Origin of the sequence: Bullifex porci, from assembly GCF_009695635.1 — a bacterium.
In the GTDB taxonomy this organism is placed as follows: domain Bacteria; phylum Spirochaetota; class Spirochaetia; order Sphaerochaetales; family Sphaerochaetaceae; genus Bullifex; species Bullifex porci.
Genome location: NZ_VUNN01000018.1, coordinates 1 through 46,967, shown reverse-complemented (window position 1 = coordinate 46,967; position 46,967 = coordinate 1). Strand labels below are relative to the sequence as shown.

Sequence of the window (46,967 nt, the reverse complement as noted above, 5' to 3'; positions counted from 1 at the left end):
TATCTAACATTACATGCCTTATCATTGATGAAGTTGGATATTGCGATCCTTTACCTGAAAGTGAATCTAATCTTTTCTTTCAAATTCTTGATAGAAGATATGATAAACGTAAAGGTTCTACAATTTTTACTAGCAATATGAAACCTTCAGAGTGGCGAACTTTATTCTTTAACAATTCTATTGCTAAATGTGCATTAGATAGAATTATGGATAGATGTATCGCTATTGATATTCGTGGAGCTAGTTACCGCGGGCAGCAAAAAACTGTTTACAAAATCTCGACCAGTGCTGTCCCTGAAGTAACTGGGATAAATCTTTATCAATAATAATTAAGAAAAGCACTTTAGTATGGATTGTGTTTCCCTTTTTAATTGACTATTTTTGTCCTTTTTAAGCTGACTCTTTTTGTACCTTTTTAACTGACTCTGACACATACTCGCTGAGGCAAAGCGTATCATGAATCGAATGGAACAGGCGAAGGACGCCTAGACTATAAGGCGAGGCCGGACGGGTCTCGCGGGCCAGAGACGGTGTAAGACATCCTTCGGGACGCAACCGTCGTTACCATGGCCAGATTCCCATGGGCTTGCCCGTGGGAGTACGTCAAAATGATTTGTGGAATTACAATTGGAGAATATATAAGAAATAGAAGATTAACACTTGCTGCTCACGATTTAATGATAAGTGATGAAACTGTATTAGATATTGCACTTAAGTATAGATATGAGTCTCCTGATAGCTTTTCCAAAGCCTTTTATCGTTTTCATAATGTACATCCTTCAGAAGTGAGAAGAGATAAGAAACATATCAAAGGATATGCTCCTCTACAATTAACAATATCATTACAAGGAGGATTCTTAATGGATTACAGAATCGAAAGAAAGGAAGAGTTTAAAGTAATTGCAAATCTAAGAGAATTTGTCTATGAGGGATGTCAGGAAGCGATTCCACAATTTTGGCAGGAGCACTATTCAAAGGGGCTTGGAAAATATATTTGTGGTGAGCTTGGTATCAACATTGATTTATCTATGTCTAATGTTAAATTTGAGTATCTAATTGCAGACTTTTATAATCAAGATAAGGAAGTTACAGAGAACTTATTTATAAAAACTATACCTGCTTTTGATTGGGCAATATTTAAGTGTATCGGATATCTTCCTGAAACAATGCAAAAGCTAAATGAAAAGATATATACTCAGTGGCTTTGTAATCAAAAGGATTATGAATTTGCAGCAGGCTATTGTATTGAATGGTATGATGATCCAAGAAAATATAGCTTAGGAACAAAGGATCCAAAATATTACTCAGAAATTTGGATACCAGTAAAGAAAAGAAAATAGAAGTAATAGGCTCTTTCTTTTATTATAGAAAAAGCTTTGTTAAATAGCTATGATGGTTTTATGATTACATATTCAAATCTAACAGGTCTGTCTATTTCATACCTTAAAAATATATTTAATGAAGCCTTTTCTGATTACACAATTCCTATGCAGCTTGATGAAAAGCAAATTAGAGCACATCTTGAATCAAATGACTTTGATCCAAAGCTCTCTATTGGTTGCTTTGATAGTGATAAAATGGTTGGCTTTGTATTTGTAGGTCATAGAGACAATAGACTTTATGATGCTGGTACTGCTGTAATAAAGGAATATAGAAGAAACGGTATAGCAAGAGAAATGCTTGAAAAAATCATAGCTAAGATGGATAAATTTGATGAATTTATACTTGAGTGTATTTCAACAAATTCTAGAGCACTAAAGCTATATGAGAGTCTTGGATTTAAGAGAAAAAGACATTTTGTTTGCTTTAAATTAAGTAATGGTGGACAGCTATCTAAAGAGGTCACTTTAGGTAGTAGGAGTGATATAACAAAGAGCTATAATCCATCGTGGCAAAATGAGAAGGTAGAAGCTAATGCTATCATTTTTAAGCATAATGAAAATATTTTATGTGTAAGACCTGAGGGTAGTGTATATTTTTCAGACCCAGATTTAGTTTTAATTAATCATGCATTAAAGCAAATTGGAAAGCTCTCATTTACTAATATTGTTAGTAATTCTGAGCTTGCAGGTTTATTATATAAAATAGATGCAGCTGTATTAGCTGAGCAGGAGGAGATGAGCTATGAAAACAATTGATTTACACTGTGACACAATATTAAGATTAAGTGAAAACCCTAGTGAAAATCTATTTAATGCTAAGGGTCATATTAATTATGAAAAGCTTGTTAAGGGCGATGTATATTGCCAATGCTTTGCACTCTTTACAAAGATGCATGAGCTAGCAGATGATGCTTATACTCCCTTTGAAAGGCTATCAAGGCTACATGATTTATTTATTAAAGAGATAGAAGAGAGCTCTGGAAAGCTTAAAAGAGCTTACTCAGCTAACGATATTCTTAACAATAAGGACTCTATATCTGTAATGCTTACTATAGAGGGGTTAGATGCACTAGAGGGGAAACGTAAAAACCTTGATACTCTTATCTCATGGAAGCCTAAAATCGCAGGCTTTACTTGGAACTGGGAGAATGAGCTTGCATATCCACAAAGTGAAGATAAAGCTATTATGCAAAGTGGATTAAAGGACTTTGGCTTTGAGGTCTTAGAGCGATTTAATCAAGAGGATATTATTATTGATGTCTCTCATCTTAGTGATGGTGGCTTTTGGGATGTAATAAAAAGTGGTAATAAGGTCTTAGCAACCCATTCTGATTGCAGAGCAGTAACTAACACTGGAAGAAATTTAACAGATGATATGATAAGAGCCTTAGCAGATAAGGGTGGTGTAGTTGGGTTAAATTTCTGCTCTCCATTTTTAACAGATGATAAAAGCCATGAATCAAGAGTAAGTGATATGGTCATACATACAAAGCATCTTTTAAATGTGGGTGGAGAGGATATCTTAGCTATGGGAAGTGACTTTGATGGAATAGGTGGAAAGCTTGAAATCGATGGACCAGATAAATTTCCTCTTCTAGAGGCTGCTTTAAGAAAAGCGGGCTTAAAAGAGGAAGTAATTGAAAAGATGTTTTATAAAAATATTTTACGATTACTATAGAAATAGTTCTATTTCTCTTTCCATGAGGAACGCATTAGCTCTATGTGTCCCTCAAGATGGTTGTAATCATTTAGTCTTTCTAGAGAGAATAGCTCTGTTTCACTATCGTATAAGAATTCTGTTAACGAAGTATTCTCTAAGGATGAGCCAAAGTCTAGCTTATGTTTAAATGGTATACCCAACAGACCACAAATAAGAGCTCTAATTAGTCCTCCATGTGTAACAACTAAAATAGAATTATATTCGCTTGAGATTATCTCCTTTATTACAGGGTATGCTCTATTAAAGCACTCTTCTCCACTCTCTCCACCAGGGAATGGAAGATCACTTGTGCGAAGAGAGCGTTCATGCATAAAAAAAGAGTATTTTTCAAATCTCTCTTTATGATCTAAACCAACGATATCACCCCAATCGATTTCGTTTATACCAGCTCTTCTAACAACATCTAGGCCTAATTCTTGATTAATAATATCACCAGTTTGAATAGCTCTTATTAATGTACTTGTGTACATAATATCAAAGCTCTCACCCTTAAGTCTTTTTGCTAATAGCTCTGCCTGAAGTACTCCTTCAGGCGCGAGTGGTACATCTACATTACATTTATTACTGTTCTGTCTTCCATGACGGACTAATATAATTCGTTTTTTCATAAGCTTGCAGATATTATCTTACATCTTCCTATTCTATTTCCATCCTTATCGAATAAATTATAAATTCCTGGGAATGCAATAGGGTGGTTATCTCCAACGGTAAAGTCTCCATCACCAAAGATAACAGAGTTAAGCTGAATTGAACCAATTTTTACCTTAACGATAGTCTCCATACCTGATGGAAGAGATGAGTATATTTCACCCTTAACAGAGCCTTCGTTAGAGATTTGTACATATTCAGGTCTAAGACCTAGGATAACATCTTGGTCATTTACCTTACTATTGTCACACATAGCAATCTTAAGTGTTAAGCCATCACTATTTTTTAATGTCATATCCTTTAAGGTAAAGTTTAAAAGATTTATGTTAGGAGAGCCAACAAAGTCTGCAGTGAAGGTATTTGCAGGATTTCTATATACCTCTAATGGATTTGCATATTGCTGTAAAACACCATTCTTCATTAGACAAATCTTTGTTGATAGTGTCATAGCCTCAAGCTGGTCATGTGTTACATATACAAAGGTTGAGTCTGTGTCATGGTGTAAGCGCTTTAGCTCAGTTCTCATCTCCATTCTTAATTTAGCATCAAGGTTAGAGAGTGGCTCATCCATAAATAGAACCTTAGGACCTGTAGCAAGAGTTCTTGCAATAGCAACTCTCTGCTGCTGTCCTCCTGAAAGCTCTGCTGGGTAGCGATCCTTAAATTCCTCAATTCTTAGCATCTTTAATAGCTCATCTACTCTAGCTTGGATTTTATCCTTAGGCCACTTAAGGTTCTCAAGACCAAAGGAAATATTTTTTGTTACAGTCATATGAGGCCATAGTGCATAGTTTTGGAATAAAAAGCCTACATCTCGCTTACTAGCAGCGATATCGATCCCCTTCTCTGAGGAAAATACAATTCTATCGTTAATTGTTATTTCACCCTCTGTAGGAGTTTCTAGACCAGCAATCATTCTGAGTGTTGTAGTCTTTCCACACCCTGATGGACCGAGTAGTGTGATAAATGATCTATCATCGATTACAAGGTTTAAATTATCTACAGCAACAAATTTACCAAATCTTTTTGTAACATTCTTTAAAACAATTTTAGGCATTTTCTTTTCTCCTATTAGCTATTGCCACCGATACCCTTATCGATAGACGCCCCCGTTAGCTTGTTGACGATTAAGTTAAAGCTTACAACGATTACGATAATAATTAAGTTAATCGCGTTAGCATATTGGTTCCATCCCTTTTCGTTGTACTGGAATAGAAGTGTAGTAAGAATCCTTGTAGATGGGGAAACTAAAAGGATAAATAGAGAGAGCTCTCTCATACAGGAAATAAATGGAAGTAGATATCCTGATAGGAAGCTAGATTTCTGAATAGGAATAATAATTCTAGTCATTCTCTTGAACCAGGAAATACCTTGAATTTCTGCAGCTTCTTCTATTTCGCCTGAGAGCTGTAGCATCGCATTAATACCACTTCTTGAAGCAAATGGGAGGTACTTTACAGAGCCACAAAGTGCTAGAAGTGCAAATGAACCATAAAGAGCTGGGATAAAGCCTCTTCTTACTGCAAACATCGATAGATAAATTGCACCAAAGGCCATAGCAGGCATCAAGTAAGGGAAGAATGTAATGTTATTTACAATAGTAGCAAGGTGGGAGCCTCTCTTCTTTGCAATAGCATATCCTGCGAGAATACCAACTGTACCAGCTACTAGTGATACTACTACAGAAAGCTTGAGAGAATTCATTAAGCCTGTATAAATAGATTTATTTCTTAAAATACCTGGCTCACTATTTGCAATATCTGCTCTTCCTTCTCCAATCCAGAACTCAGCTGTGAAGTTACTAAATGAGTAATCACCTGGTGCCATAATAAATGACTCAACAGCAAATGAAATTAGAGGAACGATTGCTATAACAATTAAAATAAAGATTAAAAGAACTGTGAGAGGTGTTCTTGCCTTCTTTAAATTTACTAGAGCAATATTACTGCTCTTACCTGTAACTGTTGTATATGCCTTTCTACGTCCAGTAATCCATTGGTTTACCATCAAAATACCAACACCGATAACAATCATGATTAAAGCCATAATGTAGCCATAGCCAGGGTTCATTCCATTAAGTGTTCTATACATTTGTGTGGTTAATACATTATATCTTACAGGTGTACCTAGGAATGCCGGAACAGCAAATGCAGACATAGTTGAAGAGAATACAAGAAGGAATGTTGATAACAAGGCAGGTCTAACTATTGGTATAGTTACCTTTCTCATAATTGTGAATCTTGAAGCATGGAGTAGAGATGCTGCTTCCTCCAGGTTTGCATCCATGTTTCTTAATATTCCACCAATAAGAATGTATGCAAATGGTGCATAGTGTAGTCCCTGTACTATTACGATTGGGAATAATCCATATGCAAACCAGTCTGCAGTCTCTATTCCTGTTAATACTTGAAATAGTCCTGGTGCTCCTCCAATTCTTGAGTTTCTAAAGAAGTTTAACCAAGCCATAGCAAGTGTCCACGCAGGCATGATATATGGAAAAACAAAAACAGTAGACAAGAAGCTCTTTGCCTTAATGTTTGTTCGTGTAATTATCCAAGCAAATGAACCACCTAAAATAATTGCAACCATACAGCTTAAAAATGCAATCTTTAGTGTGTTCCAGAAAGGTTCATAGAAGACCTTCATACTTGTTTGACCTGAAGCAAACATCTTCTTCCAGTGGTATAGTGTGAATTCACCAGCCTTTGAACCCTTTATTGCTCTAACTTCACTAGAGTGAACTGTGAATGTATCAGCAATAATTGTAATAAGAGGGACAATAGTGAGGTAGCCAAGAACAATTAGTAATATCAATAATATTATGTTCTGAGGCTTTCTCAGATATTTTAATAATGCGTTAAATTTTTGTTTCATGATTTTATATGGTATGGCTACAGAGCTTACCCCTGTAGCCATAATCTAAATTAATAAATGTAGAGGTTAAGGAACTCCTCAACATCAGCACGGTTTTCAAAGCAGTATTCTGCATCTTCCTTAACAAGAAGAGGTTCCCAAGTTGAGAATGGGTAGTCGATATCTTCCTGAACACCAATATTAGGGTTAGCACTATATGTACCACAATCCTTACCCCATGGAGCAAATCCTTCCTCTGAGAATAAGAACTCAATAAAGAGCTTAGCTGCATTTGGATGAGCTGCACTTGAACACATAAGTGGGTATAAGCTGTAATAGAATCCACAGAATGGCTCCATATTCATAGCTGGCTTTAATGCTAAGTTCTTAGTTGTAGCATATCTTGCCTTTGAGAATACAAAGAGACCTACAGGTGTATTAGCTTTGTTTTGACCCTTGATACCTACGTTTTCTGCAATAGTTGTATCACTTGTGCCGCTGATTAAGTCATTTTCATAGATAGCCTTAATCCATTCATAACCTGCGTTTGGAGTTGTGAGTACAATATCCTTACCATAGTAGTCTTTGTAAGCCTTTGCAATTTCAGCTGAAACCTCAGGACTTGTAACCATTGTTAAGAAGTTAGAGTTAACACCCTCCTGGAACGGGTTCTTGAAGTTAAGAGTACTCTTATACTTTGGATCTGCAAACTGCCAAATATTGTAGTATGGGCTTTCTGTTGTATTTTCATCGTTATAGATAAATACCTTGTTAATCTGGAAAGCCTGGAGAGGATTCTGCATACTCTCAGGGATAACATCCTTTAGTGTAGGTGGAACATAGTTATAGAGATATCCTGGTTCCATTAATTCACCAAAAAGACGACCAGCATCCTGAGCAAGAACAAAGTCTGCACCTGTGATACCTGCTTCACCTTCCTTAGCAACCTTTTCTATTAATTCGTAGTCCTTAAGGTTAGAGGTTTCACATTCAATACCATATTTTTCAGTAAAAGCAGCTGCGGCTTTTGCTATTCTTGATGAGGTAGCATAAACTACTACTTTACCTTCTGCTTTTGCTGCGGCAACAAGCTCATCATGAGTCATTTCTTTCTCTTCTACTTGAGCTGGAGCTGTAGTAGCTGCTTCTTCCTTTGCGCCAGAAGCAAAGATTGGTGCGAATACCATGAGGGCAATTAATGCCAGCATGAAAAATTTTTTCATTTTTTTTACTCCTTTCGTTTATTTTTCTAGATATTTTATTTTGATAAAACATCCATAATTAAAGCCTTAACCTTTTTACCTTCCTCTTGGGCTTTTGCTAAAACCTCAAAGCGAGCAATAAAAAGCTCAGTTTCACTTGCTCTTAAGGTTACTTGAACCCAATTGTCTGTGTCCTTTGTTAGAATTACAGAACCAAGAGGAGTTCCATCATAGAGAGTATCCTTCTTGCTATATCCAAGAGAAAGGAATATCTCAGTTATCTCTCTTAGTTTTGCTTTTCTTACTTCATTATCTTCAAAGCTATATGTCCATTCTCTTTCTCTAAAGTAGGAATTTGTTAATGAAATTAAAAAGCTTAGCTTTTCACTATCATTTTCAAGAGCCTTAAGTAGAGCTAAGAGAACTATTGCTATATTCTCTGTCGCATAAATATTGTCGTTATACTTAATGTTAATGTAGTAGTGCCCAGATTCCTCAACTGCAGCAATGATACTCTTATCATCATTCATTATTCTCTTAATTTGAGAGTGTCCATTAGGGACAGTTAAAGTCTTATAACCATTAGAGTTTAAATATTTAATAATTAGAGGAGAGGCCTTTGGGTCTAAGCAAACTGTACCCTTTTTCTTTGAGATATAAGGTAGAATTAAAGTAAAGATAGCAGAAGGAGGTATTTGCTTTAAATCCTTAGAAATAACATCCATTCTATCGCCATCTCCATCAAACATTATTAAATAATCCTCATCAAAGGAAGTTATCTTTCTCTTTATTGGATTAGGATCTCCTTGAGGAAAGCTTCCATTAGGAACAAAGTTCTTAAAAGAAAATGAAGAAAAGGTTGTAAGATATGGGAGTAGCTCTACAGAGGCAGAGCCTGAAAGGAAATCAAATAGTATAGAGCCCTTAAAATATGAGCCTTCATTATCTATATAGTTTTTAGCAAACTCTATGTAGCTATCCTTTAAATCTTTTATGATTACCTTTCCTTTTCTTGCTGGGTTTTCAATTTTACAACCTGATTCAAAGTAGTTTCTTATTTTATCTAATGAACCTGTTTTCTCATAATTTGATGATATTGGAATTAAATTTGGTCCTATTAGCTTTTCGCCATTATAGTTTTTGGGGTTGTGAGAGGCTGAAATCATAATTCCTGCTGCATCTATATAATTTAGACAGGCGAAATAGAAAAATGGTGTAGAGATAGGGTTTTGATATAATATTACATCAAAGCCTAATGATAGAAGTATATTACATTTAGTGTCTAAGATATCACTTCCACTTAATCGAGCATCTCGGGCAAGTATGACCGTATTTACTCCTAAATCCTTATAAAAATATAAGGCCTCAGCATTTGTCAATCTATCTATAGTCTCACTAGAAAACAGTGAACTATCAGCTCTTATATCTGATAGATGAAATAGACTATCAGCAATAGATAACACGGTAATATCCTCCCCACATAATGATTATAGAGGTGGTTTTTTTATAGTAATGTTGTAAAAAATTAAGATTATTAGAACAAAATTATTGCGCCCCTTAGAAGGAGCGCATGTAATCAATAACCAGCCCAATATAGGTCGTATATTGAAAGGTTTTTCTCAAATTCCTCTAGCGTTATATCATCGCTTTCAGGAGTAAAGGTCACTACCTTTTGTGCTGTTGGCCTAATTGAGAACATATTATCTGAGAATTGACCCTTGATGCTATTAGCATCTAAGCTAACCCAGAATGCTGGTCGAGAGCAGCTAACTTCAATTTGGAAGCCTTTTCCAACTTTACGAATTTGAGTTTTCAATTGAGGATCCTCTAAAGCACATTTTTTTGGCTCAGTTAAGAATATTACAGACTCTCTATAAATATTCTGAGTTGATGCCTTTAGATATGCAAATGTATTAGTTACATCGATATCATCAAGCTCGCTACTAGTTACCTCTAATACACTTTGAGGCTCTACTGTAACTCTAAATACATGCTGTCTTACCTTTTCTCCACGATATGTTGAGAACTTTACACTTACCTTAACATCCTCAGCTTTATCTGTGTCGTTAGTAATAAATACCTTAAGCTTTCCATCCTCTATATAGCCAATAGGTGTAATAGGTGCAAAGAAATTCTTTGCATGGTACATCAACAGCTTCCACTTTCCGCTATACTCAATAGCAGACCAAGAGGCTACTGGCCAGTTATCATTCAGCTGCCAAATTAATGTTCCCATACAATATGGGCGGAGCGTCCTCCAATATTCACAAGCTATCTGCATAGCCCAAGCCTGCTGTGCCTGTGAAAGATAAAGCATCTTTTCAAGTGAATTAGGGAACCTAAAGTACCTTGAGAAGTTTTCAAGAATAATTGAATTTCCTCTTGGATTCTTCTGGTGGTGCTCCATTATTGGGGATGTAAGATTTAATTGTTCCTCTGGACAATAGCTTTTTACTGTTGATAGTGAAGGGAAGCTTTGATATCCAAACTCTGAACAGAAGCGAGGCTTAACGCTTCTATATTTATCAAAGGATGCTCCTTCATGCCATACTGTCCAAAAGTGCATATCACCAGAGCCATCATTATGCCAGTTATCAGAGAAATCTCCCGGACCTGCACATGGACTTGATGGCCAGAATACTCTTGATGGATCAAGCTCTCTAACTAGACGACCACAAACACCCTCATTTAATCTATCGTAATCCATAACATATCTGTCACGATTCTTAATAGATTCCTCATACCAGGTTAGAGCTCCAAGGTCCTCATTATTTCCACACCAAAGTGCGATACTAGGGTGACTCTTTAATCTTAGAATTTGATATTTTAATTCCTTTTCAACGCTCTTTAGGAACCATTCCTCTGATGGATAGGTTGAGCATGCGAACATTAAATCGTGCCAAATTAAGATACCAAGTCTATCACAGGTATCATAGAAGGCTTCATTTTCATAGAAGCCACCACCCCAAATTCTAACCATGTTCATGTTAGCATCTGTTACAGATTGTAGTAACTTAATGTATCTAGAGGTTGTTATTCTTGAGTAGAGGGCATCCATTGGAATCCAGTTAACACCCTTCATAAAGATATCCTTACCATTTACACAAACAGTAAGCTCCTTACCACCCATAGTAATATTATTTTTTATTTCTAAGGTTCTAAATGCAACCATTCTCTTATCAGAGAAGTCTGCAAAGGAGATATACATTGGATATAGATGCTGTCCACCCTGTCCAGCTGGATACCAAAGCTCAACATCCTCCTCAGGGATACAGAATGTAAATGAGTAATACTCCTTGCCAGGCTTTACGTGAACGATGGTATGCTCATCTCGTCCTGCTAAGTGAATATTGAAATCTACATCACTCTCTTCAAAAACATTTGCAGTAATTTCTGCTTTACAAATCCAATTGTGGTCAATAAGCTTAGGAATACAGTTCCAAGACTTAACAAATACTTCATTAACTCCAATAAGCCTTACAGGATCATAGATACCCATAGACATTACGCATGGACCCCAGTCCCAGCCTGCATTGCATTGAGGCTTTCTGACTAAATTTCTATTTGGAGAGCCATTAGGATATAGAGAGCATGGAATTGGATATTTTAGCTCTGCATTTCTGCTTATAGCTACCTTTTCTGCTGAAGTAAAGATGAATTCAATGTGGTTTTCTCCATCATTTATTACATCTGTTACATCGATATTCCAGCGAGCAAAAAAGTTATCTGTATTTGCTATTTCCTTTTCATTAAGAATAATACAAGCAAAGGTATCAACTCGTGTAAGAGAAAGTATTACTTTTTTCTCTGATTTTTTATATGTAAAATCTCTCTCAATTTTCCAATCGTTCTGTCCAACCCAAAGAGTTGATAGCTCATCAGAAGCATAATATGGGTCCTTGATAAAGCCTCTATCAAGTAATGTGGAGTGGACATCACCTGGAATATCTATATCTATACGGTTAATATTGCTAAAATAAGAACAATTGTTGACAATAGCACTTGGATCAACAGAGGAAAGTGACCAAGTACCGTCTAAAAGCTGTGTTTGCATTTTATCTCCTATGTTTTGAAATTATACCATAGATATTTCTAATATAAAGCTAATTAATTGCGAATAAGGGTAGAGCTTAAGCTTTTATGGAACATTTATTATTCTCATGATATATTATCGACTATGAGAGATGGATTTATTAAAGTTGCTGCAGCTACCCCAAAGCTTAAGGTTGCTGATGTTTCATTTAACAAGGAAAAAACAATTTCCCTAATTAAAAGGGCTATAGACGAACAAGTAAAGCTACTTGTATTACCTGAGCTTACTTTAACCTGTTATACAAGTGCTGACCTTTTCTTTCATCCTTTATTTTTGCAAAGCTGCTTATCTGCTATTGAGGATATAAAGGAAGTAAGTAAGTCAAGTGATTTAATAGTTGTAGTTGGATTGCCTTTAAAGGTTTTAGATAAGCTATATAACGTTGCAGCTATTATTCAAAGGGGAAGAGTCCTTGCACTTGTTCCAAAGACACATTTACCATCATATTCTGAATTCTATGAAACTAGATGGTTTACTCCTGCAAAAGAAAATAATATGGTGATTGATTTTTGCGGAGAGAGGGTAGTTTTTGGTAAGAAGGTAGTAATAGAATGCAAAAATATTCCTGACTTCAGATTATCATGTGAAATTTGTGAGGATCTATGGGCTCCAAATTCACCATCTACTGAGCATGCTTTAAATGGCGCAACTGTAATAGCAAATCTATCTGCAAGTGATGAGCTAATAGGAAAAGAGGAATATAGAAGAGATTTAGTAAGAATCCACAGTGGAAAGCTTACCGCTGGATATATCTATTGTGATACCTCCTCTGGAGAGAGCTCAACAGATATGGTATTTACAGCTCATAATATTATTTGTGAGGATGGTTCTATTTTAGCTGAATCAATTAAGAAGGAGGATGAGCTATTAATTACTGAGCTTGATGTTAATAAGCTCTCTACTGAGAGAAGTAAGAAGAATACCTTCTCTTCCTTTAATGATTCATATACCTACATTGATATTACATTTGATGAAGTAGAGACAAAGCTAACTAGATACTTTGCTAGCCATCCATTTGTGCCTTCAAGTGATGGAGAGCTAAATAAGAGAGCTGAAAAGATTATTGAGCTTCAAGCATATGGCCTTAAAAAGAGGTTAGAGCATACAAATGCTAAAAGTGCTGTAATAGGTCTTTCTGGTGGCTTAGACTCAACTCTTGCACTCTTAGTAACCGTAAAGGCAATGGATTTATTAGCTCGTGATAGAAAGGATATTATAGCAATTACTATGCCTTGCTTTGGAACTACTAAGAGAACAAAATCTAATGCTGAGCTATTAGCTACTGCACTAGGTGTTTCTTTTAGAGATATAAATATTACAAAGAGTGTTGAGTCACACTTTAATGATATTGGACAAAGCCTAGAGGAGTTTGATGTTACATATGAAAATGGTCAAGCTAGAGAAAGAACTCAGGTTTTAATGGATGTTGCAAATAAGACAGGTGGACTTGTTATTGGAACTGGAGATTTATCTGAATTAGCTTTAGGATGGGCAACTTATAATGGAGACCATATGAGTATGTATGCAGTCAATGCATCTGTACCTAAGACTTTAGTTAGATATCTTGTAAAGTACTTTGCTGATAAGGATCCAAGTGTTTCCTCTGTTCTATATGATATTTTAGCAACACCTGTTTCTCCAGAGCTTCTGCCTTCAAATGAGGATGGTACTATTAGCCAAGTAACTGAGGATTTAGTAGGTCCATATGAGCTACATGATTTCTTCCTATATTACTTTGTAAGACACTCATTCTCCCCCAAAAAAATAAAAAGATTGTCACTTATTGCTTTTAATGGTGTTTATGATGATAAAACGATAGATAAATGGCTTGCTACCTTTGTTCGTCGTTTCTTCAACCAGCAGTTCAAGCGTTCATGCCTTCCAGATGGACCAAAGGTTGGTACAATAACACTTTCACCACGTTCCGATTGGAGAATGCCTTCGGATGCTGTATCTGCTATTTGGAGTAATATTTTGAGGAGTTAAATATGAAAAAAATTATTGCAGTTTTAGCTTTAAGTTTAATCATAGCAACTAGCGCTTTTGCATCTATTTTACAAATTGGTCCTGCCGCTACTATTAATTTCGATGCTTCTAGCTCAGATATTGATAGCTTAAAGGATTTCAATAGATACCAGTTTGGTGCTGAAGCAAGAGTAAACCTGCTTTTCCTACAGCTTGGTGCTAATGGCTCTTTCTCTCTTCCTAATAATTCAGGATCTTGGGCAATTAATACAATGTTATCTGCAAATCTAGTTGCAGGTCCAAATGCTGCTAACATCTCTGTAGGTGCAGCAATTCCTTATGTATTATATACTAATGATAATTCATTTAACACATCTAAGTTCTTTGAGTCACCACTATTTTTTAAGGCAGGTATTAACCTTAATTTCTCTTTTGTTGGATTAGGACTATCCTATTACATTCCAACAGGCTTAGCAGCAAATAAGGTATTAACAAATATTGGTGATATCAAGGTTGACCTTTCAAAGGGCCAGTTTTCATTGGCTGTTATGTTCAATCTTTTCTAAGAATAAAGTTTAATGTAAAATAAGAGAGTCTTTGGGCTCTCTTTTTTTTGGAGGTTTTATGGCTAAGCGTGGTCTATTTGGTTCTATTATTTCTGTAATATTGCTTTCTATAGTAGTATTCTTTTTACTATATTTATTTGCACCAGAAGCAGCTCAACAATTTTTTGGAACAAGTATTAGAGATTCAAAGGTCTCTGAGAGTAGTAATGTGATAATGGATATTGCCGCTTCCTCTGGAGAATATACTCAAGAGCAGCTAGAAAAGCTGGAGGAGTATCTTAAGAGTGGTAAGGCAAAAAACACCTTAGTAAAGATTGGAACTATAACAAGTGAGGGTGCTAAAGAGTTTGTAAATACAGTTAAGGATAGCTTATGAAGATAACCTTCTTAGGCAGTGGCACAAGCCATGGAGTTCCTGTTATTGGCTGCCATTGCCCTGTTTGTGAAAGTAGCGATGAGAGAGATAAAAGATATCGCTCATCTATAATGCTTGAAAAGGATAATAAGCGCTTAGTAATTGATACCGGATATGAGTTTAGACTTCAAATGCTAAGAGCAAGAGTCGATAGCATTGATGGAGTATTATATACACACTCTCATGCTGACCATCTATCAGGAATAGATGATTTAAGAGTATTTACACAGCACAAAAACCTTCCAATATATGGAAATGAAAAAACAATAGACTTTATTAAAGAACACTATTCTTATGCCTTTTATAATAGTATTTTCCCTGGAGTTCCCCATTTTGAAGCAAATGTTTTAGCTCCATATGAAAAAGTAAATATTAGTGGTTTTGAAATTCTTCCAGTCACAATTCTTCATGGAAGAATGATGAAAAATGAGATATTAGGATATAGAATTGATGATAAATTTGCATATGTTACAGATGTATCATATATGCCTGATAAAACTATTGAGAGCTTAAAAGGTGTTGAAACACTAGTAATTGGAGCTTTAAGAAAGAAGCCTCATGGGGCACACTATAGCTTTAGCGAAGCATATAGTGTTGCAAAGGAGCTTGGGGCAAGGGATATATATTTTACTCATATTAATCATGAGACATCATATAAGGAGATTAATTCCTTATATAGTGATGCTAAAAGTGCATATGATACACTTGTGCTTGAAATATAAGGAGGAGTGATGGATTCTTTATTTTCTCAGGTAGAGCTAGATCAGGAGCTACTAAAGTTAAATGCGAAAAAGAGAGAAGCTGTAAAGAAGCAAGAGGTAAAGAAGGAAGATGATAGAGTATTTGATAAGAAGCTCTTTATCGTCGATGGTTATTCACTAATTTACCGCTCATACTTTGCTTTTATTACTAAGCCACTTACCGATAAGAATGGAAATAACGTTTCCTCATTCTTTGGGTTTTTCAATACTATCTTCATGCTTTTGAAGGAATATAAATTTGATTACTTTGTTATCGCATTTGATGCAAATGGTCCAACCTTCCGTCATGAGATGTACCCAGAATACAAAGCTAACCGTGATAAAACACCAGATGATTTACACTCTCAAATTCCAATAATTATGGAAACTCTGAGAAAGATGAATATACCAACTATCAGTAAGGTTGGCTTTGAAGCAGATGATCTAATTGCAACTCTTGCTGTAAATGCTACAAGGCTTGGTGTTGATACTGTAATGGTTACAGCTGATAAGGATCTTCTTCAATTAGTAAATAACCATGTTAAAGCACTTCGTCCTCCTAAAAAGAACCAGCCAAAGTATGAGCTCTTTGGAGAAGAGGAGGTAAAGGAGGCATATGCTGTTAAGCCATCCCAGATTATTGATTACCTCGCTTTACTAGGTGATAGTGCTGATAATGTACCTGGCGTTAAGGGAATTGGTGAAAAGACAGCAACTAAGCTATTAGAGGAGTATAATTCTGTAGATGGTATATATAGACACTTAGATTCTCTTTCTAAGGGGTTAAGAGCTAAGCTTGAAGAGGGTGTTGATTCTGTTAAGCTTTCTAAGACACTTGTTGAGCTTAAAAGTGATGTCTTTACTTTAGATACATTTGACAGTCCAGAGTTTATGACCTCAACAATCGACTTCAATGCTGGTATTGAGGACTTTTATGCAAGAAACTGTAACTCTCTTGCAAGAACTGCACTCTCTTTATCTGGTGGTGGTAAAAATATTTTAGAAGAGGCTGCTAAGAAAAGTGAGGAAAAAGCAAGTGTAACAGCACCTCAAGAATATTTAGGAGTAGGGTCATATACACTATTAACAGATATCAAGGTCGTTAGAGCTTACTTTGAAAGCGCAAAGAGAAGTGGTGGTATTCTTGCATTTGATACAGAGACAACTAGTACAGAGATAAAGGATGCAACTCTTGTTGGCTTTAGCTTTTCATATGAGCTGAAGAAAGCATTCTACTGTCCTCTCATTAGCCAAGGGAAAGAGTATTTAAAGCTTGATGATGTATTAGCTCTATTTAGAGACTATTTTTCAACTGGATATTTAAAGCTTATTGGCCAGAATATCAAATATGATATTGAGCTATTAAATAAATATAAGGTTAGTGTAAGTAATATCCTATTTGACACTATGATTGCATCATGGCTTATAGATTCAAATTCAGGGCAATATTCCTTAGATGAATTAGCATCTAGGTATTTAGCATATGACACTATTCACTTTGATGATGTTGTAAAGAAGGGTGAGGATTTTTCCTCTGTTTCTGTTGAAGATGCTCTTTCATACTCAGGGGAAGACTCTGATTTAACATTCCGCTTATATAAATTTTTTGATGGTCTATTAGAAGAAAAGGGATTAAAGAAAGTCTTTGAGCAATATGAGCTTCCTTTGATTGAAGTATTAATTAGTATGGAAAGAGAGGGTGTTGCACTTGACAGAAGCTTTATGGCAGAGCTTGATGAAAAGCTAAGTAAGCGTCTAGAGGAGTTAAAGAATACAATTTATGGATTTGCAGGTCATGAGTTTAATATTAATTCTTCTATCCAGCTTTCAAAGGTACTCTTTGAGGAGAAGGCCTTAGAGGCTGTAAAGAAGACTCAAAGAGGCTTTTCTACAGATACAGCAACTCTAGAGGCTTTAAAGGGAAAGGACCCTATTATAGACTCATTACTTGAGTATAGAGGTGTCGCAAAGCTTCTATCTACCTATGTTGATGCACTTCCTTTACTTTGTGATGAGAATGGAAGAATTCATACATCCTACTTACAAACAGGAACTGCAACAGGAAGACTTTCAAGTAGAAATCCTAACCTACAAAATATCCCTATTAGAACAGATGATGGAAGATTAATTCGAAGTGCTTTTGTTGCTAAAGAGGGTACTAGGTTCTTATCTGCTGACTATTCTCAGATTGAGCTTGTAATGCTTGCTCACATCAGTGGTGATGTGGAGCTATCAAGAGCATTTAATGAGGGAATTGATGTTCATAGGTTTACAGCTTCATTAATTTTCTCAAAGAGTGTTGATGAGATATCATCTAGTGAGAGAAGAATAGCTAAAACTATTAACTTTGGAATAATGTATGGAATGTCTCCATTTAGGCTTTCAAATGAGCTTGGTATCTCAAGAGCCGATGCAAAGTCCTTTATCGAACGTTATTTTGAGCGCTATAGTGGAATTAAAGCCTTTGTTGATAAAACAATTAAGGATTGTGAACGTGATGGCTATGTAAAAACAATGGGTGGCCATATAAGAGCTGTTCCTCAAATTAATAGTAGAAATAAAAATGAAAAGAGTGCTGCAGAGCGTGTAGCTGTAAATACAGTTATACAGGGTAGTGCTGCGGAGCTAATGAAAAAGGCTATGATCGATATCTACTCTGATATTAAAAACAAGGGTATTCGATCAAAAATTCTACTTCAAGTTCATGATGAAATAATCCTTGAGGTTTATGAGGATGAGCTTGAGGAGGTTGAAAAGATAGTTCGTAGTAGAATGGAAGGCGCTGCTAAGCTTAATGTACCTTTAAAGGCAGGTATAGAGGTTGGTAAGCGTTGGGGAGATATGCACTAATGGTTATAGGCGTTGTTGGTAAAAGCTGTAGTGGAAAGGATGAAGCTGTAAAGTTTCTTGTTAATGCAGGCTTTTTTGAAATTAATGTAGATAAGCTCGGCCATGAGGCTCTAGTGAAGAATAAAGAAAGGTTAGTAGAGGCCTTTGGAGATGTTATTTTAACAAATAATAGTGTTGATAGAAAAATCCTAGGTCCTATAGTTTTTTCTGATCCTGAGAAGCTAAAGACACTTAATTCTATTACACATCCTTGGATGTGTGAGGAAACAGAGCGATTAACTAAAGCTAACCCTAATAGTGTTATTAATGCCGCACTTTTAGAGTCTATGGGGCTAGTAAGACTTTGTGATGAAATACTATATGTTTTTGCTCCATTAGAGCAACGCTTAATGAGAGCTTTAAAAAGAGACGATATAACAGAGGAAAAATTCTTAGCTAGAAATCGTAATCAAAGGGATATTGGTTTAAGCTTACTTGAAAGTGGAAAGAGAGTTATCACAATAATTAATGACCAAGATAAAGAATATCTTTATCGACAACTATCACTATATTGTGATAGACTTAAAACTAGAGGTTATATAAATGGGTAGGTCATCTCGCATAGTATTTTTAACGATCACTGCAATATTGGCTATTTTCGTTTTTGTAGCAATGTGGGTAGTTAAACCATCTGGAAATAGCAATGTTTTAACAGCTGCTAGGGAAAGACAAAATACCCCATTAGTTAGCGTTGAAAAGCCCCTTGAGACAGATATTAAAACACTCTCTCAAGAAGAGGAATTTGAACAAAAGGTAAGAATGCTCCTCGCTGAGGATCCAGAGTTCCTAGAAAAATTAACACAAAGTATTAAAGCTTCTCTTCTTGCTGATAGCTTATTTACTCAGGAGCTTGAGAGTCAGGTTGATAGTGTTGTTGCTTCTCGTGTTGATGAAAGAGTTGATTACTATGTTTCTATTTATGAGCCACAAATAGAAGAAATGCTTAGCTCCTATAAGGATGAGGTTTACAAGAATGTTAATTCAAAGCTAGAGAGTGCTCTTGAAATACAGGGCTTAGTTGATAGATTAATTACTCCTGTAACTGAAGCTGTATATGCGGATTTCGTAGCTAAGGAAGGCTTTGATATTGAAACAGTTACTCAGCTTGTCTTAGATAGTATTGCTTCTGATAGAGAGGCATTAAAGCAAGAAGTAATTAATATTGCTTATGAAGAGACTACAGCTGCACTTGATGAGGTTGATGAAATAGTTAAGGAGCTCAAAGCTGATGTAATGAATACAATCTCTCAGCAGGAAAAGCCTATTGATGAGGTTGCTATTAGAGAAATTGTTGATCAAATTTATAAAGAGAACCAGGATAAGATGATTATTGATACTGTTAATAAGGTATTAAGTCAAATTGATTCTATCATCAATAATAAGGTTCAATCATATGTTGATAACATAACTCCTCCAGAGGCTCCAAGGTTTGTTAACCAAATTGTGGTAGCTCCAAGCTTAGATAATATGTCAGTTCCTGAAGCTGAATATTTAGATACAAGAAATAGTGCTCGTGAGGAAGCAATTAAAAAGGTTCTTGATAGCCTTAAATGATTAATAGAGCAGGTCTTAAATGGCCTGCTTTTTTTGCATAATTTACATTTAGAAGATTATAAGAAAGAAGGATTAGAGGAGGCTCTTATTGCTCCTCAATTTCCTTTCTTCCTACCATGACTCTATTCCGTTCAAAATAAATAAAAGTCAGAGTTTTTTACAGTTTAATAGCCTAAAATGCTTTTTAATTGAAAAAACTCAGTATTTTTAGTGACTTTTTTTAAGTTTAATTTTTATCAAGCTATATTTTCAGAATTATATTTCTAAGGAAAATGGAAATGATGGTCCTACTGTGGCTTATTAATTTTTTTATTTAACCATTTAATAACTTGAGTTCGAAAACATAAAAAGGTTTAGCTCTTACTTAATTTTTAGTTTCATGTATATCTAATTTAAATCATACAGCTAATACAACTGGAATATAAAAATCCCTTATAGCTACTAATAATGCTATAAGGGATAGGTAATAGTCATTAAGTTAAAATATTAGTTTGTACCACCTGTTACTGAGTAATCAGCACTATTCTTTTCGGTGTTAACTTTATTTTGAGATGTACTTGAAAGTGTTCCTGAAACTGATACCGTATTGGTTGTATCATTTTGGTAAACATATATTGAATAATATTTTTCTATATCTGGGTTATTAATTGTAACGTTATTAAGCACTACAGAAGTATTATACTTATAAGCACTAGAACTTCTATTACCTATTACAAGAGAAGCAAGAGGTACTTCATTACCACTGCCCCAATTTCCACCGGTATATTCTTTTGTTTTACTATTATTTCCTGTTACTACTAAAGTAGAGTTAGTTATCTTATGTCCTTCACCACCTCTTAAAATTAAAGCCTGCCTATCTCCTGTTATTACAGAATTTTCAATTTCAACAGATCCCTTAACATTAAATAGAACTCCTGTATTATCACCATCACTTGATTTAGTTGTAATTTCTGAATTACTAATTTTAATTTTAATGTTATCTGATGTTGGTTTACTTGCATTAGTAGAAATGCCATAAAGAGCTGCAGTTATTTTAGAGTTTAAGACTTCGATTGTAACATTTTTATTACAGTCCGCAACCATTAAACCAGTTTGATTTGTTGAAAGCTCAACGCCATCTAATACGAGTTTTGTATTATCATAAGCTGCTATTGTAGGTGAAAATATATTTATATTTTGAGAAGTTCGTTGTATTTTACCATTTCTAAAAACAACTTCTGTGTTACTATCACCAGATGTCTTAATTTTAATATCATTTATAGTAAGTGTCCTTCCCTGAAGATTTATTTGGGTACTACTACTAATTGTAAGTGGGTCTGAGAGTGTAACATCTTTAAAAAGAATTACATCCTTACCTGCCTCTAAAGCATTTATTAATCCTTCTTCATCAACAGCAAGCGCAATTCCTCTACTAGAAGGAGTAGTGTTGCTATTGTCGCATGAAGTGATAAGAGTCATTGCTAATAAGATAGCGAGACATACGAAAACTAGATTTTTTCTCATGTTCTAATCCCCCTGTAATTAGATTTCATACTTAAACAATAACTGCAGAAATCTAATTTAGCAATAAAAATTGGGGCTAATATTTAAAAGTATTCTTTGGCTTTAAAATACTTTAGTAATTATATTTTAATATAAAGTAGTAATAAAAACACTTTTGGGGTGAAAAATAACAAATAGTTTAAATATTTACATAATAATTGACTCAACTATTTCTTAGGATATCTTCTTTTATCACCTTCAGGAGTAGAGAAGTAATAGAAATTATCATCCTCTGAGATAAAGTGGTTTTCTGTTAGTATTATTTTTCCTCCACCCTCTGGAAGGTCTAATGTATATTGTGGCATCGCAAGACCAGAAAGTCTCTTTCTCAGTTCCTTTTCAAGAGCTAAGCCATCTTTGATATCAACTCTTAGATGAGTAGTACCTGTTACTAAATCACCTTGGAATAGATAATATGGTTTAATTCTATTATAAAGAAGGCTGTTGCATAGCTCTTCTAGAGTATCAGGATTATCATTAACACCCTTTAATAATACCGTTTGGTTAAAGGCTGGAATTCCTAAGGAAAGGAATTTATTAACAGCTTCAATAGATTCTTTTGTTAGCTCTCTTGGATGGTTATAGTGTGTTAATAAAAGAAATGGAGCTCCATAGGAGTATTTTTTTATTACATCCATTAACTGTTGCGTAAAGATTTCTGGAAAAGTTACAACGGCTCTAGTACAGAGACGCAATATCATATCTGGTCTAGAGCTTTTAAGACTATTAAAGAGATAATCTAGCCTTGAAATAGGTAGAGTAAATAAATCACCACCTGTTAAAAGTAACTCTTTAATTTCTTTATGGTCCTTTAAGTAATTTGAGGCTTTATCGATATCTTGAGTAGAAATTGCTCCTGAATTAAGACCTGTAAAGCGTCTTCTAAAGCAGTGTCTACAATATGTAAAGCAACGGTCTGTAGTTAATAGAGCAGCTCTATGAGTATAACGATGTATTAATCTAGGTGTTACTGAATGGTCTACCTCAGCAAGTGGATCAATTGAAGCATCGTCATTACACTCTAAAATAGATGGTACAACCTCCCTTCTAATAGGGTCGTTTGCATCATCCTCAATTAGTGAGAAATAGTAATCACTAATTGTTAGAGGGAGAGAGGATGGTGATGAAAACCAAGCTTCCTCTTCTTTAGTTAATTTAAGCTTTTTCTCTAAATCTTCTTTTGTTAAGACCATGGAATAAGAATGTAAATTTTTTTCAAGAACAATGCAAGTATATATTATTTCTGATATAATAGCTTTTATGTTGTTTCCTAGGGGGCTATATGAGCAACAAAAAGAGCTTAAAAGGCTACTACTTAATTACGTTTTTAATTGGACTTGGATTTTTTACTATGGGTCTAATGGATCCTCTATATGATACCTATGTTCCAATCTTTTTAGGAAAGTACATTACTTCTAATTCATTAATCGGTACGATTATGACATTAGATAACGTCCTTGCAATTTTCTTAATTCCTATCTTCTCAGCTTATAGCGATAGAATTGATACAATAATTGGTAGAAGAATGCCTTTTATCATAACAATGCTACCATTAGCAGCTGTTGCCTTTGGACTTATTCCAATAGCAGCTCTTTCATCACTATGGGCTCTAATTGCATTAATTTTTGTACTCAATTTAGCTAAACAGGCTGTAAGAGGACCTGTTGTTGCCTTGATGCCTGATATGGTACCAGGAGACTTAAGAAGTGAAGCTAACGGTGTAATAAATACAATGGGTGGTATTGCAACTATTTTAGGAACAATATTGCTTGCAAGACTTATGAATGTAAAGATTACACTTCCAGGCTTTGGCAGTGTTGATAACGTATTAGCTTTCCCTGTAGCTTCTATATTTGTAATTGTTGCAGTAGTTCTCTTATTTATCTTTGTTAAGGAAAAGAATAGTAAGGTTAGAAATGATGACAAACAGAAGGAAGAGAAGAAGGAACCAATCTTAAAGAGCTTAAAGGTAGTTCTTGGAGAAAAGAATAAGTCAGCACTTTATATTCTTATCAGTCTTCTTTGTTGGTTTATCGCATATCAGGGAGTACTTCCATTTGTTGGAAAGTACAGTGTAGAGGTACTTGGAACAAGCTCTGGTACAGCATCTCTTGCTGCTGGTATGGTTGGTATTGCATATGCTATCTTCGCAATTCCTTCAGGAAAGTTTGCTCATAAGCATGGAAGAAAAAAGACTATTAGAGGCGCCTTAATTTGCTTAGTTACAGTTCTTATCTTAGTATTCTTACATGGAGTTTTATTAAAGGGCTTACCTGGTACAGTTAAGCTTATTACCTTCTGGGCACTTCTATTCTGCTTTGGTATTTTCTGGGTAACAATAGTAACTAACTCATTCCCAATGCTTTGGCAGATGTCTACATTCTCAACAGTAGGTATTTATACTGGCTTGTATTATTTCTTCTCACAGGCAGCATCTATTATTTCACCTCCACTTTCAGGTGCATGTATAGATATATTTGGCTATCCAAGTCTGTTTATCTACGCAGCTATCTTTATGACGATCGCATGCTTTACTATGAGTAAGGTTGACCGTGGAGAGCCAGAAGACGGTGAATAAGAAAGCCTTAGGGCACATGGCAGCTTTGCTTTGTGCTGTAATTTGGGGAACGACCTTTATTTCAACGAAGGTCGTTCTTTCTACATTTACTCCAATAGAAATATTAGTTATCAGATTTATATTAGGGTATTTACTCCTATGGGCCGTGAGACCTAAGACACTACCATTTCAAGGAATTAAGTGGGAAGCTAATGCCTTCTTTGCAGGTGTCTTTGGTATTGCGCTATATTACCTTGCTGAGAACTATGCTCTTGAATATACAAGTGCTGGAAATGTTTCCCTTATAGTCTCTACCGCACCATTTTTTATTGCGATTACCTTTAGATTATTAAAGGAAAGTGATGAAAAGCTATCAATATATTTCTTTTTAGGCTTCATACTCGCAATAGGTGGTATTGCTTTAATGAACTATAGTGAGGGTGGCTTTTCCTTTGACCTAACTGGCTTTATTTTAGCATTACTTGGAGCTATTTTATGGGGTATTTACTCTGTGTTTATAAAAAGAGCTGGAAAGCAAAGTGTCGATACAATAGCACTAACTCGAAGAACCTTCTTCTATGGCTTAATAGTTTTATTACCGATATCTCTTCTTTTAGGCTTTGATGTAAGCGCTAATAATTTTAAGGATTTAAATGTATTAATCAATGTTATTTATTTAGGCCTTGGAGCCTCTGCAATTTGCTTTGCAGTATGGAACTTTGCAATTAAAAGCTTAGGGGCCTTAGTAAGTGGTGTATATATTTACCTTGTACCTGCTATCACAGTTGTGTTCTCATATTTCTTTTTAAATGAAGGTATGAATATCTATATGATAGCAGGAACAATTTTAGTAATAATTGGCTTAGTGATTTCAGAAAAGTAAATCACTAAGTGTATCATAAATAGCTTTAGCTGTTGGAGGACATCCCTTTACATTGAATTTAGCACATGAGGTGCAGGCTCCAACGCCAAGCTCTGTGCTTTTTCCCTTCCACCCTTGACCAATAGCGACCTTACTATCTAAACGATTAATAATACCTTCATCCTTAAGACGCTTTAATGCATGCATCAAGGATGCATAACATGCGGAGCAAGCATTATTAGCATCTGCATATTTTGCAAGACTTCTGCAAGCTCCTGTTGGTTGAGGCATAGAAACATTTTCAGGCTTTGAAAGAACTTCAATATTTGCATTTAAAATATCTGTGCTTCCAACTCCAAAGCTATGAGCAAGTGGGATGTACTCAATATCAGCAATGTCATATCCAAGTAGGGAAGCTGCATAGGTATCGAGTAGTACAGGGTCCTTTGCAAGTAATAGGCGATTAGTAACTACTGGGTTTCCTCCCTCCTCAAAATCTAAATCCCCACAAATTGAGTCAACTAGGATTAAATCTGCTTTAATAGCAGCATTTAGTGCAGCAATAGGCTTCATAAGTCCCCAAGTATGGAATTGTCTCTTTGAGCGGTCTGAAAGAAGTCCCTTTTGATTTTTAAGCGCACATGTCATTAATGTTTGACAGTGTCCCTTTAAAACTGGAAGTGAGATTAAGTAATCGAGGTTGAGGGCTGTTTTTGAAATTTCCATTGTAAGGCCCTTAACAGTTACCTTTTCATAGCTATCCTTCTTTACATCTACAAGTGGAACTCCAAAGCTCTTATAGTTATTTACCTTAAAGGCTCTCTCTGTTGAATCACCAACCCATGCAGATTCAATAATTATTATATTGTGATATCCATGATCATTTAAAAAGGATATTAGCTCTCTAATAATCTCAGTATGAGTTGTTGCTCCATACTCTGGAGTAGCTGCAATTACAAGATTTGGCTTAAGACCGATTTTAGCATCCTTATTAGGGATCTCTTTTTCAATATCTAGCTTTTCAAGTAGCTCTCTAGTGGCCTTCTCAATATTAGTTGAATATGTTACGAATATGTCTTTCTCTGTCATAGCTTAAAAAATAAGGCGGCCTTATGAGCCGCCGTATCAAGTATCTTACTTGTTTACCCTTTCAAGGTATTCCTTAGTCTCTGTGTTGACGCGGATCTTTTCACCCTGTTTGATAAAGATAGGTACTCTTACCTTGAGTCCTGTTTCAGTTGTTACATACTTTGTAGCACCCTGAACTGTATCACCCTTAACAGCTTCTTCTGCTTCAGCTACTGTGAATACAATCTTTGCTGGGATGATGATATCAAGAACCTGATCTTCCCAGAAGGTTGCACGATATGTTTCACCTTCCTTCATGAAGTACTCATAATCAGGGAATGAAGCCATTGGAACTTCAATCTGATCAAAAGATTCAACGTTCATGAATGCGAAGTTTGTTCCATCGTTGTAGAGATACTGGAGATCCTTATCCTCAACTGTGATGTCCTCTGCGTTATCCTGAGATTTCATTGTCTCTGCGAGAACCTGACCTGTGCTTGGGCTCTTAAGCTTTAAGCGAACGAATGCAGAACCCTTACCTGGGTTAACGAATTCGCGATCGATACAAACAAAAGGCTGACCCTTAATTAAAAGTGCAGTACCCTTATCAATCTGACCTGCTTTAATCATTATTATACCTCAAATATTAGTTTATTTACTTATTACTTTTTGACTTACAGTCCGTTTTGTATCATATCAGAAAGAGGAAATAAAAGTAAAGGTGTTATTTCTGCTTTTCCTGTTATGCACATTAAGAGTCTGTCAAGACCAATAGCAACACCACTAGAAGAAGGGATATTTAGCTCATAAAAAGCGGGGTCGATCTTAGGAATAGGTAGACCAGACTCCTTTCTTTGAAGACAAAGCTTTTCATATTCCTTTTCATAGTAAGTCTTTGTTACTTCCTTTGAGGTCTCTTCCTTATAGCAGTTAGCAACCTCTGTACCATTGATATACATTTCCCAGCGATGTCTATATGGCTTATCCTGGTATTTTTCTGCAAGACAATCAATTTGATATGGATAATCTGTTAATACTACCGGCTTATCCTTAGGAAGTGCAGGCTCTACAAAATTAATAAAAATTCTATTAAATGTATCATCCCACGATTCTCCATTTGGGACATAGAGACCAAGCTTTTCAGCACTCTCTTTGAGGCGCTCATACTCTTGGTTATCATCAAGATTTACTCCTGAATAGGCTTTTACAGCCTCTGAAACACTCATAGTAATAAAAGGAGGAAGTGCATAGCTAGGAGTTTGTGGTCTCTTAACTGCTCTTAAAAGCTCCTCTGTTAAAGCTATAGAATCTATTTCATTGAAGCCAAGAGTGTAGTACTCAAGCATCGAGAACTCAGGATTATGAATTAATCCTAGCTGCTCACTATTTCTAAAGCAGCTTGAGATTTGATAGAGAGAAGGAAAGCCATTAGCTAGTAATCTTTTCATAAATACCTCAGGAGATGGTATTAGATACATATCTAAGGAGCCCTCAAACTCATTGATAAATCTTGTTTCAAAGTTTTGTATAGTTGGTTCAGGAATTAAATCTGGAGAGAGTGTTGGAGTAAATACCTCAAGATAATCTCTTGAATCAAAAAAATCTCTAATTGCTTTATTCATTAAGCTTCTTTCTTTTTGGCTTTCAATATCAAACATGTGGTCCTCTTACCTTTCTTGTGTAGATTGTATCAACAAGCTATAATAACACGCTATGGATGCTTATACCACAAATGAACCAATTTATGCATTAGCAACACCTTATGCGCCATCGGCAATTGCAATTGTAAGAACTAGTGGAGATGGTGTTATTAATTTAATCGCAAATGTTTTCTCTAGAAAGGAAAAGCTAATAAAGGCTAAGAGTAATACCTTAGTTCATGGCTGTTTAGTTGACCAAGCTGGAGATAGTGTAGATGAGGTTGTCCTTGCAGTATATAGAGAGGGACATGGATACACTGGAGAAGAAGCAATAGAGATTAATGCTCATGGTTCCTTAACTGGACTTAAGAGAATTTTTTCACTTTTAGAGTCAATCGGTATAAAGCAAGCTAAAAAGGGTGAATTTACATATAGAGCATTCATGCATGGGCGCTTAGATTTAACTCAAGCTGAAGCAGTTGAGGAGTTAATTTCTTCAAAGAGCGTTAGAGGGCAGGCTTCTGCTCTAGAGCGCTTAGAGGGTGGTCTTAAGAGTAGACTATTAAAGATTAAGAGTTCTCTAGTAGAGATGCTTGCCTCCTTAGAGGTTCAGCTAGACTATGCAGAGGATGAAATATTAGAAGATTGGGTAATGCCTAGAGAGGAAATAAATAATATTATTAAAGCTCTTGAGGAGATGATAAGAACCTATAGTGCAGGAACGATATATAGAGAGGGTGCTAAAATCGTCTTAGCTGGTTCTACTAATGCTGGAAAGAGCTCTCTATTTAATTTGTTAACTAAAGAGGATAGAGCTATAGTTTCTCCTATTGCTGGTACTACTCGTGATTACATAGAAGCATATACAACTATAATGGATATCCCTGTAAGGCTTTTTGATACTGCGGGCTTAAGAGATAGCGATGATGTAATTGAGAGTGAGGGTATTAAAAGAAGCGAAAGACTTATCGATGAATCAGATTTAGTAATACTTTTAATATCTCCAGGAGAAGAGGAGCACATTACCTGGAAGACTAAGACTATAGTAGTTAAGTCTAAAAATGATCTTGAAAAGAGAGATGGCTTAGCTATATCTACTTTAAGTGGAGAGGGTATTGGGGCTCTTATCGAGAGAATTCATGAGGAGCTTTTAAACGGCTGCGATAATTCAGAAAGCGGTGCTATTTCAATCGATAGTGAGAGACAGAGAGATTTATTAGTAAAGCTAGTTGAGATGCTTCGCTTTATACTTAGTAATGAGAATGAGAGTGTAGATATCATGGCACTATTTTTCCAAAGTGCTCTCTCTATTTTAGGTGAAATCACAGGAGAGGTTACTAACGAGGAAATCCTTGATACACTCTTTTCAAAATTCTGCTTAGGAAAATAATATGAGAGATTACGATATAATTGTTATTGGCGGTGGACACGCTGGAATAGAGGCTGCAAGTGCAGCTGCTCGTCAGGGCTTTGATACTTTGATGATTACTCAATCACTAGATGCTATCGGAAGACTATCCTGTAACCCTGCAATTGGAGGCTTAGCTAAGGGTAATCTTGTTAGAGAAATAGATGCACTAGGTGGTGTAATGGGTCATTTAATCGATGATACCTTCATCCAATTTAGGATATTAAATAAAAGAAGAGGACCTGCAGTACAGGCACCACGTGCCCAGGCAGATAAATTTTCATATTCACGCTTAGCTAAGGAGACCCTTGAGAAGACACCTCATCTATCACTTTTCATGGATACAGTTACTAATTTACTCATAGAAAATGGTAAATGTATTGGTGTAGTAACTGAGAGAGGGTGGAATATCTCAGCTAAGGCAGTTGTACTCACAACTGGTACCTTCATGAATGGTAGAATCTTCATAGGTGAGTATGATGCTCCATGTGGACGTCTTGGTGAGATGGCAGCTATTGGTCTTGGAGACAACCTTAGAAGGCTAGGCTTTACTGTTGGTAGAATGAAGACAGGTACTCCTGCAAGAGTCAGAAAATCCTCACTAGATTTTGATGAGCTTGAGATTCAAGATGGTGATGAGGAGATAATTCCATTTTCCTTTGAGAATGAAGAGATAATTAGAGCTCAGCTACCATGCTATGTAACCTGGACTAATGATGAGACACATAAGATTATTAGAGATAATATTCACCGCTCTCCTCTTTATGGTGGAAAGATTGTAGGAAAGGGTCCTAGATATTGTCCTTCAATTGAGGATAAGGTTGTAAGATTTCCAGAGAGAGAAAGACACCAAATCTTTGTTGAGCCAGAGGGAAATGGAACTGAGGAGATGTATTTAAATGGTCTTTCCTCATCTCTTCCTGAGGAGGTTCAGCACAAATTTATTAGAACTCTCCCTGGCTTAAGACACTGTGAGATTATGCGCCCTGCATATGCAGTTGAATATGATTATCTTGATCCAACAGGACTTTATCCATCTCTTGAATCAAAGCTTCTTGAAAACCTATTTGTAGCTGGACAAACAAATGGTACCTCTGGTTATGAGGAGGCTGCAGCTCAAGGCTTAATGGCAGGTATTAATGCAGCATTAAAGCTTAGAGGTGAGGAGCCATTAGTATTAAAGAGAACTGAGGCTTACATTGGTGTCCTAATTGATGATCTTGTCACTAAGGGAACTAAAGAGCCATATAGAATGTTTACATCTCGTGCCGAGTATCGTCTTTCATTAAGACACGATAATGCAGATTTAAGATTAACAAGGCTTGCTTATGAAAAGCATTCTGCTTCCCTTGAGCGCTTAGAGCGACTAAATGATAAAATTCAAAAGATGGATATGCTTAAGAGCGTGATTAAGTCATATAAGGAACGAGGTAAAAATGGACTTGATCTACTCAAGGAGCCTGAAGTAGATATGGCATATCTTGAGAGTAGAGTTGATAAAATCAAGGATTTCTCTCTATCTGTAAAGAGAGAAGTTGAGCTTGATATCAAATATGCTGGCTACCTTAAGAGACAGGAAACTGAAGCCTCTAAGTTTGATAGAAGTGAGAAGATATTAATTCCAGAGGATATAAACTACGACGCAATCGATGGGCTATCAAGTGAATCTAGAGAGAAGTTTAAGCTAATAAAGCCAACTAATGTGGGCCAAGCAATGAGAATTAGTGGTGTAAGAGTTTCAGATGTTGCTCTTTTGATGATGTATATTAAAACAAGGAGTCAAAATGGATTTACTACTTGAGGGTGCTGAAAAGCTTAAGCTTGATTTAACATCTCTTCAAAGAGAAAGGCTTGAAAAATATATATCTGAAATTGAGCTATTTAATCCTATTTATAAGCTTGTTTCCTACCAGGATAAAGATGAATTAATAATTAGGCATATTTTAGACTCTCTAGCTGGAGTAAAGGTATTTGAAGCCTTAGAGGGCTCCTCTATAGCCGATTTAGGTACAGGAGCAGGCTTTCCTGGAGTTGTTTTAGCTATAATGCTCGATAGACCAATCGTCCTAGTTGAGAGGATGAAGCGACGTGTTGATTTCTTGAAGAATGTTATTTTAAGGTGTAACTTAAAGAATGTTAGAATCGTTTCAAAGGATGTTAGCGAGGTGGAAGAGAGGTTTGATATCGTAACATGCCGAGCATTTCATCCAATATTTGACATAATAGATGATGTTGATAGAATTCTATCTCCAAATGGTGTCTTTGCGCCATATAAGGGTAAAAAAAGCTATTTATATTCCGAGATAGAAAATCTATCAAATTGGGATGTTAGCATAACTAATCTTCATGTTCCTTTCTTAGATGAGGAGCGTATCATCGCTTTGATGAGGAAGAAAAATTAAAATGGAAAATAAAAAGAAGAAAAAGATATTTTCACTTTTACTTGGTTTTATATTAATACTTTTTGGTGCCGCTATAGCTTTGACAAGGTATGTACCTTTAGTTGATAAAATATTATCACCAGCATATAGCTATTTATGCTTTACTAATAGTATTTATTCATTCTATATTGCTGCTGCATTTTTTATATTAAGTGGATTTTTTGTTTTATTAGTACGAAGAAGAAAGCCTTTTTCACTAATATTAATTCCATATATATACTTTATTTATTTTACAGTATTAGTTGCAGCTCATAGCATTACTAAAAATAGTGAGCCAGCTATTATTATGAGTCGTGTAAGCCAAAGACCATCGCTGGTTTTTTTATGTATTATTTTAGAAATTCTACTCTTTTTATTATTAATAATTATTACTTCTGCTCTTAACTCAAGATTCGCAAATAGAAATCAAAGAGTTAAGAAGGTTAAAGATGATAAAAAGGGAAAGGCTGAATTAAAGAATGAGAATAAGGATGAGGAGCAAAAGGAGGAAGAGGTTGATGCTTCATCTCCTTTAGCATTTCCAGCAGCTCCTACTCTTCCAACCTTTTCAACCTTTTCAAGTAAGGATATTCCAAATAGCGAGGAGCCTGAGAGTATAATTGAGGCTCCTACAGCATCTCTATCTGCATTTCAAAGTGCTAAGGAAAGAGTTGAGGAAAAGGAACAAAATAAGATAGAGAGTAGTCCTAAAAGGACCTCAAGCTTTTTATCTTCTTCTCTTGAGCGAGTTAAAAATAGTGGTGATGAGGTTATTCCATCACAGCGTCCAATTATAGGCTTTGAACAGAAGAAGGAGATTGAGAAGGAGGTCTCTTCATCTATTGCACCATCTAATCTTCCTCCAACACATCCAAGATATAGAATGTTTGAGGCTTTGAAGCGAAAGAATAATAGTGAACAGCCTGATAGCGTAAAGGAAGAGGAAAAGAAGGAAGATGAGGAGAAGAAGGAAAGCTCATTTGCTCCATCAAATCTACCTCCTACACATCCTCGTTACCAAATGTTCCAGGCGCTACACGAGTCTCGTGATACATCATCAACTCCTTCAAGACCTTTTCAGGCTGTAACTGCTCAAAAACAGGAGTCTCCTTCCTCTAAGGTTGAAATTGCAGAGTCTCTTTCTGATGCTATAAGAATGCGTAAGAAGGCTGAGGATCTTGAGACACTTGAAAAGGAAAGAGAGGAGAGAGAAAGAAACGAACAGCTAAAGAGAGAGGCTGAGGAAGAGGCTCTTAAATTAAAGACTCAAATGATCGAAGAGGATAGAGTTAGAAGAGAGATGCTTCTAAGAGAGCAATATCGCAAGGAGGCTGAAGCTAAGATTAGAGCTGAGCTAGAGGCTCAAGGTATATCCTTTGATAAGACAGCTGAAAAGGATGATGTACATGAGCTTCCTCGTAGTGATGGTTACTACCAAGGCGCAAGCACAGCTAGAGCTGTAGGAGATGCTAAGGTTGAAGGAAGTGAAATGCCAAAGAACGAGGATTCCTCATCACAAATAGAGTTTAAGGTTGGTATTGGCGGGCTAGCAAGTAATAATGCTGGTGAGTCTGCAATTATAACTAGACAAAATCGAGGGTATAATCCTCCAACAGCAGATCTTTTAAAGAGCTATCCTGAGGCTAGCTATGAGATAGATGAAGATACTAGAAGACTTGGTGAATTAATGTGCACAGTTATGCACGATTTCAGAGTAGATGTTACTTTGATTAATATCATCAAGGGACCTACAGTAACAATGTTTGAATATGACCTTGCTCCTGGAATAATGGTATCTAAGGTTACTGCGCTTCAAAACAATATTAGTATGCGTATTGGAGGAAAGCAGATAAGAATACTTGCTCCTGTTCCTGGAAAGAGTGCTATTGGTATTGAGGTTCCAAATGAAAAGAGAGCAACTGTTGGCTTTAAGGAGCTTCTAGAGCCACTAAGACAAAGCGGCTTTAAGGTCCCAATGATTTTAGGTAGAAATATCTTAGGTCAGCCAATGATGCTTGATGTTTCAAAGACACCACACCTACTAATTGCAGGTACAACAGGCTCAGGTAAGAGTGTATGTATTAATGGTCTTATAGTTTCTCTATTGTACACTAAGAGTCCTAAAGAGGTTCGATTAATCATGGTCGACCCAAAGGTTGTAGAGCTTCAGGTTTATAATAGAATTCCACATCTATTAACACCTGTAATCACAGAACCAAAGAGAGTATTAAAGATGCTTTCTTGGCTTGTAGATGAGATGGAAAGACGTTATAGAGTCTTTTCTCAAATTGGAACAAGAAACATCGAGGGTTTTAATTCAAGTGTTCATACTCTAGGCTATGCAACAGAGAAGATGCCATACATCGTTTTGATTATGGATGAATTTGCTGATCTAATGACTGTCATTGGAAAGGATATGGAGAGCTATGTAGCTCGTCTAATGGCAAAGGCTAGAGCGGCTGGTATTCATGTTGTTATGGCAACTCAAAGACCTTCAAGTGAGGTAATAACTGGAACCATTAAGAATAATATTCCATCACGCATTTCATTTGCAGTTTCCTCTGCAATGAACTCAAGAATTATCTTAGATGAATCAGGAGCTGAGAACCTACTTGGTCGTGGTGATATGCTATATCTAGCAAATGGCTCTAACTCACTAAGCCGTATCCAGGGTGCATTCTTATCAGATGAAGAGGTTGATAAGGTTGTCTCCTACGTTAAGAGTCAGGGTGAGCCTGATTACCTCGATGAATCAATCTTTGAGGATGATGTTGAAGAGGAAGCCTATGATGATGGTGGAGACTATAGCGGAAGCGGAGATGAGGATATGTATGAGAAGGCAAAGCAAATTGTCTTTGAAAGAAAGGGTGCTTCAGCTTCATATCTTCAGCGTCGTTTAGGAATAGGTTATAACAGAGCAGCAAAACTTGTTGAACAAATGGAAGAAGAGGGTATAGTAGGACCTGCAAATGGTTCTAAGCCAAGGGAAATATTACGTTATGAGTAAAAGTGCAATTAAAAATGGTTTAATAATAGATGAAAAGGATGCTGTACTTCCTATTACCTTAAGGGAGGTACAGTGTAATTACTCTGTCTATGAAGCTTTAAGAGTTCTACATGGTAAGGTAGTTCATTTAGCTGACCACGAAAAGAGGCTTAGAGAGAGTGCTTCAATGCTTAATATGAAGCTTCCAAGTCTTGATTTAGAGTCTTGGATAAATAAGCTAATAGAGCATGATAGGCTTGATGATGTAACTATGAGGATACTTGTTGTCGGAGGAAAGGATGTACAAGTATTTATTACATATCAGGAGCTCTTAACATATCCAGATAGCTACTACGATGAGGGAATAGCAGTTACAACGTATCATGGAGAGCGTTTTATGCCTAAGTGTAAGACTAGTAACCTACTTCTTAGCTACTTAGCATTAGAGGATTCAAAAAGTAAGGGTGGCTTTGAGGCTCTCCTAGTTGATAGAAATGATAGAGTCCTAGAGGGTACTAGATCAAACTTCTACATGGTTAAGGGAAACTGTGTTTATACAGCAGGTGATGAGGACGTTCTTTCTGGTGTTACTAGAATTTCAGTTTTGAAGGCATTAAAGGAGTTAGATATAAAGGTAGTACTAGAGGCTCCTAAGCTTTCTGAGCTAAAGGATGGCGATACTCTCTTTATCTCATCAACTAGTATGGCGGCTATGCCTATATCTACTTTAGATGGAAAAAGGATACCTTGTGACTTTGAGCTGGTAAAAAAGATTTGTTCCTACGTTAGATTACACGAACTTGACTGATTGCCCCTACCTAATTAATAGACAAAAGTGCTCTATTATCATAATAATAGAGTACAGATAGTATCGGAAAAGAAAAATGAAATTTAATGAATTAGGTTTGCAAGAAAGTGTACTTGAAGGAATAAAGGCTGCAGGATTTGAAATTTGTACAAACGTGCAGGAAATGGTTCTCCCTGTTTCTCTTACAGGTCGTGATGTCATGGTTCAGTCTAAAACTGGATCTGGAAAAACAGCTGTATATTTGCTTACAATTTTGGAGCAATATCAAAAGAGAAAGAATGCAGGGCTTCCACTTCCAGTTTCTCTAGTAATTGCTCCAACTAGAGAGCTTGCTCTTCAAATAGAAGAGGATGCTAAATTACTTTCAAGCCACATGAAGGATTTCAAGGTTGCCTGCTTCTATGGTGGAGTTGGCTATCAAAGACAAAATGAGGAGATAAGCTCAGGGCTTTCTCTCTATGTTGGAACTCCTGGACGACTAATTGATTTTGCTCTATCAAGAAAGATTGACTTTAGACAGTTTTCTACTGTTGTTATCGATGAAGCAGATAGAATGTTTGATATGGGCTTCTATCCAGATGTTCAGAGAATGTTCTCTATGATGTGCTCAAAAGAGGACCGTCAAACTCTATTACTTTCTGCTACTCTTTCTACTCGAGTAAGAAACCTTGCTTGGGAATATATGAATGAGCCAGTGGAGCTTGAAAGTCAGCCTGAAGAAATAACTGTAAAAAATATTACTCAAGAGCTTTTTCATGTTTCTAAGGATGAAAAGTTCTATTTACTCTTACAAATCCTAAATAAGATTGCTCCAAAGAGCTGCTTAATATTTACTAATACTAAGGGCCGTGCTGTAGAGGTTGCAAAGCGACTTTCATTAAATGGATATAAATCAAGCTACCTTATGGGTGATATGCCTCAAAGAGAGAGATTAGAGGCTCTTAATAAGATTAAAAGCGGAGAGCTTAAGATATTAGTTGCAACAGATATTGCAGCTAGAGGTCTTCAAATTGATGATCTTGAGTTAGTTGTAAACTACGATATTCCAGAGGACTATGAAGCATATGTACACCGCATAGGAAGAACTGCGAGAGCCGGAAAGAGCGGTAAGGCAATTACACTTGCATGTGAAGAGTATATTTATGGTCTTGAAGCAATAGAGAACTATATCCAGATGAAAATCCCTGTAGTTTGGGCAGATGAGGTAGGACTTTCAGAGGTTGTAGATAAGAGTGCTGGATATAAGCCTTCTAATAGAAAAGTAAATAGTAAGGGACCTAGTAATTCTAAGAAGAGTAATAATAAAGTAGCTCCAAAGAAGCCTGCTAAGGCAAAAGCTAGTGTTAGCTATGAAAATCTTGCTAAGATGACTCCTGAAGAGAGAATGGATTACTATAAAAAGACATTTGGTTCAAAGGAACAGAGTAAGAAAAAAAGTGTTGTTACTCCAATGCCTAAGGTACAGAGTGCTCCTTCTCAAAAGACTACTCAGCCTAAGAAGAGTCTTTTAAGTAAAGTATTATCATTTTTTAGGAGAGAAAAATGAAGCTTTTTAAAAGGTTTATGGCTTACTATATACCATTTTTAAAATTATTCATTTTAGATATAGCAGTTGCTGCCTTTTCCTCTGTTTTATCTATTTTATTTCCAGTATTAACAAGATATTTGTTAAATGAACCAATCCCAAATCGTGATTACAACATGATGATTATCATTTTTGCAATCATGCTAGCTGTTTATATTATTCAAGCAGTAAGTAACTACATCCGTATTCGTTGGGGGCATATCTTGGGCGTAAGAATGGAAAATAAGATGAGAGCTGATTTATTTGCTCATCTTCAAACACTATCCTTCTCCTACTATGATAAGACAAAGACTGGAACAATAATGTCAAGAATTTCAAATGACCTGTTCCAGATTGCAGAGGTTGCCCACCATGGTCCTGAGGATTTATTAATTAGTGTTGCAACTATTATTGGTGCATACATTTTAATGTTTATGATCTCAGTTCCTCTTGCCCTTGTTTCTATGATACCTCTTCCATTTATGCTTTTCTATGGAATCGTATTTGGTCATCGCTTGAAGGAGAAAAAATAGAGCAGTTAGACGTTCAGTTGCAAATATTAATGTTGATGCTGAAAACTCAATTCAAGGTATTAGAGAGGTAAAATCCTTTGCTCAGGAGGATTTCCAAAAGAGTAAATTTGAGAAATCAAATGTAGTACTTAAGGAAACTAGAGAAGCAATGTATAAGCAGATGGCATCATACCATGCTGGAATTGGCTTTATGAGAGATGCTTATTACCTAATTACAGTTGCTGGAGGAGCAATATTAATTGCTTTAGGCTTTGCAGAGGTAACAGATTTACTTACCTTCGTTCTTTATGTATCTGTTGTACTTCCACCTATTGATAGACTTATAAACTTTACAGAGCAGCTTCAGCAGGGTATTGCTTCCTTTGAGCGCTTTACTGAGGTCATGGATATTAAGCCAGAGATCGAGGATAATAAGGATGCAAAGCCGCTTGAGGTCAAGGATGCTACTATTAAATTCTCAGATGTTTCCTTCTCATATGAATCGAGAAGTGGAGAGAAGGTAACTTCACACTTAGATTTAACAATTCCTGGTGGCTCTAGAGTTGCTTTAGTTGGTGAAAGTGGTGCAGGTAAGACTACTATTGTATCACTACTAGCAAGATTCTATGAGCGTGATAAGGGCTCTATTACAATTGATGGTGTTGATATCAAGGATGTAACACAGGAGTCCCTTCATAAGGCAATTGGCTTTGTACAGCAAAGTGTATTCTTGTTTGATGCGTCAATTAGAGAAAATCTTAGATATGGAAAGAGTGATGCAACAGATGAAGAGCTATGGCAGGCATTGAAGGTTGCAAATCTATATGAGTTCGTCCAAAGCCTTCCTGAGGGGTTAGATACCGAGGTTGGTGAAAGAGGTACAAGATTATCTGGTGGCCAAAAGCAAAGATTATCTATTGCTAGAGTATTTTTAAAGAACCCTCCAATATTAATCTTTGATGAAGCAACTAGTAGCCTAGATACAGAGAGTGAAGCATTAATTCAAGATGCCTTTAATAATATTTCAAAGGGTAAGACATCAATTGTTATTGCTCATAGATTATCTACAATTGCAGATTGCGATAAAATCTTTGTTATAGAAAAGGGTAGTGTGAAGGAAGCTGGAACACATCAAGAATTACTTGCCAAGAATGGCGCATATGCAAGATTATATAATGTAAAAAGGGATGTATTATGATTAAATTTATAAAGATTTTAATTGCAGCTATTATTGTTGTTCCATTTTTTATTTTAAGCTATATTCCTCTATTTATTGCATTTTGCTTGAAAAAAGCAGGAAATAAAAATGCATCTGAGCTTGTAATAAATAAAACAGCTCACTTTCTAATTAGAGCTATATTTTTTGTATTAGGTGGTAAGGTTGTAGTTGAAGGCCTTGATAACATTCCTAATAGTGGTAAGCTTTGTTTTATTGGAAACCATACATCCTTATTAGATTGTATTGCTGTAATGTATCCTAAAAAGGTATTCACAGGCTTTATTGGTAAGGTAGAGATTAAGAAAATTCCAATAGTTAATAGTTGGTTTAACGCTTTAAACTCTGTATATATCGATAGAAAGAGTCCACGTGACTCAATTAAAGCAATATTACAGGGCTCTGATAATATTAAAAATGGTAAAGCAATGACTATCTTCCCAGAGGGTACAAGAAGTAAGGATGGAAGTGTACATGAGTTTAAAGCTGGCTCCTTTAAGATGGCAAGCCGTGTTGATGCAATAATCTGTCCTTGTGCTATTAGAGGTACTAGATACCTATTTGAAAATCCATTTACTCTTCTTAGAAAGAAGGTATATATCTCTTTCCTTCCACCAATTGATACCTCCTTAATGGATGAGGAAGAGAAGAAGAATATACATATAATTGTAGAAGAAAGTATTAGAAAGTGTTATGAAAGCCTCCCAGAGGTTAAAAAGATTAAATAATGCTAAAGGTTGATAATCTTTCCTTTTCATATACAGTTTATGAAAGCACCTCTAATAGGGTGCTTTTTGACAATGTATCATTTGAGTGTAGAGAAAATGAAAATATTCTAATCTTAGGACGCCCAGAGAAGGGTAAGTCTACACTTTCAATGATTTTATCTGGCTTAACTCCAAAATATAATGATGGCAATCTAACTGGAAGTGTTACATATGACTCTCTTTCATGTGAGGAAGCACTTGAAAGGATGAATATCTTTTCATTAGTTCCTCAAAATGCAACAGACTTTATTATTACTTCAACTGTAGAAGAGGAGGTAGTTTTCCCTATGCAATCTCTTTGCCTTGATCGTGAAGAGATGAAAAAGAGATTAGATGAGGCTTTAAGCTTTTGGGGACTTAATCGATATCGCAATATCTCCACTTCTGAGCTTAGTGGTGGAGAAAAACGTCGTTTAATGCTTGCTACCTCTGATGTCGTTTACAGTAAGTATAATATATTAGATGAAGCCTTTGATGATTTAGATGTCTCATACCGAAAGAAGCTAAGTGATAGATTAAAGGAGAGAAAAAGAGCAACAGTTGTATTTGCATCTCACTATCTTAATTGCTTTGATAGTGTATTTGATAAAGTATATATCCTTGATGGCACATTAGCTCTTGCTGATAATAGCTCAATTGAAGAGTTTTCTAAAATTGAACATGTTGTATTTGAAAATAAATTATCCTCCGATGAGCTTATAGTAAAAAATTTAACTTTCACACACCCTCATAGATCTGTACTTGAGGAGGAGCCATTTAAAATTAAAGTTGATAATTTCTCTCTTAAAAGAGGTGAAGTAATAACTTTAAGAGGGTTAAATGGAAGTGGTAAATCAACATTTTCATCTATCCTTTGTGGCTTATATGAAAAGGATAGTGGTGAGATAATATATCGGTCAAAAAGCTTAAAGAAGAAGGAGCTATCGAGGATTGTGGGATATATGTTCCAAAATCCTGATTTCCAAATCTTCTTACCAACTGCGTATGATGAATTAGCCTTTGCGCTTGATTATTTAAAGCTATCTAGCAAAGAAAAGGAGAGAAGAGTAACGGAGCTACTAAAGCTATTTAGATTAAATGGGGATGATGTTGCCTCCCTAATGAGCTATGGCGAAAGAAAGAGACTTCAATGTGCGATATACTACTCTCTTAATCGTCCATTTTATATTCTTGATGAGCTTGATAGCGCTCTTGATTACGAGGAATCAATTAGGCTAATTAAGCTACTTTCAGCTAATGGAGCTGGAATATTATTAATTACTCATGATGAAGCGTTTGCTGATGCTATTACAAATCATGGGTACTATATTGAGAATGGTGTGATGTATGCAAATTAATACCTATATTGCAGGCTCCTCCCTATATCATCGATTCGATGTAAGAGCAAAGATAATCTTTACAATATTAATGTGCATTGTGGTTTTCTTTGATATGCCACTTTATGTTCATTATGCGTTAACTTTATTAATAACGTTACTTTCTTTAACTACAGTTAAATTAAAGGTAACATTACATAATATTAAGCTAATGCTACCTGTTACTATCTTTATGGTTTTATTTATGCCTCTTCAGGAAAGAGGTGGAAGTGCACTATTAAGCTATAAGAGCTTTACTATTATTACAACTGAAGGCTTAAATATAGTTCTAGTCTTAATTTCACGTTTCTATTTTATCTCTATGATCTGTACTCTTCTTTTAGAGAGCTCTACAAGTAGAGATATATTATTAGCTCTTAAAAGTTTCCATCTTCCAGATTCTTTCTGTATGGTGCTTTCACTAGCTTTAAGATTTATTCCATCCTTTGCTTCAACCTTTACTAGGATTAAGGATAGTCAACGCTTAAGACTTCCTAATCCTGACGAGGAGGGAGAGAAAAAATCCTTTACAAAGCTAATACCTACATTTACTTCTGCATTGGTTGTTGCACTAAAAAGTATCAACACAACAGCAGCTGCATTGGACCTCAGAGGATATGGAAGGAGTAAAAATAAAGCTGAATTCTATACCCTTGAAGGGGGCAAAAAGTTGTTTACACATTTGGCTATTAGCATTATTATTCCTGCTATATTTTTAATTACCTTGGAGGCTTTACATGGCTAAAGAGAAGAGTAATACAGTTAAAATTGCAACTCTTGCAATTTGTATCGCTGTAGTATGTGTTTTCACTATGGTTATAAAGATTCCTACAGCTCGTGGTTATCTTAATCCTTGCGACGTCGCTATCTGTTTTATCGCTTATACATTAGGTCCAGTTACAGCAGGCTTATCTGCAGGACTAGGAACAGCACTTGCAGATGCCATTGGTGGCTACCCACAGTGGGCTGCTATAAGCTTTATTGTACATGGCTTAGAGGGCTTACTTATGGCTTTAATTATGAGTAAGGAGACAATTACCTTTGCAAGAAAGCTTATTGCTGGTTTAGTTTGTATGGTAGTCGTTGCTGGAGGCTATTGCCTTTTAGCAGGCTTTTTCTTAACAGGCTTCCCAACAGCAATTGCAGAGATCCCTGGAAACCTTATCCAAAGTGGTGTAGGTGTTGTTGCGGGCTTTATCTTAAGTGAGGCTGTTAGAAAGGCTTATCCACCTGTAAAGACAATTTCTTGGTAGTAAATATGGAACAGAAACATGATACAGTAATAGTACTCGATTTTGGCGCTCAATATAGTCAGCTTATCGCAAGAAGAGTTAGAGAGCTTGGAGTATATAGCCAAATCGTACCATTTAATACAAGTGCAGAAGAAATAAAGAAGATAGCTCCTAAGGGGATTATCTTCTCTGGTGGACCTGCATCTGTAAGTCAGGAAGGCTCTCCTCGTCCTGATAAGGAGATCTTTTCACTTGGTATTCCTGTTTTAGGTATTTGTTATGGGTTACAGGTAATGTCTTTAGTATTAGGTGGACATGTAACCTGTCCTGAGAAAAAGGAATATGGAATAGCTAACATAAACATCTTAAGAGAAAGTAAGCTCTTAAAGGGTGTTAGTGATCTATCACAGGTTTGGATGAGTCATGGAGATAGTGTTGATAAAATCCCTGAAGGCTTTGTTACAGTAGCTGATACTCCAAATTGTCCATATACAGTAGTTGAGGATAGTAAAAGAAGCTTCTATGGAGTTCAATTCCACCCAGAGGTAGCTCACTCTCTTGATGGTCAGAAGATGCTTTCAAACTTTGTACTTGATATTTGTAATGCTAAAGCTGACTGGAATATGGGTAATTTCATCAATGAAGCTATCGAGTCAATTAGAAAGGAAGTTGGTGATGGCCAAGTTCTTTGTGGCCTTTCTGGTGGAGTAGATTCCTCAGTTGCAGCAGTACTTATTCATAGAGCTATTGGTGATAAGCTAGTATGCGTATTTGTTAATAACGGTATGCTTAGAAAGAATGAAGCTCAAAATGTTTTAGATTTATTTGGAAAGCATTTTAATATGAGACTTCAATATGCCGATGCTGAGGATGCTTTCTTAAGTGCATTAAAGGGTAAAACAGATCCTGAGGATAAGAGAAAGACTATTGGAAAGCTCTTTGTTGATACCTTCTATAATGAAGCAAGGAAGTGTGGTGATATTACTCACCTTGCACAAGGTACTCTCTATCCAGATATCGTTGAATCGAAATCACCATTTGGTGGCCCTACATCTACAATTAAATCACACCACAATGTTGGTGGTCTTCCAGAGGACTTGAAGTGGAAGCTTTTAGAGCCTTTAAAGGAGCTATTTAAGGATGAAGTTAGAGAGCTTGGAAGAGAATTAGGTCTTCCTGAGGAGCTTGTTGATCGTCATCCATTCCCAGGTCCTGGATTAGGTGTAAGATGTATTGGTGAGGTCACAAAGGAGCGTCTCGATACTCTAAGAGATGTTGATGCTATCTTTATCGATGAGATTAGAAAAGCAGGTCTTTACCATGAAATTTGGCAAGCCTTAGCTGACCTACTACCAGTTAAGAGTGTAGGTGTACAGGGTGATGAGAGAACCTATAGAGAAGTGTGTACTCTTCGTGCTGTAACAAGCCAAGATGCAATGACTGCCGATTGGTATCATCTTCCATATGATGTAATGCAAAGATGTGCATCAAGAATATGTAACGAAGTAAAGGGTGTAAATAGAGTCCTTTATGATATTACCTCAAAGCCACCTGCAACTATTGAGTGGGAATAGTATGAAAATAAAGCCTAACTTATTGTAATATCATGAGTTAGGCTTTTATTTATAATTGTTATTGTACCATTTATGTACCTATAAAGAAATTAGCGTGGTTAAATGGATACTTTTTGACAAATCGAATCAAGTTTTTCTGTAACCTCTTCTTCTTTTTCTTTATAAAGGTGAGAATACGTTCTTAGATTAGTTTCTATATTTTTTATGCCCTAATCTTTCAGAGACTAGCTTTACTGGAGTACCCATATTATTGGAAGGGTTGCATGTGAATGCCCATACACTATAATAAAGACAAATCGGAAAATCCCTAATATTTAAAGGGTTTGCTGGTTTGTCTTTATTCTTTTTCCACGGTTTTTAACCACAAAAAACAGGCTCAAAAGGCGGGCCGGAAAGTGAGGTGTTTCATTAGAACTAAAATCTCTCATCGCTCCAAAATAACAGAACATTGGACTTTGAGGGATATCCGTCGCTTTTTTAGTGGCGGCTTTTCTTATATCTAAACACAATTCAAAGAGGCCATATATGAATAAACGATATTGCGGCGTGAAATTATGAATACCCAAATCATTGCCATCGTCAACCAGAAAGGTGGCGTTGGAAAGACAACAACCTGTACCAATCTCGGCATAGGGCAGGCCCTAACCGGATAAGCTCCCCGTTACCCTCTCCGGCATGGAGGTATCGCTGGTAAACGCCATGAGCCGGGAAACCATTCTGCGGCAGTATCTGGACACGCTGAAACGGGATTATACCCACATTCTAATCGACTGCAAGCCATCTTTAGATATGCTGAAGGTCAATGCTAACCGGGTATTGATTCCCGTCCAGGCCGATTAATCCCAAACTGTAAATTGATGGTATTCTGCTGACCATGGTAGACAGCCGTACCAACTTTGCCAAAGAGATCAGCGCCTTGCTGCGGGATACCTACGGCAGCAAAATCATGGTATTCGCCACAGATATTCCTCATTCCGTTCGGGCCAGTGAGCTGGCCGTGTTCCATAAGCGTTTGAAAAACACGAAGCTGCATTATGCAATCATGTGTTCAAAGGGGGCTTGAGGGACTATCCTCAACAAGCGCCTGGAGGTTATCTGGATAGCCAAAAGCATTGCTTGCCAGTATGTTAGTAAGTCCTATAATAGAAACCACAAAAAATTCCAATTATAAAATAAAAATTCATTTTCGTATAAATTCTATTGTATTTAAAAAGAAAAAAAAGATTATACTAACTATGAAGGAAAACTGACTGTTTGGTTTTTATTTGTCAGGAGGTAGCAAAAATGGATGAGGCCAAGATGGTTCTTTCTTACAATAAACTTTGGAAAATGCTTATTGACCGTAAATTAAAGAAAAAAGATTTACAGAAGATGACTCATCTCAGTTCATCAGTAATTGCCAAAATGGGGCGAGACGAATCGGTTCACTTAGATACGATTGTGAAAATTTGCATTGCTCTTCAATGTAATATTTCAGACATAGTTGAACTCCAAAGAAAGGAGGCGTAACACATGGCCAATTTTACTAAAAAAGCTATTCGGGATTCATTTGTGAAACTATTGAACGAGAAGCCTTTGAGCCAAATTACCATTCGGGATATTGTAGATGACTGCGGCGTGAACCGCAATACCTTTTATTACTATTACCAGGACCTGCCGCAATTGGTGGAAAGTATTGTAAATGCGGATGCGGAGCGGATGATTCGGGAGCATCCAGCGGTAGAATCGCTGGAGGATTGCATCAATGCCGCCCTCAGCTTTGCATTGGAAAACCGGAAAGCGGTTATGCACATTTACCACTCCGTCAACCGGGATATCTACGAGCAGTATCAGTGGCGGGTATGCGAGCATGTGGTCACGATTTATGTGGACGTGATCTTGGCGGGAAGGCAGATTTCTACGGAAGACCGAAAGGTCATCATAGATTACTTAAAATGCGTCTGCTTCGGTATTATCATCGGCTGGCTGGAAACAGGGATGCAGGAAGGAATTCAAACCCGATTCCAACGGATTTACGAATTGAAGCAGGGGGATCTTGAACGTTTGATCGCCCGATGTGAAAAGTAAAAATAAATTTTTCAGACAAAGCGGCCTCTATGCCTAAATTTCAGGCATGGAGGCCTTTTTTGTCCGTATAAAACAGATTCTTTCCCCAATATAATGAGAACACAAACAAAAACATAGAGGACCATGTTATGTATTATTCCAGCGGTAATTACGAAGCCTTTGCCCGTACCAGAAAGCCCGAGGGCGTGGACAACAAAGCATCACTGAGGGGAAGTGTTGCCTCCCCGCTTATATAAGGAGAGATAAAGATGTCATTTACAAATCAACTGAAAAAAGCAACTCTGCGTACTGCTTTTGGCTTCTTGGAGAAAAATCCGGAAGAAAATGCTCTGAAACTGATGTCCTGGGTGGATAAGTTGGCTGGCGATGGCCCCGACAGTTTCCCAGTCCATCGCGCGGCAGTCCGTCAAGTGCTGGAAGACCCGCAGAACAATATGTATCAGCTCGCTATGAGCATCCTGAAGGAGACGGATTCGGAGGTCCTAAAGGCCACCTTTGAAACTTTCTTCCTCAACGCGAATATCATCGGTTGGCCAAAGCAGCAGGAACTGAGGAAGAAATATAACTGCAATATTCCTTGGGCCATTCTGCTTGACCCTACCTCTGCCTGCAACCTGCACTGCACCGGCTGCTGGGCTGCGGAATACGGCAACAAGCTGAACTTGACCTTTGACGAGATTGATTCCATTATCACCCAGGGCAAGGAATTGGGCGTATATATGTACATATATACCGGCGGTGAGCCTCTGGTTCGCAAAAAGGACCTGATCGCCCTATGTGAAAAGCACAGCGACTGCCAGTTCCTTTCCTTCACAAACGCCACATTGATCGACGAAGCTTTTGCAAACGAGATGCTCCGGGTGAAGAATTTTATCCCTGCCATCAGCGTGGAGGGCTTTGAGTCTGCCACCGATGGCCGCCGTGGCAACGGTACCTACCAGAAAGTGATTCAGGCAATGGCAATCCTGAAGGAGAAGCATCTGCCTTTCGGCCTGTCCTGCTGCTACACCAGCCAGAATCTGGATTCTATCAGCTCCTATGAATTTATTGATCAGATGATTCAGTGGGGTGCTCGGTTTGTCTGGTACTTCCACTACATGCCAGTGGGCAATGATGCAGTGCCGGAACTACTGCCTAATCCTGAGCAGCGGGAATTCATGTATCACAGGATCCGGGACATCCGGGCTACCAAGCCGATCTTCGCCATGGACTTCCAGAATGATGGTGAGTATGTATGTTAGAGTCAACAGAAAAGGGCCAGAAATAGTCAAATGAAAAGGGACAATTTAAAAGTAGTCAACTAAAAAGGGACAAAAAAAGTCAGTTAAAAAAGGAAAAAGCATCTTAAGTAATTTTGATATA

Annotated in this window: 40 protein-coding genes and 2 pseudogenes; 31 read left to right on the top strand and 11 right to left on the bottom strand. The window is 36.5% G+C overall.

Annotated features, from left to right (window positions below; all coding sequences use genetic code 11):
• From FYJ80_RS08855 to FYJ80_RS08840, 4 genes are all read left to right on the top strand, one after another.
• Positions 1–326 (top strand): ATP-binding protein (locus FYJ80_RS08855; RefSeq protein ID WP_206361049.1); only part of this gene is annotated, 326 nt, incomplete at its 5' end.
• Between the two features lie 240 nt (positions 327–566).
• Positions 567–1,340 carry an AraC family transcriptional regulator gene (locus tag FYJ80_RS08850; RefSeq protein WP_154426083.1) on the top strand — a complete coding sequence of 258 codons (774 nt, stop codon included), beginning with the start codon at positions 567–569 and terminating at the stop codon, positions 1,338–1,340.
• Positions 1,341–1,400: 60 nt separating this feature from the next.
• Positions 1,401–2,138 carry a GNAT family N-acetyltransferase gene (locus FYJ80_RS08845; protein ID WP_154426081.1) on the top strand — a complete coding sequence of 246 codons (738 nt, stop codon included), beginning with the start codon at positions 1,401–1,403 and terminating at the stop codon, positions 2,136–2,138.
• Positions 2,125–3,060, top strand: a complete 936-nt coding sequence (locus FYJ80_RS08840; RefSeq protein ID WP_154426079.1) for a dipeptidase — start codon at positions 2,125–2,127, stop codon at positions 3,058–3,060. The genes FYJ80_RS08845 and FYJ80_RS08840 overlap by 14 nt, the downstream gene beginning before the upstream one ends.
• Positions 3,061–3,068: 8 nt before the next feature.
• On the opposite strand, the gene FYJ80_RS08835 is transcribed toward FYJ80_RS08840, so the two are convergent.
• The 6 genes from FYJ80_RS08835 to FYJ80_RS08810 all read right to left on the bottom strand — a co-directional run bounded on the left by FYJ80_RS08835 (position 3,069) and on the right by FYJ80_RS08810 (position 11,859).
• Entirely contained in the window at positions 3,069–3,710 is a 642-nt protein-coding gene (locus tag FYJ80_RS08835) for a histidine phosphatase family protein (protein WP_154426077.1), read from the bottom strand.
• A complete protein-coding gene (locus tag FYJ80_RS08830; protein WP_154426075.1) occupies positions 3,707–4,807 on the bottom strand; it encodes an ABC transporter ATP-binding protein in 1,101 nt (366 codons plus the stop codon). Before FYJ80_RS08830 ends, FYJ80_RS08835 begins: the two co-directional genes overlap by 4 nt.
• Positions 4,808–4,821: 14 nt before the next feature.
• A complete protein-coding gene (locus FYJ80_RS08825) occupies positions 4,822–6,624 on the bottom strand; it encodes an ABC transporter permease (RefSeq protein WP_154426073.1) in 1,803 nt (600 codons plus the stop codon).
• Positions 6,625–6,674: 50 nt separating this feature from the next.
• Entirely contained in the window at positions 6,675–7,826 is a 1,152-nt protein-coding gene (locus FYJ80_RS08820; RefSeq protein ID WP_154426071.1) for an ABC transporter substrate-binding protein, read from the bottom strand.
• Positions 7,827–7,861: 35 nt separating this feature from the next.
• Positions 7,862–9,268: a hypothetical protein gene (locus tag FYJ80_RS12165; RefSeq protein WP_154426069.1), complete on the bottom strand. Its 1,407-nt coding sequence runs from the start codon at positions 9,266–9,268 to the stop codon at positions 7,862–7,864.
• Between the two features lie 113 nt (positions 9,269–9,381).
• Complete coding sequence (locus tag FYJ80_RS08810) at positions 9,382–11,859, bottom strand: beta-mannosidase (RefSeq protein WP_154426067.1); 2,478 nt, start codon at positions 11,857–11,859, stop codon at positions 9,382–9,384.
• Between the two features lie 123 nt (positions 11,860–11,982).
• Here FYJ80_RS08810 and FYJ80_RS08805 point away from each other — a divergent pair, with 123 nt between their 5' ends.
• Genes FYJ80_RS08805 through FYJ80_RS08775 form a run of 7 tightly spaced genes read left to right on the top strand, consistent with a single transcriptional unit; the run spans position 11,983 to position 20,027 of the window.
• A complete protein-coding gene (locus FYJ80_RS08805) occupies positions 11,983–13,884 on the top strand; it encodes an NAD(+) synthase (protein ID WP_154426065.1) in 1,902 nt (633 codons plus the stop codon).
• A gap of 2 nt (positions 13,885–13,886) precedes the next feature.
• Complete coding sequence (locus FYJ80_RS08800; RefSeq protein WP_154426063.1) at positions 13,887–14,429, top strand: hypothetical protein; 543 nt, start codon at positions 13,887–13,889, stop codon at positions 14,427–14,429.
• Positions 14,430–14,487: 58 nt separating this feature from the next.
• On the top strand, positions 14,488–14,805 hold the full coding sequence (locus FYJ80_RS08795) for a hypothetical protein (RefSeq protein WP_154426062.1): 318 nt from the start codon (positions 14,488–14,490) through the stop codon (positions 14,803–14,805).
• Entirely contained in the window at positions 14,802–15,566 is a 765-nt protein-coding gene (locus FYJ80_RS08790) for an MBL fold metallo-hydrolase (protein ID WP_154426060.1), read from the top strand. The genes FYJ80_RS08795 and FYJ80_RS08790 overlap by 4 nt, the downstream gene beginning before the upstream one ends.
• 9 nt (positions 15,567–15,575) lie before the next feature.
• Positions 15,576–18,434 carry a DNA polymerase I gene (polA, locus tag FYJ80_RS08785; RefSeq protein ID WP_154426058.1) on the top strand — a complete coding sequence of 953 codons (2,859 nt, stop codon included), beginning with the start codon at positions 15,576–15,578 and terminating at the stop codon, positions 18,432–18,434.
• On the top strand, positions 18,434–19,024 hold the full coding sequence (gene coaE, locus FYJ80_RS08780) for a dephospho-CoA kinase (RefSeq protein WP_154426056.1): 591 nt from the start codon (positions 18,434–18,436) through the stop codon (positions 19,022–19,024). Before polA ends, coaE begins: the two co-directional genes overlap by 1 nt.
• Positions 19,017–20,027, top strand: coding sequence for a hypothetical protein (locus FYJ80_RS08775; protein ID WP_154426054.1), 1,011 nt, complete (start codon positions 19,017–19,019; stop codon positions 20,025–20,027). Before coaE ends, FYJ80_RS08775 begins: the two co-directional genes overlap by 8 nt.
• Before the next feature lie 486 nt (positions 20,028–20,513).
• On the opposite strand, the gene FYJ80_RS08770 is transcribed toward FYJ80_RS08775, so the two are convergent.
• Both FYJ80_RS08770 and FYJ80_RS08765 read right to left on the bottom strand, forming a co-directional pair.
• Positions 20,514–21,530 (bottom strand): hypothetical protein, encoded by a 1,017-nt coding sequence (locus FYJ80_RS08770; RefSeq protein ID WP_154426052.1) that lies wholly within the window; start codon positions 21,528–21,530, stop codon positions 20,514–20,516.
• A 206-nt stretch (positions 21,531–21,736) separates the two neighbouring features.
• Complete coding sequence (locus FYJ80_RS08765; RefSeq protein WP_154426050.1) at positions 21,737–22,762, bottom strand: KamA family radical SAM protein; 1,026 nt, start codon at positions 22,760–22,762, stop codon at positions 21,737–21,739.
• Positions 22,763–22,851: 89 nt separating this feature from the next.
• Here FYJ80_RS08765 and FYJ80_RS08760 point away from each other — a divergent pair, with 89 nt between their 5' ends.
• Complete coding sequence (locus FYJ80_RS08760; RefSeq protein WP_154426048.1) at positions 22,852–24,147, top strand: MFS transporter; 1,296 nt, start codon at positions 22,852–22,854, stop codon at positions 24,145–24,147.
• Positions 24,140–25,009, top strand: a complete 870-nt coding sequence (locus FYJ80_RS08755) for a DMT family transporter (RefSeq protein WP_154426046.1) — start codon at positions 24,140–24,142, stop codon at positions 25,007–25,009. Before FYJ80_RS08760 ends, FYJ80_RS08755 begins: the two co-directional genes overlap by 8 nt.
• Here FYJ80_RS08755 and FYJ80_RS08750 read toward each other — a convergent pair.
• Genes FYJ80_RS08750 through FYJ80_RS08740 form a run of 3 tightly spaced genes read right to left on the bottom strand, consistent with a single transcriptional unit; the run spans position 24,998 to position 27,714 of the window.
• Positions 24,998–26,077, bottom strand: a complete 1,080-nt coding sequence (locus FYJ80_RS08750; protein WP_154426044.1) for a DUF362 domain-containing protein — start codon at positions 26,075–26,077, stop codon at positions 24,998–25,000. The genes FYJ80_RS08755 and FYJ80_RS08750 overlap by 12 nt on opposite strands.
• A gap of 45 nt (positions 26,078–26,122) precedes the next feature.
• Positions 26,123–26,686, bottom strand: a complete 564-nt coding sequence (efp, locus tag FYJ80_RS08745) for an elongation factor P (RefSeq protein WP_154426041.1) — start codon at positions 26,684–26,686, stop codon at positions 26,123–26,125.
• Positions 26,687–26,730: 44 nt separating this feature from the next.
• Positions 26,731–27,714, bottom strand: a complete 984-nt coding sequence (locus FYJ80_RS08740; RefSeq protein WP_154426039.1) for an amino acid--tRNA ligase-related protein — start codon at positions 27,712–27,714, stop codon at positions 26,731–26,733.
• A 55-nt stretch (positions 27,715–27,769) separates the two neighbouring features.
• On the opposite strand from FYJ80_RS08740, the gene mnmE reads away from it, so the two are divergent.
• The 18 genes and pseudogenes from mnmE to FYJ80_RS08660 all read left to right on the top strand — a co-directional run bounded on the left by mnmE (position 27,770) and on the right by FYJ80_RS08660 (position 46,846).
• Complete coding sequence (mnmE, locus tag FYJ80_RS08735; protein ID WP_154426037.1) at positions 27,770–29,086, top strand: tRNA uridine-5-carboxymethylaminomethyl(34) synthesis GTPase MnmE; 1,317 nt, start codon at positions 27,770–27,772, stop codon at positions 29,084–29,086.
• A gap of 1 nt (position 29,087) precedes the next feature.
• Positions 29,088–30,905, top strand: coding sequence for a tRNA uridine-5-carboxymethylaminomethyl(34) synthesis enzyme MnmG (mnmG, locus tag FYJ80_RS08730; RefSeq protein ID WP_154426035.1), 1,818 nt, complete (start codon positions 29,088–29,090; stop codon positions 30,903–30,905).
• A complete protein-coding gene (rsmG, locus tag FYJ80_RS08725; RefSeq protein WP_154426033.1) occupies positions 30,889–31,506 on the top strand; it encodes a 16S rRNA (guanine(527)-N(7))-methyltransferase RsmG in 618 nt (205 codons plus the stop codon). The genes mnmG and rsmG overlap by 17 nt, the downstream gene beginning before the upstream one ends.
• A 1-nt stretch (position 31,507) precedes the next feature.
• A complete protein-coding gene (locus FYJ80_RS08720; RefSeq protein ID WP_154426031.1) occupies positions 31,508–34,531 on the top strand; it encodes a DNA translocase FtsK in 3,024 nt (1,007 codons plus the stop codon).
• Positions 34,524–35,318 carry an aminotransferase class IV gene (locus tag FYJ80_RS08715; protein WP_206361048.1) on the top strand — a complete coding sequence of 265 codons (795 nt, stop codon included), beginning with the start codon at positions 34,524–34,526 and terminating at the stop codon, positions 35,316–35,318. The genes FYJ80_RS08720 and FYJ80_RS08715 overlap by 8 nt, the downstream gene beginning before the upstream one ends.
• A gap of 76 nt (positions 35,319–35,394) precedes the next feature.
• Positions 35,395–36,864: a DEAD/DEAH box helicase gene (locus tag FYJ80_RS08710; protein ID WP_154426027.1), complete on the top strand. Its 1,470-nt coding sequence runs from the start codon at positions 35,395–35,397 to the stop codon at positions 36,862–36,864.
• A pseudogene (locus FYJ80_RS12390) lies at positions 36,861–38,592 on the top strand (ABC transporter ATP-binding protein). The gene FYJ80_RS08710 and the pseudogene FYJ80_RS12390 overlap by 4 nt, the downstream one beginning before the upstream one ends.
• Positions 38,589–39,338 carry a lysophospholipid acyltransferase family protein gene (locus tag FYJ80_RS08700; RefSeq protein ID WP_154426025.1) on the top strand — a complete coding sequence of 250 codons (750 nt, stop codon included), beginning with the start codon at positions 38,589–38,591 and terminating at the stop codon, positions 39,336–39,338. The pseudogene FYJ80_RS12390 and the gene FYJ80_RS08700 overlap by 4 nt, the downstream one beginning before the upstream one ends.
• Positions 39,338–40,714 carry an ATP-binding cassette domain-containing protein gene (locus FYJ80_RS08695; protein ID WP_154426023.1) on the top strand — a complete coding sequence of 459 codons (1,377 nt, stop codon included), beginning with the start codon at positions 39,338–39,340 and terminating at the stop codon, positions 40,712–40,714. Before FYJ80_RS08700 ends, FYJ80_RS08695 begins: the two co-directional genes overlap by 1 nt.
• Entirely contained in the window at positions 40,704–41,477 is a 774-nt protein-coding gene (locus FYJ80_RS08690; protein WP_154426021.1) for an energy-coupling factor transporter transmembrane component T family protein, read from the top strand. The genes FYJ80_RS08695 and FYJ80_RS08690 overlap by 11 nt, the downstream gene beginning before the upstream one ends.
• Positions 41,470–41,985, top strand: a complete 516-nt coding sequence (locus FYJ80_RS08685) for an ECF transporter S component (protein WP_154426019.1) — start codon at positions 41,470–41,472, stop codon at positions 41,983–41,985. The genes FYJ80_RS08690 and FYJ80_RS08685 overlap by 8 nt, the downstream gene beginning before the upstream one ends.
• A gap of 5 nt (positions 41,986–41,990) precedes the next feature.
• Positions 41,991–43,538, top strand: coding sequence for a glutamine-hydrolyzing GMP synthase (gene guaA / locus FYJ80_RS08680; protein ID WP_154426017.1), 1,548 nt, complete (start codon positions 41,991–41,993; stop codon positions 43,536–43,538).
• A gap of 554 nt (positions 43,539–44,092) precedes the next feature.
• Entirely contained in the window at positions 44,093–44,191 is a 99-nt protein-coding gene (locus FYJ80_RS12385; protein ID WP_206361047.1) for a ParA family protein, read from the top strand.
• A gap of 19 nt (positions 44,192–44,210) precedes the next feature.
• Positions 44,211–44,378 (top strand): annotated as a pseudogene (locus FYJ80_RS12380) (ParA family protein); the annotation flags it as partial.
• A gap of 34 nt (positions 44,379–44,412) precedes the next feature.
• A complete protein-coding gene (locus FYJ80_RS12375; RefSeq protein WP_206361045.1) occupies positions 44,413–44,601 on the top strand; it encodes a ParA family protein in 189 nt (62 codons plus the stop codon).
• A gap of 221 nt (positions 44,602–44,822) precedes the next feature.
• Complete coding sequence (locus FYJ80_RS08670) at positions 44,823–45,047, top strand: helix-turn-helix domain-containing protein (protein ID WP_235899620.1); 225 nt, start codon at positions 44,823–44,825, stop codon at positions 45,045–45,047.
• 3 nt (positions 45,048–45,050) lie between these two features.
• Complete coding sequence (locus FYJ80_RS08665) at positions 45,051–45,605, top strand: TetR/AcrR family transcriptional regulator (RefSeq protein ID WP_154426015.1); 555 nt, start codon at positions 45,051–45,053, stop codon at positions 45,603–45,605.
• Between the two features lie 248 nt (positions 45,606–45,853).
• Entirely contained in the window at positions 45,854–46,846 is a 993-nt protein-coding gene (locus FYJ80_RS08660) for a radical SAM protein (RefSeq protein WP_154426013.1), read from the top strand.
• Positions 46,847–46,967 lie beyond the last annotated feature (121 nt).

Coding starts and splice junctions, on each gene's coding strand:
- FYJ80_RS08850 (WP_154426083.1), top strand. CDS start 567: ATGGCCAGATTCCCATGGGCTTGCCCGTGGGAGTACGTCAAAATGATT.
- FYJ80_RS08845 (WP_154426081.1), top strand. CDS start 1,401: ATGATTACATATTCAAATCTAACAGGTCTGTCTATTTCATACCTTAAA.
- FYJ80_RS08840 (WP_154426079.1), top strand. CDS start 2,125: ATGAAAACAATTGATTTACACTGTGACACAATATTAAGATTAAGTGAA.
- FYJ80_RS08835 (WP_154426077.1), bottom strand. CDS start 3,710: ATGAAAAAACGAATTATATTAGTCCGTCATGGAAGACAGAACAGTAAT.
- FYJ80_RS08830 (WP_154426075.1), bottom strand. CDS start 4,807: ATGCCTAAAATTGTTTTAAAGAATGTTACAAAAAGATTTGGTAAATTT.
- FYJ80_RS08825 (WP_154426073.1), bottom strand. CDS start 6,624: ATGAAACAAAAATTTAACGCATTATTAAAATATCTGAGAAAGCCTCAG.
- FYJ80_RS08820 (WP_154426071.1), bottom strand. CDS start 7,826: ATGAAAAAATTTTTCATGCTGGCATTAATTGCCCTCATGGTATTCGCA.
- FYJ80_RS08810 (WP_154426067.1), bottom strand. CDS start 11,859: ATGCAAACACAGCTTTTAGACGGTACTTGGTCACTTTCCTCTGTTGAT.
- FYJ80_RS08805 (WP_154426065.1), top strand. CDS start 11,983: ATGAGAGATGGATTTATTAAAGTTGCTGCAGCTACCCCAAAGCTTAAG.
- FYJ80_RS08800 (WP_154426063.1), top strand. CDS start 13,887: ATGAAAAAAATTATTGCAGTTTTAGCTTTAAGTTTAATCATAGCAACT.
- FYJ80_RS08795 (WP_154426062.1), top strand. CDS start 14,488: ATGGCTAAGCGTGGTCTATTTGGTTCTATTATTTCTGTAATATTGCTT.
- FYJ80_RS08790 (WP_154426060.1), top strand. CDS start 14,802: ATGAAGATAACCTTCTTAGGCAGTGGCACAAGCCATGGAGTTCCTGTT.
- polA (WP_154426058.1), top strand. CDS start 15,576: ATGGATTCTTTATTTTCTCAGGTAGAGCTAGATCAGGAGCTACTAAAG.
- coaE (WP_154426056.1), top strand. CDS start 18,434: ATGGTTATAGGCGTTGTTGGTAAAAGCTGTAGTGGAAAGGATGAAGCT.
- FYJ80_RS08775 (WP_154426054.1), top strand. CDS start 19,017: ATGGGTAGGTCATCTCGCATAGTATTTTTAACGATCACTGCAATATTG.
- FYJ80_RS08770 (WP_154426052.1), bottom strand. CDS start 21,530: ATGAGAAAAAATCTAGTTTTCGTATGTCTCGCTATCTTATTAGCAATG.
- FYJ80_RS08765 (WP_154426050.1), bottom strand. CDS start 22,762: ATGGTCTTAACAAAAGAAGATTTAGAGAAAAAGCTTAAATTAACTAAA.
- FYJ80_RS08760 (WP_154426048.1), top strand. CDS start 22,852: ATGAGCAACAAAAAGAGCTTAAAAGGCTACTACTTAATTACGTTTTTA.
- FYJ80_RS08750 (WP_154426044.1), bottom strand. CDS start 26,077: ATGACAGAGAAAGACATATTCGTAACATATTCAACTAATATTGAGAAG.
- efp (WP_154426041.1), bottom strand. CDS start 26,686: ATGATTAAAGCAGGTCAGATTGATAAGGGTACTGCACTTTTAATTAAG.
- FYJ80_RS08740 (WP_154426039.1), bottom strand. CDS start 27,714: ATGTTTGATATTGAAAGCCAAAAAGAAAGAAGCTTAATGAATAAAGCA.
- mnmE (WP_154426037.1), top strand. CDS start 27,770: ATGGATGCTTATACCACAAATGAACCAATTTATGCATTAGCAACACCT.
- mnmG (WP_154426035.1), top strand. CDS start 29,088: ATGAGAGATTACGATATAATTGTTATTGGCGGTGGACACGCTGGAATA.
- rsmG (WP_154426033.1), top strand. CDS start 30,889: ATGGATTTACTACTTGAGGGTGCTGAAAAGCTTAAGCTTGATTTAACA.
- FYJ80_RS08720 (WP_154426031.1), top strand. CDS start 31,508: ATGGAAAATAAAAAGAAGAAAAAGATATTTTCACTTTTACTTGGTTTT.
- FYJ80_RS08715 (WP_206361048.1), top strand. CDS start 34,524: ATGAGTAAAAGTGCAATTAAAAATGGTTTAATAATAGATGAAAAGGAT.
- FYJ80_RS08710 (WP_154426027.1), top strand. CDS start 35,395: ATGAAATTTAATGAATTAGGTTTGCAAGAAAGTGTACTTGAAGGAATA.
- FYJ80_RS08700 (WP_154426025.1), top strand. CDS start 38,589: ATGATTAAATTTATAAAGATTTTAATTGCAGCTATTATTGTTGTTCCA.
- FYJ80_RS08695 (WP_154426023.1), top strand. CDS start 39,338: ATGCTAAAGGTTGATAATCTTTCCTTTTCATATACAGTTTATGAAAGC.
- FYJ80_RS08690 (WP_154426021.1), top strand. CDS start 40,704: ATGCAAATTAATACCTATATTGCAGGCTCCTCCCTATATCATCGATTC.
- FYJ80_RS08685 (WP_154426019.1), top strand. CDS start 41,470: ATGGCTAAAGAGAAGAGTAATACAGTTAAAATTGCAACTCTTGCAATT.
- guaA (WP_154426017.1), top strand. CDS start 41,991: ATGGAACAGAAACATGATACAGTAATAGTACTCGATTTTGGCGCTCAA.
- FYJ80_RS12385 (WP_206361047.1), top strand. CDS start 44,093: ATGAATACCCAAATCATTGCCATCGTCAACCAGAAAGGTGGCGTTGGA.
- FYJ80_RS12375 (WP_206361045.1), top strand. CDS start 44,413: ATGGTAGACAGCCGTACCAACTTTGCCAAAGAGATCAGCGCCTTGCTG.
- FYJ80_RS08670 (WP_235899620.1), top strand. CDS start 44,823: ATGGATGAGGCCAAGATGGTTCTTTCTTACAATAAACTTTGGAAAATG.
- FYJ80_RS08665 (WP_154426015.1), top strand. CDS start 45,051: ATGGCCAATTTTACTAAAAAAGCTATTCGGGATTCATTTGTGAAACTA.
- FYJ80_RS08660 (WP_154426013.1), top strand. CDS start 45,854: ATGTCATTTACAAATCAACTGAAAAAAGCAACTCTGCGTACTGCTTTT.